The sequence below is a fragment of the Halothiobacillus sp. genome, assembly GCF_028710545.1.
Taxonomy (GTDB): Bacteria; Pseudomonadota; Gammaproteobacteria; order Halothiobacillales; family Halothiobacillaceae; genus Halothiobacillus.
Genome location: NZ_JAQTTX010000005.1, coordinates 1 through 45,534 on the forward strand (window position 1 = coordinate 1; position 45,534 = coordinate 45,534).

The 45,534-nt window shown below is 59.5% G+C and carries 47 protein-coding genes and 1 pseudogene; 45 read left to right on the forward strand and 3 right to left on the reverse strand.

Annotated elements, in window-relative coordinates; all coding sequences use genetic code 11:
• Positions 1–1,346: phosphoenolpyruvate carboxylase (locus tag PHD44_RS01450; RefSeq protein WP_300187210.1), on the reverse strand; the 1,346-nt coding region annotated here is incomplete at its 3' end.
• 306 nt (positions 1,347–1,652) lie between these two features.
• Between PHD44_RS01450 and gnd the strand changes: the two genes are divergently transcribed.
• The 4 genes from gnd to tsaB all read left to right on the forward strand — a co-directional run bounded on the left by gnd (position 1,653) and on the right by tsaB (position 6,774).
• Positions 1,653–2,567 carry a phosphogluconate dehydrogenase (NAD(+)-dependent, decarboxylating) gene (gene gnd / locus PHD44_RS01455; protein ID WP_300187213.1) on the forward strand — a complete coding sequence of 305 codons (915 nt, stop codon included), beginning with the start codon at positions 1,653–1,655 and terminating at the stop codon, positions 2,565–2,567.
• A gap of 68 nt (positions 2,568–2,635) precedes the next feature.
• Complete coding sequence (gene zwf / locus PHD44_RS01460) at positions 2,636–4,150, forward strand: glucose-6-phosphate dehydrogenase (protein WP_300187216.1); 1,515 nt, start codon at positions 2,636–2,638, stop codon at positions 4,148–4,150.
• Between the two features lie 240 nt (positions 4,151–4,390).
• Complete coding sequence (pgi, locus tag PHD44_RS01465; protein ID WP_300187220.1) at positions 4,391–6,034, forward strand: glucose-6-phosphate isomerase; 1,644 nt, start codon at positions 4,391–4,393, stop codon at positions 6,032–6,034.
• A 32-nt stretch (positions 6,035–6,066) separates the two neighbouring features.
• Positions 6,067–6,774: a tRNA (adenosine(37)-N6)-threonylcarbamoyltransferase complex dimerization subunit type 1 TsaB gene (gene tsaB / locus PHD44_RS01470; RefSeq protein WP_300187223.1), complete on the forward strand. Its 708-nt coding sequence runs from the start codon at positions 6,067–6,069 to the stop codon at positions 6,772–6,774.
• A gap of 390 nt (positions 6,775–7,164) precedes the next feature.
• On the opposite strand, the gene PHD44_RS01475 is transcribed toward tsaB, so the two are convergent.
• Complete coding sequence (locus PHD44_RS01475) at positions 7,165–8,034, reverse strand: arsenite methyltransferase (RefSeq protein WP_300187225.1); 870 nt, start codon at positions 8,032–8,034, stop codon at positions 7,165–7,167.
• Positions 8,027–8,380, reverse strand: coding sequence for a helix-turn-helix transcriptional regulator (locus PHD44_RS01480; protein ID WP_300187228.1), 354 nt, complete (start codon positions 8,378–8,380; stop codon positions 8,027–8,029). Before PHD44_RS01480 ends, PHD44_RS01475 begins: the two co-directional genes overlap by 8 nt.
• 432 nt (positions 8,381–8,812) lie before the next feature.
• On the opposite strand from PHD44_RS01480, the gene PHD44_RS01485 reads away from it, so the two are divergent.
• From PHD44_RS01485 to pyk, 41 genes and pseudogenes are all read left to right on the forward strand, one after another.
• Complete coding sequence (locus PHD44_RS01485) at positions 8,813–9,856, forward strand: permease (RefSeq protein WP_300187230.1); 1,044 nt, start codon at positions 8,813–8,815, stop codon at positions 9,854–9,856.
• Between the two features lie 56 nt (positions 9,857–9,912).
• Complete coding sequence (locus tag PHD44_RS01490) at positions 9,913–10,212, forward strand: thioredoxin family protein (RefSeq protein WP_300187233.1); 300 nt, start codon at positions 9,913–9,915, stop codon at positions 10,210–10,212.
• Between the two features lie 30 nt (positions 10,213–10,242).
• The gene (locus tag PHD44_RS01495) at positions 10,243–10,782 is read left to right on the forward strand and encodes a heme-binding protein (RefSeq protein WP_300187236.1); all 540 of its coding nucleotides are present in this window, start codon (positions 10,243–10,245) and stop codon (positions 10,780–10,782) included.
• A 98-nt stretch (positions 10,783–10,880) separates the two neighbouring features.
• Positions 10,881–11,873 (forward strand): hypothetical protein, encoded by a 993-nt coding sequence (locus tag PHD44_RS01500; protein WP_300187238.1) that lies wholly within the window; start codon positions 10,881–10,883, stop codon positions 11,871–11,873.
• A 119-nt stretch (positions 11,874–11,992) separates the two neighbouring features.
• Positions 11,993–12,244 carry a DUF2892 domain-containing protein gene (locus PHD44_RS01505; protein WP_300187239.1) on the forward strand — a complete coding sequence of 84 codons (252 nt, stop codon included), beginning with the start codon at positions 11,993–11,995 and terminating at the stop codon, positions 12,242–12,244.
• 89 nt (positions 12,245–12,333) lie between these two features.
• Complete coding sequence (locus PHD44_RS01510) at positions 12,334–12,684, forward strand: hypothetical protein (RefSeq protein WP_300187242.1); 351 nt, start codon at positions 12,334–12,336, stop codon at positions 12,682–12,684.
• Positions 12,674–13,636, forward strand: a complete 963-nt coding sequence (locus tag PHD44_RS01515) for a cation diffusion facilitator family transporter (RefSeq protein WP_300187245.1) — start codon at positions 12,674–12,676, stop codon at positions 13,634–13,636. Before PHD44_RS01510 ends, PHD44_RS01515 begins: the two co-directional genes overlap by 11 nt.
• 416 nt (positions 13,637–14,052) lie before the next feature.
• Positions 14,053–14,877: a hypothetical protein gene (locus PHD44_RS01520; RefSeq protein WP_300187248.1), complete on the forward strand. Its 825-nt coding sequence runs from the start codon at positions 14,053–14,055 to the stop codon at positions 14,875–14,877.
• A 1-nt stretch (position 14,878) separates the two neighbouring features.
• Complete coding sequence (locus PHD44_RS01525) at positions 14,879–17,461, forward strand: cation-translocating P-type ATPase (protein WP_300187251.1); 2,583 nt, start codon at positions 14,879–14,881, stop codon at positions 17,459–17,461.
• A 115-nt stretch (positions 17,462–17,576) separates the two neighbouring features.
• Positions 17,577–18,017, forward strand: a complete 441-nt coding sequence (locus PHD44_RS01530) for an OsmC family protein (RefSeq protein ID WP_300187253.1) — start codon at positions 17,577–17,579, stop codon at positions 18,015–18,017.
• Positions 18,011–19,384 carry a TolC family protein gene (locus PHD44_RS01535; RefSeq protein WP_300187256.1) on the forward strand — a complete coding sequence of 458 codons (1,374 nt, stop codon included), beginning with the start codon at positions 18,011–18,013 and terminating at the stop codon, positions 19,382–19,384. The genes PHD44_RS01530 and PHD44_RS01535 overlap by 7 nt, the downstream gene beginning before the upstream one ends.
• Positions 19,381–20,562: an efflux RND transporter periplasmic adaptor subunit gene (locus PHD44_RS01540; protein ID WP_300187259.1), complete on the forward strand. Its 1,182-nt coding sequence runs from the start codon at positions 19,381–19,383 to the stop codon at positions 20,560–20,562. Before PHD44_RS01535 ends, PHD44_RS01540 begins: the two co-directional genes overlap by 4 nt.
• Positions 20,559–23,684: an efflux RND transporter permease subunit gene (locus PHD44_RS01545; RefSeq protein WP_300187262.1), complete on the forward strand. Its 3,126-nt coding sequence runs from the start codon at positions 20,559–20,561 to the stop codon at positions 23,682–23,684. The genes PHD44_RS01540 and PHD44_RS01545 overlap by 4 nt, the downstream gene beginning before the upstream one ends.
• Positions 23,685–23,705: 21 nt before the next feature.
• Complete coding sequence (locus PHD44_RS01550) at positions 23,706–25,001, forward strand: FAD-dependent oxidoreductase (protein WP_300187265.1); 1,296 nt, start codon at positions 23,706–23,708, stop codon at positions 24,999–25,001.
• A 34-nt stretch (positions 25,002–25,035) separates the two neighbouring features.
• Positions 25,036–25,458, forward strand: coding sequence for a DUF2202 domain-containing protein (locus PHD44_RS01555; RefSeq protein ID WP_300187268.1), 423 nt, complete (start codon positions 25,036–25,038; stop codon positions 25,456–25,458).
• Positions 25,458–25,643: pseudogene (locus PHD44_RS01560) on the forward strand (VIT1/CCC1 transporter family protein); the annotation flags it as partial. The gene PHD44_RS01555 and the pseudogene PHD44_RS01560, both read left to right, overlap by 1 nt.
• A gap of 56 nt (positions 25,644–25,699) precedes the next feature.
• Entirely contained in the window at positions 25,700–26,311 is a 612-nt protein-coding gene (locus PHD44_RS01565; RefSeq protein WP_300187274.1) for a hypothetical protein, read from the forward strand.
• Between the two features lie 34 nt (positions 26,312–26,345).
• A complete protein-coding gene (locus tag PHD44_RS01570; RefSeq protein WP_300187277.1) occupies positions 26,346–27,740 on the forward strand; it encodes an NAD(P)/FAD-dependent oxidoreductase in 1,395 nt (464 codons plus the stop codon).
• A 139-nt stretch (positions 27,741–27,879) separates the two neighbouring features.
• Positions 27,880–28,287 (forward strand): rhodanese-like domain-containing protein, encoded by a 408-nt coding sequence (locus PHD44_RS01575; protein ID WP_300187280.1) that lies wholly within the window; start codon positions 27,880–27,882, stop codon positions 28,285–28,287.
• The gene (locus tag PHD44_RS01580) at positions 28,287–28,664 is read left to right on the forward strand and encodes a hypothetical protein (protein ID WP_300187283.1); all 378 of its coding nucleotides are present in this window, start codon (positions 28,287–28,289) and stop codon (positions 28,662–28,664) included. Before PHD44_RS01575 ends, PHD44_RS01580 begins: the two co-directional genes overlap by 1 nt.
• Positions 28,661–29,410 (forward strand): sulfite exporter TauE/SafE family protein, encoded by a 750-nt coding sequence (locus PHD44_RS01585; protein WP_300187286.1) that lies wholly within the window; start codon positions 28,661–28,663, stop codon positions 29,408–29,410. The genes PHD44_RS01580 and PHD44_RS01585 overlap by 4 nt, the downstream gene beginning before the upstream one ends.
• A gap of 144 nt (positions 29,411–29,554) precedes the next feature.
• Positions 29,555–30,244: a Crp/Fnr family transcriptional regulator gene (locus tag PHD44_RS01590; RefSeq protein ID WP_300187289.1), complete on the forward strand. Its 690-nt coding sequence runs from the start codon at positions 29,555–29,557 to the stop codon at positions 30,242–30,244.
• Between the two features lie 123 nt (positions 30,245–30,367).
• Positions 30,368–30,535, forward strand: a complete 168-nt coding sequence (locus PHD44_RS01595; RefSeq protein ID WP_300187291.1) for a helix-turn-helix domain-containing protein — start codon at positions 30,368–30,370, stop codon at positions 30,533–30,535.
• Between the two features lie 328 nt (positions 30,536–30,863).
• A complete protein-coding gene (locus PHD44_RS01600; protein WP_300187294.1) occupies positions 30,864–31,985 on the forward strand; it encodes a hypothetical protein in 1,122 nt (373 codons plus the stop codon).
• Between the two features lie 69 nt (positions 31,986–32,054).
• Positions 32,055–32,573: a universal stress protein gene (locus PHD44_RS01605; protein ID WP_300187297.1), complete on the forward strand. Its 519-nt coding sequence runs from the start codon at positions 32,055–32,057 to the stop codon at positions 32,571–32,573.
• Entirely contained in the window at positions 32,566–32,940 is a 375-nt protein-coding gene (locus PHD44_RS01610; RefSeq protein WP_300187300.1) for a DUF202 domain-containing protein, read from the forward strand. The genes PHD44_RS01605 and PHD44_RS01610 overlap by 8 nt, the downstream gene beginning before the upstream one ends.
• Before the next feature lie 140 nt (positions 32,941–33,080).
• Entirely contained in the window at positions 33,081–33,245 is a 165-nt protein-coding gene (locus PHD44_RS01615) for a hypothetical protein (protein WP_300187303.1), read from the forward strand.
• Between the two features lie 18 nt (positions 33,246–33,263).
• Positions 33,264–33,605 carry a carboxymuconolactone decarboxylase family protein gene (locus PHD44_RS01620; protein WP_300187306.1) on the forward strand — a complete coding sequence of 114 codons (342 nt, stop codon included), beginning with the start codon at positions 33,264–33,266 and terminating at the stop codon, positions 33,603–33,605.
• A gap of 55 nt (positions 33,606–33,660) precedes the next feature.
• A complete protein-coding gene (locus PHD44_RS01625) occupies positions 33,661–34,215 on the forward strand; it encodes an HdeD family acid-resistance protein (protein ID WP_300187309.1) in 555 nt (184 codons plus the stop codon).
• Between the two features lie 10 nt (positions 34,216–34,225).
• Positions 34,226–34,963 carry a 2,3-bisphosphoglycerate-dependent phosphoglycerate mutase gene (locus tag PHD44_RS01630; protein ID WP_300187312.1) on the forward strand — a complete coding sequence of 246 codons (738 nt, stop codon included), beginning with the start codon at positions 34,226–34,228 and terminating at the stop codon, positions 34,961–34,963.
• Complete coding sequence (locus PHD44_RS01635) at positions 34,953–36,005, forward strand: thiamine pyrophosphate-dependent enzyme (protein WP_300187315.1); 1,053 nt, start codon at positions 34,953–34,955, stop codon at positions 36,003–36,005. Before PHD44_RS01630 ends, PHD44_RS01635 begins: the two co-directional genes overlap by 11 nt.
• Positions 36,006–36,016: 11 nt before the next feature.
• Positions 36,017–37,000 carry an alpha-ketoacid dehydrogenase subunit beta gene (locus tag PHD44_RS01640; protein ID WP_300187318.1) on the forward strand — a complete coding sequence of 328 codons (984 nt, stop codon included), beginning with the start codon at positions 36,017–36,019 and terminating at the stop codon, positions 36,998–37,000.
• Positions 37,001–37,012: 12 nt separating this feature from the next.
• Positions 37,013–37,693: a biotin/lipoyl-containing protein gene (locus PHD44_RS01645; protein WP_300187321.1), complete on the forward strand. Its 681-nt coding sequence runs from the start codon at positions 37,013–37,015 to the stop codon at positions 37,691–37,693.
• Positions 37,694–37,701: 8 nt separating this feature from the next.
• Positions 37,702–38,286: a 2-oxo acid dehydrogenase subunit E2 gene (locus PHD44_RS01650; RefSeq protein WP_300187323.1), complete on the forward strand. Its 585-nt coding sequence runs from the start codon at positions 37,702–37,704 to the stop codon at positions 38,284–38,286.
• Positions 38,287–38,328: 42 nt separating this feature from the next.
• Positions 38,329–38,523 (forward strand): hypothetical protein, encoded by a 195-nt coding sequence (locus PHD44_RS01655; RefSeq protein ID WP_300187325.1) that lies wholly within the window; start codon positions 38,329–38,331, stop codon positions 38,521–38,523.
• Between the two features lie 24 nt (positions 38,524–38,547).
• Positions 38,548–40,026, forward strand: coding sequence for an MFS transporter (locus tag PHD44_RS01660; RefSeq protein WP_300187328.1), 1,479 nt, complete (start codon positions 38,548–38,550; stop codon positions 40,024–40,026).
• Positions 40,023–41,180, forward strand: a complete 1,158-nt coding sequence (locus PHD44_RS01665) for an acetate/propionate family kinase (protein ID WP_300187331.1) — start codon at positions 40,023–40,025, stop codon at positions 41,178–41,180. Before PHD44_RS01660 ends, PHD44_RS01665 begins: the two co-directional genes overlap by 4 nt.
• Positions 41,170–42,084, forward strand: a complete 915-nt coding sequence (locus PHD44_RS01670) for a bifunctional enoyl-CoA hydratase/phosphate acetyltransferase (RefSeq protein WP_300187334.1) — start codon at positions 41,170–41,172, stop codon at positions 42,082–42,084. The genes PHD44_RS01665 and PHD44_RS01670 overlap by 11 nt, the downstream gene beginning before the upstream one ends.
• On the forward strand, positions 42,074–43,072 hold the full coding sequence (locus tag PHD44_RS01675) for a 1-phosphofructokinase family hexose kinase (RefSeq protein ID WP_300187337.1): 999 nt from the start codon (positions 42,074–42,076) through the stop codon (positions 43,070–43,072). Before PHD44_RS01670 ends, PHD44_RS01675 begins: the two co-directional genes overlap by 11 nt.
• Positions 43,073–43,229: 157 nt before the next feature.
• Complete coding sequence (locus PHD44_RS01680; RefSeq protein ID WP_300187340.1) at positions 43,230–44,129, forward strand: hypothetical protein; 900 nt, start codon at positions 43,230–43,232, stop codon at positions 44,127–44,129.
• 5 nt (positions 44,130–44,134) lie between these two features.
• The coding region (gene pyk, locus PHD44_RS01685; RefSeq protein WP_300187343.1) for a pyruvate kinase at positions 44,135–45,534 on the forward strand (1,400 nt) is incomplete at its 3' end.

Here is a 45,534-nt window from a genome sequence, read left to right on the forward strand (position 1 = left end):
TTAGGCTGCAATTGCTTGAGAATATCCGCCACGGTTTGGGTGTGACGTGTTGATTCCTGACGGATATCCAGCCTGAACAAATGCCAACCGAAGGTTTCCGCCAGACGGATCAAGTCCTTGATCTCGCCATCGGCAAGCAATTGATCGCCTGTGGAGATCAAGGTGTCGCGAATCCGGTACAGGTCGCTCAGGAACTGATCCTTGTGTGCATAGGCATGAGCGGACAGCTTGATGGGCTTTTTGTCCAGCAGGGCCGTCACGTAATCGAGGTTGTGCTTCAGGCGCTGGCCGATGATGCGCAACTTGAGGCGGTAGGGTTCTTCGGTGAAATAGGTATCGCCCGAGTTTTCCGGTGAGGCCATGCCGAGTTCGATTGCATCCTGAAGCAGGCCCAATGCGTCCAGGTCGATTTCGGGGCAGAGGCGGCAGGAATGGGTGAGTACCCGATCCATGCCCGCCAGTCGATCAAGGTATTCTTGCAGGATGGTCTGCGTCGCCGAGCAGACAGCGAAGGTGGTGACTTCATGCGTCACATACGGGTTGCCATCGCGGTCACCGCCGATCCACGAACCGAAGCGGAAAAGGCTCGGCACCGTCACGGGATTCGCCGGGCTCTTATCGTTGAAATTCACATCCACTGCACGCTCGAGGTAACGGTATGCCAAGGGAACGGCATCGAAAATCGACGTACTGAAGTAATACAACCCCAAACGGATTTCATCATGAACTTCCGGACGGGTTGTACGCACTTCGTTGGTTTTGAGCAGAGAGAGAATCACGGTCTTGACCTGCTGATGCAGGCGATCACGCTCGATACCCTGGGCATCCGGGCGGTCCATCTCGGCACACAGAAGAAAAATCTTGCGCTGCAGATCCATCACCGTGCGACGTTTTGCTTCGGTGGGATGCGCGGTGAACACTGGCATGTAGACCAGACGATTGAGCAAGGTCTGCAAATCATCCGAGCTCATCCCCTGCTTGGAAAACTCACGCATGGTGTCGTAGAAGGAACCACGCCAAAGCCGCAGACCGAGACGGACCTGCTTGCGTCGCTGCTGATGCATGTAGTCTTCTTCGGCAATATTCACCAGGCTGAAGTAGAGGTTGTACGCCCGCACGACGGTGTTGAGCGTTTCCGGATCCAGTGTGCGCAGCAAAGTCATCAGCTTGGCATGCAATTTGGGACTGTGCTTCTGACGCAGTTTGATAAAACCGCGACGCAAGGTTTCAACCGTATCGAATACGTGATCGCCGGTTTGCTCCTTCAGCACTTCGCCCAGAAGGTTGCCGAAAAGGCGTACGCGCGCGCGCAGGGCTTTGTCGTTGTCTTTTGCATTTTTTTTCATTGCAACACTCGGTTCAGAATGGGTAAGGATTCAAAAAAGCTTTAATGCCGTCGCTGTGCTTCACATAACAGCGCAATGACTCGATCTTGTCATCAACTGGTCTTATATTTCTGGCCAGTATACCGTTTACGATCGGCTTTTTCTGAACTGACACGGACGAAGCCCGCCTAATTGAACAAATGTAAATGTGTACACTCACACATAGGCGTATCCAAAGCTTGCTGTTATTGTTAGTCAACTACTGCGCTATCCATTTCTTTCAGTGATAGCCATTCAAACGATGCTTCGGTTTCAAGGAGAAAAATCATGCGGTTAGGCATTTATGGTCTGGGGCGGATGGGGGCCAACATGGCTCGACGTCTATCACGCGGTGGCATCGAAGTCGTCGCCCACAATCGAAGTTCAGCGCCGATTGATGAACTGGTCGCCGAAGAGAATCTCATTACGGGAGCCTACTCGCTCAAGGAATTTGTCGATGCCCTGCCCGCCCCGCGCATCGTGTGGCTCATGCTGCCTTCCGGCAAGGTCACCGAAGATGCGATCACGCAGATTCTCCCCTTGCTGAATGAAGGCGATCTTTTGATCGATGGTGGCAACAGTTTTTATCAAGACACCATCGCTCGTGCCGCGCGCGTGCAAAAATCGGGTGTGCACTACATGGATGTGGGTACATCCGGTGGCGTTTGGGGGCTGCAAAACGGCTACAGCCTCATGTTCGGCGGGTCGGACGAAGCGGCAGCCCTGATCACCCCCGCCATCCGGGTGCTTGCGCCCGCACCGGATCAGGGTTGGGGACATGTCGGGCCTGTCGGCTCCGGCCATTACGTCAAGATGGTTCACAATGGAATCGAGTACGGCATGATGCAGGCTCTGGCCGAAGGCCTGGATCTGCTTCGCGCCAAAAAGGAATTCGATCTCGATCTGGCTCAAATCACCGAAATGTGGCGGTATGGCTCCGTCGTGCAGAGCTGGCTGCTTGATCTGACCGCCGAAGCGCTTGCGGAACAGGGTCAGGGGCTTGAACACATCGCGCCTGTCGTAGCAGACTCCGGCGAAGGTCGCTGGACAGCAAAAGAAGCCATTGATCTCGGCGTCAGTGCCCCGGTGATGACGCTGGCTCTGCAAATGCGCTTTGCCAGTCAGGATGCAGAAGGGTACGGCAATCGTCTGCTCTCGTTGATGCGCAACGCCTTCGGTGGCCATGCGATAACGAAGAAGTAATTCGTGCAAGCCATTGCACGTTCGTCCAACGGCACCGCTGTTTGATGCCCTACGAAAGGAGTCCCAACATGCCACCATCAAAACGATCGGCCCAACGGGATAAGTCACGCCAGGATCCGGTTACCATCGTCATTTTCGGCGCGACAGGCAATCTGGCACACAAGAAACTGATTCCGGCCCTCTACCAACTCGAATTGGCAGGCGAACTTCCGCAGGGCAGCCGTATCGTCGGTTTCGGCCGCAGAGACTGGACGGATGAACATTGGCGCGATGAAGTGCAGGTTCTGCTCAGCGAGGATGAATCCGCCCCCAACCCGGCGCTCGAAAAATTACTGTCTCGACTGTATTTTCACAACGGTGATTATCAGACCGAGGATTCATTTACCTCGTTGGCACAACGACTGTTCAATGGCGAATTCCCCGCCTGCATCATGTTCTACTTCGCCGTCCCGCCGGATGCGTTCGGTCCCATCTGCCAGCATCTGGCAGCGGCCGAACTGGTCGATGAATCGAAAGGATGCCGCCGACTGGTCATCGAAAAACCCTTCGGCCACGACATTGAAAGCGCCCATGCGCTCGACTCCTTGCTGCACCGCCACTTCAGCGAGCAACAGATTTACCGGATCGACCACTACCTCGGCAAAGGCACCGTGCAGAACATCATGGTGATGCGCTTCGCCAACCTGCTGCTCGAGCCCTTGTGGAACCGCAATTTCATCGACCATGTACAGATCTCGCATGCCGAGACACTGGGTGTGGGCGGACGAGCCGGTTATTACGAATCCGCAGGTGCGCTTCGTGACATGGTGCAGAGCCATCTGATGCAAATGCTGGCCTTGATCGCGATGGAACCGCCGCCATCGATGGACCCGGAAGCCGTGCGGGATGAAAAGGTCAAGGTGCTTCGCAGCATTCGCCCCATTTCGCCGCGCGCCGTACACGCACAGGCGTTCCGCGCGCAATATCAACGTGGTGTGGTCAAGGGCGAAAACGAAATCGGCTATCTCGATGAAGATGGCGTCGCCCCCGACTCCATCACCGAGACCTACGCGGCAGTCAAACTCTACATCGACAATTGGCGATGGAAAGGCGTGCCGTTCTATTTGCGTACCGGCAAACGCCTGGCGCAGACCCACTCACAGATTTCGATTCGCTTCCGCGATCCGCCGCAGCAATTGTTTCGCGAGACGGCCATCACAAAAACAGAACCGAACTGGCTCCTGATCGGCATTCAGCCCCAGGAGAACGTCCGCTTCGAGTTACAGATCAAAACCGATGGGCTGGAAATGCGTACCCGTACCGTGCAGATGGATGCCAGTTACACCGCTCCGGAGCGTCAAAACCTCGATGCCTATGCGGCCCTGCTGCTGGACGTGATGCGTGGCGATCAAACCCTGTTTTTGCGCTACGATGAGGTGGCTTGGGCATGGCGTGTGGTCGACCCGATCCTTAAAATTTGGTCGGTCGAGCGGGACTACATCCACACCTACAAAGGCGGCACCTGGGGACCGAAAGAATCCGATCGATTATTCGATGACGATAGTCATCAGTGGCGAAATGATTTGTCCATTCCATCAAACTAGACAACACAGGCGGGCACCTCGAAAAACCGTCACGAGCGGCCCGAGTGCAAGGCGGCCGGAGCGCAGCGACCGAGACATATCAAATAGATAGGCGAGGGAGCGAGCACCGCCCAACGCAGCAATCGGGTCGCGCAGTAGGTTTTTCGAGGTGCCCAGGCAATAATGGAAATTGTGACTATCAGCCACTTATTGCAACTCAATTCAATCCAAAAAAATTCCAAACGATAGGTTATCAAAAGCATGAGCCGGCTAACTCGATCCCCCGCATGGCAAAAGTTGGTAGATCATGGTGAGCAGATGAAGTCTGTTCATCTGTCTGACCTCTTTACACAACACCCCGAGCGCGCGCAAACCTACGCTCAACAGGTCGCGGGGCTGCATGTTGATTACAGCAAACAGCGGATCACCAGCGACACGCTCGATCTGTTGCAGCAACTGGCTGCGGACTGTGGTGTTCTGGCTCGTCGTGACGCCATGTTTGCCGGTGAGAAAATCAATACCACAGAGAACCGGGCCGTACTGCACGTCGCCCTGCGCAACCGCAGCAATCGCCCGATTCTGGTCGATGGCGAGAATGTCATGCCGGAAGTCAATGAAGTATTAGGGCGCATGCGCCAGTTCACCGACTCGGTCCATGAGGGTCGCTGGCTGGGTTATTCCGGAGAACGCATTACCGATGTCGTCAATATCGGCATCGGCGGCTCAGACCTCGGGCCGAGAATGGTGTGCGATGCCCTCGCCTCTCATGGCCTGCCGGGAATAAACGTTCATTTCGTCGCAAACATTGCCCCAAGCGAAATCGCCAGTCTGCTCAAAACACTGGACCCGGCACGCACACTATTTGTTGTCGCCTCCAAGACCTTCACAACCCAGGAAACGCTGACCAACGCCCACACGGCCCGCCGCTGGTTCCTCGACCATGCTCCGAACGAATCGGCTATCGAAAAACATTTCGTGGCCGTTTCGACCAACCATAAAGCGGTTTCGGCATTCGGCATCAATACCGACAACATGTTCGGCTTTTGGGACTGGGTTGGTGGGCGGTACTCATTATGGTCGGCCATCGGCCTGCCCATTGCGCTTTATATCGGTATGGATGGCTTCGAGCGCCTGCTCGAAGGCGCACACGCCACGGACGAGCATTTCCGCCAGGCGCCAGCTGAACAGAATCTGCCTTTGATCCTGGGTTTGATCGATGTTTGGAACAGCAACTTTCTCGGTGCAGAAACCCTGGCTGTATTGCCTTATGGCACGCGTCTTAGCAGGCTCCCCGCCTATCTTCAGCAGGCGAGCATGGAATCCAACGGCAAATCGGTCGATCTCGATGGACAACGCGTCGATTACGCAACAGGCCCCGTGGTGTGGGGCGGCGCGGGCACGAACGGTCAACATGCGTTCTACCAGCTTCTGCACCAAGGCACACGCCTGATTCCGACCGATTTCATCGCCTCCATTCGCACCCACTCGCCGATTGGTGAACAACAGGCCATGCTGCTCGCCAACATGCTGGCGCAAACCCGCGCCTTAATGCTCGGTCGTGGCCTTGATGCCGTTGTCGCAGAGATGAAGGCGGCTGGCATTGACAACGAAACGATTGCCCGTGTTTCACCGCACCGGGTATTCCTTGGCAACCAGCCAAGCTCTACCATCTTGTTCCCGCAGATGACACCGGAAGCCGTCGGCGCGCTGATCGCGCTGTACGAACATCGTATCTTCGTGGCAGGCGCCATCTGGCATATCGACTCATACGATCAATGGGGCGTGGAACTCGGCAAGCAGATGGCCGGCGAACTCTTGCCCGCCATCGGCAAAGTACCGGTAGCCGGTAGCTTCGACCCATCGACCGAAGCCTTGCTCAGCACCATTCATAAACACTGGGTTTGATTATCTGGGTTTGATTATTTGGATACCTTGGTTTGAACATCCTATTTATCGACTCGGCCACCGAAGCTTGCACGGCCGCGGTCTGGCATAACGGAACAGTTCTGAGCGCATTCGAACTGGCCCCCAAGGCGCATACACACCGCTTGCTACCGATGGCGGAGCAATTGCTCTGCGAAGCCGGCATTGATTACAACCAGCTCGATCTGATCGCCTATGGCCGCGGCCCCGGTTCGTTCACGGGCGTACGCATCGCCACCGCTTGCGCGCAGGGCATGGCCCTGGGGCTGGATATTCCCGTACTCGGGATTTCATCACTCGCCACATTGGCACAAGCACTGAGGGGACAGGCGTTTCAGGCAGGTGGCGGCATCATTCACGCCGCGCTCGATGCTCGCATGGGTGAGATTTATTACGGCCGTTATCTGGTGGATGATGCAGGGGTTGTCACACCGCTGGGCGAGGAACGCGTTATCTCACCCGAGTTGATTCTGTCGCAATTCGCCACAAACACGAACGAACGTGAATACGCAATCGGCTCCGGTTTTGCACGTTACCCTGCCCTGCTCAGAGCCCAAGCGTGGCAGAGTACTAGCCCGGATGCGTACCCTGATGCTCGCCATGCCATTGAACTCGCGGCAGCCACGCCCGAATCGCACTGGCAGGACCCCGCAGACGCTGCGCCCATCTATCTCCGGGATAACGTGGCGCAAGTCAAAGCTGCTGCTCCGGTCGCAGGTTAGGCGAGCAATCCTTAGGGCACCTCGAAAAACCTGCTGCGCGACCCGATTGCTGCGTTGGGCGGTGCTCGCTCCCTCGCCTATCTATTTGATATGTCTCGGTCGCTGCGCTCCGGCCGCCTTGCACTCGGACCGCTCGTGACGGTTTTTCGAGGTGCCCCTTATTCCTGAAAATTAAAAACCCGCCAAAATATGTTTGAGGCGGGTTCTGCCACATGGCCGATGTAATGCGCCCCTGCATGGATAGCCTGTCATGAAAAAACGACAGTACCGGCGTATTGCACAAAGCAACCCGCCCGCAGGATGGTGCACAGGCACGTGCGTCATCAACGAAACGTGGCGCCATGAGTACGTGATTGTCTGTTCAACCGCGCCTGCGAGACCAAGCAGATCTCACCCCTGATCAATCGGCTTGACCGCTTCGATGGTGGCGGCGACAACATAGTCCGTCACGTTACGGCCCGGCGCCCAATCCTTGATGAATCCTTTTGACTCATCCTTCGGCTGGATGCGAATCTGCTCAAAACCGGCTTCGTGCATCATCGCCTCCAGGTCGCTGATCAGCGAAGCATTACCCATGCAACCGGCAATGAGATCGGCGTTCTGACGCATGTCTTCGGGTAGTTCGACGGTAGCGACAACATCCGAGATCGCCAGCCGCCCGCCCGGCTTGAGGACGCGGAACGCTTCAAGGAAAACCTGAGGCTTGTTCGGCGACAGATTGATCACGCAGTTGGAGATAATCACGTCGGCGGTCGCATCGGCAATCGGCAGGTGCTCAATCTCGCCGAGACGAAACTCCACGTTTTCATACTGCCCCTTCAGTGCGTTTGCGCGCGCCTTGGAAATCATATCCGGAGTCATGTCAACGCCGATCACATGGCCGCCACGCCCAACCTCGCGAGCAGCAAGGAAGCAGTCAAAGCCACCGCCTGAACCCAGATCGACCACGGTTTCACCCGATTTAAGTGCAGCGATGGCCTTCGGGTTGCCGCACCCAAGGCCCATGTCGGCCCCGGAGGGAACCAGATCCAGATCCGCCTGGCTGTAACCGAGGCGAGTGGAGATGAGGGTGTTGATCGCACCATCGTCGTTGGTGCCGCAGCAACTGGTGCCGACACCGCAGCCTTGGACCTCGGTATTTGCCTTCGCGACCTTGGCGTATGCCGCACGCACGCTCTGGCGGTGCGCGTCGTGGTCGGTGGCAGATCCGCGCTTATCGGTATCTGTAAAAGCACCACAGCAGGAAGCCTGTTCACTCATGGATTTCTCCTTGTATGTTCGGTTGCGCAGACAGCGCATCAAAGAATGAAGCGAGTTGCACGATGGTTTGCGGAGCCACCCAACACTCAACCCGCTTGCCCTTGCGCGCCATCTGGACAAGGCCGGCGCGATTGAGCTCTTTGAGGTGATGTGAGAGGGTTGAGATCGAAATATCAATATCTGCACCAAGCTGACCGACACTGTATCGAACCGCTTCCTCGGTACTGCAGATGGTGCCGGGTGGGCAGCAACTGGCGAGGCGGCGGAACATGGCCAAGCGATGAGGATTGCTCAATGCCTTGAACTGCGTGGCGAAGAGCTCAATATCATTTCTATATTTCGACATGTATCGAATAGTAGATAAATCGTACCGGCAAAGTCAAGCAGCGTTCGCCGACGCCCCGATGCCTTGCTTGCGGATCAATTGAGCGATGCTCAAGAAAATGTGCATCCTTTTGCACGCTGTTGCGTCTTCAGGTTACTAGTGTGCTGTTTCGCTCTTGGAGGTACTTTCAGAGTCCTCCGAATGCGTCAGGACAAGGCGCCGTGCGCAGGCAATGGCCAAACCCTTGGCAAGCTCGGCAACGCCGTCATGGCGCATTCGGAGGACTCCCTTCGGGCGAGCCGCTGGTCGATCATCTGCGGTGTTGCGCTCGCTTGCAAGGGGGTGGCCATTGCGGCGCGAGCGCGCCTTGCATCTAATCGGCCAGCGACTTGCTGAATGTGCCTCCAAGAGCGAAACAGCACACTAGCTCTCAAGCAAACCGGAGAAAACATATTGAACACTCAAGTCCAAACCACTGAAAAACCTGTTCCCATCTGGCGCGTTGGATTCTGGCCACTCTTGTTTGTGCTGGCCTGGTTTGTTGTTTACTGGAATCTGCAAACCGCTGCAGATACGGTGATGACGCTGGTGCCGCTTGACCCCAAAAGCCATTTATTCAATGCACTGGCATTTTTTATTTTTGAAGTACCCAAAGTACTGATGCTGCTGGCGCTCATCACCTTTTTGGCTGGGATCGTACAAACCTTTTTCACCCCGGAAAAAACCCGTGCCCTGCTCGCGGGAAAAAGACTGGGTATCGGCAATGTGCTGGCCGCGATGCTCGGTATTGTGACGCCGTTTTGCTCCTGCTCGGCCATTCCCTTGTTTATCGGCTTTCTCACCGCAGGCGTGCCGCTGGGCGTGACATTCTCGTTTTTGGTGGCCGCACCGATGATCAATGAGGTGGCCCTGGTGCTGCTGTTTGGCCTGTTCGGCTGGAAGATTGCCCTGTTGTATCTGGTGTTGGGTTTATCCATTGCCATCATGGCAGGGCTGGTGATTGGCAAATTGAATCCGGTCGAACTTGTCGAATCGTGGGTCTTTGAAGTGCCGAATGTCGCCCATCCCGATCAAAAAAAGACCTGGGCCACGCGCTTTAGCGCAGGTTGGGCGAGCCTGAACAATATCCTCTGGAAAGTAGCGCCCTATATTCTGATTGGCGTGGCGCTGGGCGCGGGTATTCACGGCTATGTGCCGGAAGATTTCATGGCGGGATTGATGGGGCGCGATAACTGGTGGGCGGTGCCAGCTGCCACATTGATCGGTGTGCCGATGTATTCCAACGCAGCGGGGATGATTCCTGTTCTTCAAGCCCTGGTCGCCAAGGGCGCGGCGATTGGTTCGGCGCTGGCGTTCATGATGGCCGTAACCGCCCTCTCTTTGCCCGAGTTCCTGATCCTCCGCAAGATCATGAAACCTAGGCTCATTGCCCTGTTCGCGGGCATTGTCTCGGTCGGCATCATCATTGTCGGCTATGTGTTTAATGCCGTTATTTAGGGAGCCACTGATTAAGTGAGTTCTCTGTTTTTTTAACCCCACGAAGGAGTCGCAATATGCGTATCAAAGTGCTTGGCAGTGGCTGCGCCAACTGCAAAACCACCATTAAATTGTTTGAAACAGCATTGGCCGAGCGCGGCCTGTCTGCCGAGCTTGAGAAAGTCGAAGATTATCCATCCATCATGCGATACGGCGTGATGTCCACCCCTGCGGTGGTCATCGATGAGGTTGTGGTGCATAGCGGCAGCGTGCCGACCAAAGCGATGATCATGGCCTGGCTGGAGGGTGAATCAGCCAAGGGGTGCGACACACCATCCAATTCATCTGCTTGCTGCAGCGGTGGTTCTTGCTGCTAATCCATTGTTCTTTTTTGAGGAGTACTGATTATGAAATTTTCATCTAAATCGCGTTCTTTTGCCCTGCCCCAAACCCTGTTGGCCCTGTGTCTTGTCGGCAGTTGTGGGCTGATGAGTGCCGAGGCTGCCGATGCCGAATCGACCTGGACCCAGAAAGTCATCACGCCCGAATTTGCACTCAAAGCGGCCGAGGCCGCCAAAATTGAATGCAGCAAACACGGCTGGCCGATCACAGTCGCGGTCACCGATCCTTCTGGATTGCCACTGGTCGTGCTGCGTGATCGTCTGGCCGGTTGGCACACCTACGAGGTAGCCATCGGCAAAGCCCGCACAGCGGTGAGCTGGCGTACCGCCACCAGTGCGGTCGCGGCTAATGTCACCAAGCCCGATTCTGCCGAAAAAGCCATCATGAGCCAGCCGGGTGTGGTGATGATCGGCGGCGGCTTGCCGATTGAAGCGGCCGGTGCGATGGTCGGGGCAATCGGCGTTTCCGGCGCCCCCGGTGGCGAGAATGATGATATTTGCGGCAAAGCCGGTATCGCCGCCATTCAGGGGGATTTGGATTTTTAAATCGATCCGATTTAATCCAATTCAATGCAAGGGTATCTCAAAACCTTTCGAGGTACCCTCTATCAATTCAAAAGATTCACCGCTCGAAGGAGCTACTCATGACCGACCAATCGTTTTCCACATCCCGCCGCACATTTTTAAGCGGATCTGTCGCTGCTTCTGCGATGCTCGCAACCACCGGGTTCGCACATTCAGCCCAAGCGGCTGAGGTTTCAAAATCCCTCACTGCCCAGGGGCCTGTGACCTTTTATGTCGAGATGCGGCTCGCGCAACCCAATAAAGCCGGCTTTGACAGCGGCATGGGTACTTTCACTAAAGCAATGCAGGAAAAAGGCGCGCTGGCCATCACCCTAAAGCAGATGGTGGGTGATTCCACCATGGTGAAGAACTACCCGCCCTCTTATAAAGGCGTTTTACGCGATGCCTATGCCTCAGGTGCAAAAGAAGGCACGCTCCCACTGTTCTATAGCCTGTTCGTGCGATTTCCCGACATAAAGACACTTAAAGCCGCAGAGGCGGATGTCGCCTTTAACCGCGATATTTTGCCCCATCTGCACGGCGTGATGATGAAGGACGGACACCCTGTGTCCTCACCAAAACCCATGGCCGTCTACAGTGGCGTGTTTGAAACGGTGCTGGCCGGTGACCGCAAGGGCATTTACACCAGTCCGAAGGATTTAATTCAGTTTTTAAGTCAACCGGTAGATAACAATCACCCGGAACTGGTTACGGTTGAAAACCATGTATTTGTGCATGAATTGTCCGTGGCTGCCTTCGATAAAGCCGTGCCGCCTTTATTGAAAGTAGCGCAAGAAACCGAGCAACCGATCGATTCGGCCAACCCCATGGGATTACCCGGTGCCGTCGATAACCTCAATTACCGTAAAGCGGTCAGCACGGAAATTCTGCGTAAGGTCGATGCAGACGGCGAGTTGCGCGCCTACATCATGCACGGTATCTGGGAGTCGGTATGGGATCATGAAAACTCCCATCTGGATGCGCGTTTCAAAACGGCGGCGGCACCCGTCGGCGCCATGGTCGTGATCGGCCCGGTTGAGCCGTTCTATACAACGCAACTGACAGTTATTTAAAAACTCTGAAAAGTCCATACTGGAGTTTTCAGATGGCGGCACATCCTAAGTGCCGCACGGAATATCTGATTCAATCAGAGACTCCGTAAACTTAAACTGATTTCAAGGAGATCAAGAACATGACCGTTAATCGAATGGTAAGCATTATGGTGGGATTTATGGTGCTTTTGAGTTTAATTCTGGCGCAAATCTGGCACCAGATTGACCTTGCTCACCCCACCTGGCTCTGGTTGACCGCATTAGTCGGGTTGAATTTATTTCAGATGGGATTAACCGGTTTTTGCCCGGCCGCGAAGCTGTCCAAAATTCTGGGCTTTAAGGGCGATAGAAATTCTTGCGGAACCAATTCAGGCGGCAAGGGCTGCTGCTGATCACCCCGGCAAAATCAAGTTGATCACTGGCTGAACACCCCACGAGGCTCAGCGGCGTAAAGTGCATTTAAAAACATTGAGGATTTTGTATGTCCTGTGCTGTCGGTAGTCGGGATTGTCCGGTCTCCTTCGAAATATTGGGTAGTGGACAAGATGCCGCCAAACTCAGGCAGCGTTTGTCGTGTGCCTTGGGGGGGTTAGGGTTTCGTGCAACGATCACCATTCATCAAGATGTTGAACGCGCCCTGGCAGTCGGCGCAACACAGGATCCGGTGGTGCTGGTCGATAACCGTTTGTTCACTCAAGGTTTGCCACGAACAGAAACGCTGGAAGACCTGCTTCGAACACTGCCAGCCATTGCTTTGGCTCTTGATACATCGGTCACCAACAGCTCAACGGACATAAGGTCATCGGCGGGGGGTACGAAGCATGGCTCATGAGCACCAAGACGCACCAACCGATTTCGGCACACGTTTCGCTTTTGGTATCGGGCTTAATCTTGTTTTTGTCGCCATTGAAGCTTTCTACGGTTGGCAGGTGCATTCGCTTGCATTGCTTGCCGATGCAGGGCATAACCTCGGGGATGTGGCAGGGTTAGCCTTGGCTTGGGTAGGGTTGGCTGCTGGTCGACTGCCCGCCAATGACCGTCATAGCTACGGATGGCAACGCGCCTCCATTTTGACGAGTTTCATCAATGCGATGGTCTTGCTGATACTGATGGGCGGGTTGGCGTTCGAGGCGTTGCTGCGCCTGAACAGCCCCGTGTCGGTAGATGAATGGCCAGTGTTGATCGTAGCGGGCATTGGTATTGTGATTAACGCGGCAACCGCCTGGTTGTTCTTGGCGGGTAGCGCACATGATCTCAATATTCGGGGCGCGTTTTTGCATATGGCTGCTGATGCCTTGGTGTCATTGGGGGTCGTTATCAGTGCCGCTTTGATGCTAAAGACCGGCTGGATGTGGATTGACCCCCTCGCCAGCCTGATGATCGCCGCCGTGGTAGTCTGGGGTACGTGGTCGTTATTTCATCAGTCGCTGCACCTGCTGTTTGATGGGGTCCCTCACACTATCGATCTATCCACCGTACGTGCGCAACTATTGGCACTGCAGGGTGTCGTCGGGCTACACGATTTACATATCTGGGCATTGAGCACCTCACGGGTGAGCCTGACGGCGCACCTGGTATTAGCCACGAACGCTCCGCCTCCCGATGAGATTCTGACGCAAGCCGAGCACTTGCTGCATGAGCAATTCAATATCACCCACGTTACGCTTCAAATCGAATCTGAGGACTACGCCGCACGGTGTGAATTAGCCACACCACACGATTATGATGGTTGTCTGGGTACAGCGACACCCGAAAAGGCGATTTCTGTCGGAACAACACAATGACCGCGCCTAGCGTTTCGCTCAACCAAGCACAAAATAACGAACAACCCATATCTGTTCCGGGATTTTTCCTTTTATTTTCCAACCGATTGCCGCCTGTTTTTAATAAATTTTCGAAACGACCGGATGGTTTCGCGCCACTACCAGAGACAACCTGTAACACGTTAAACCGATGGCGGGCAGCGGCTCAGTCACATGTTCTGGGGCCTGCATTTATTCAGTCTGATCGCCTGGCAGTTCATCCCCTCGGGCGAATCGATCTGGGAGGGAGTAAAGATCAAGAGCCGTGTCATGCCGATGTCTGCCTAATCACGCATGTTGCGGGTGTCGCGCTGTGGGAGGTATGGATTCCTGCACCACGTCAATCGTTCAGTCCCGAACTTTGGATAAATTGGCTGGATATCAATCAAACAGACAGCATGGCTGAACGTGTATGGCAACGACTGTCGACCATCAGCCAGAGCATTGCAGGAACCAGTGATTACGATGATTATTACCCGTTATCAGTGATCCGACTACCCGACATTGAACTCGCTGGCTGGCTTGATGCCCATGCAGAACAAGTCGTGAGCTTGCTCTGGCGCGATCAGATATCCCGCCCGCTAAAAACAAATGTAGTGATTGACGAATTGGCACGCGATACCTGCCCACGCGTGGGCGGAATAAACTTGATCGGACGTCGCAGTGCACTTGATCTGCATGATCTTAACGACAAAAGCAACACGCTTGAGGCCGAGGCACTTGATCTACCGCCACGTAGCGCCTTTCCCTTCTTGATTACCGTGGAACTGTTATGTATTGAGCGCGCCGTTCTGCAAGGCCTGTACGACCGTTTGACCCACGCGGGGCCGCACTCCATCGATGATTTACTCACGCTGAAAAAGGAGGTGATGGATGGGCTGGAGGAGTTCTACGGCGCCACGCTGGCGAGTACGCGCTTCAATGACATCGTCGCCGAGCAGGGTGATGCTGTGCTGGGCATTGCCGATCTATTCGATGCCGTGACCGACCGGATCGAGATGGTGAGCTTCACCCTCACCACCGAATACCAGCAACGCATGACCGCGCTGCAATTCTGGCTCACCGTGGTGTTCGGCGCCACCGAGATCGGCTTTATCGCCGCGAGCCTCGCCACTTGGTACTACCGCAGCGGGCTGTGGGTGGTGCTGGCATGGACCGTGGGTGCGGCCGTGGTGTCGGGCGGGGTGCTCGTCACCCGGCTGCGGCGCAGATTGAGGGATTGATATGACTTCCAATAAACCCCAAACGGTCGCAGGGCAAGATCAGTCCGATCCGATGCCAGCGGGTCTCGGCACCGCCGAAGCCGCGGCGCGTCTGACGCGGGACGGGTCGAACCTGCTGCCCGGCGCCACGCCTAAGTCTGCCTGGGCCATTGTGTTTGGCGTGCTGCGCGAACCGATGTTCCTCATGCTGCTGGCGGCGGGCGGCATCTACCTGCTCTTGGGCGACAAGGGCGAGGCGCTGTTCCTGCTTGGCTTTGTGTTCGTGGTCATCGGCATCACGCTGGCGCAGGAGCGCAAGACGCAGCGCGCGCTCGAATCCTTGCGCGATCTGTCCGCGCCGCGCGCGCTGGTGATCCGCGACGGCCGCGAGCAGCGCATCGCCGGGCGCGACGTGGTGGTGGGTGACCTGCTGGTGCTGCATGAAGGCGACCGCATTCCCGCCGATGCCCAGTTGGCGAGCGGTCAGGTCGATGTGGACGAATCGCTGCTCACCGGCGAGGCCGTGCCGGTGAGCAAACTGCCCGACCCGGTCGTGCATCCCGCCGCCACGATAGATAAAGACCATCCTGCGGCTCTGTTCGCCAGCACCGTGGTCACCAAGGGCGTGGGACAGGCGGTGGTGACGGCCACCGGCGCGCGCACGGCGGTTGGGGGGATCGGCGCGGCGCTGGCGAATACGGCCGAGGTCGACTCCGGCCTGCAGCGCGCCTCGGCCAAGCTCATCCGTAATCTCACGCTGATTGCGCTTGCGCTCGCCCTGTCGCTGGTGTTGCTGAACTGGCTGTGGGACGGGCGCACGCTGATGGAAAGCCTGCTGTCAGGCATCGCACTGGCGATGGCCATTCTGCCCGAGGAAATCCCGGTCATCCTTACCGTGTTCCTCGCGCTCGGCGCATGGCGGCTGTCCAAGTCCCATGTACTGACCCGTCGCGTGCCGGCGGTCGAGGCGCTCGGCGCGATTACCGTGCTGGCGGTAGACAAGACCGGCACGCTGACACAGAACCGCATGCAAGTGGCCGAACTCGTCGCCAGCGAGGAGCGCTTCGATGCCGAAAGCGCCGATCTGCCCGAGACCTTCCACACCCTGGTCGAGTTCGCCATGCTCGCCACCCCGCTTGATCCTTTCGACCCCATGGAGAAGGCCATTCAGGCCTTCGGTCATGCGCGGCTGACCGGCACCGAGCATGTACATGACGACCACAGCCCTACTCGTCAATACGATCTCGCCCCCGACATTCTGGCCATGACCCGGGTGTTCGCCACCACCCGACCCGAGGTGTACACGCTGGCCACCAAGGGCGCACCCGAGGCGGTCGCCGACCTCTGCCACCTGCCCGCGCCCGAACGCGCGGCCATCGCACGCGAGGTCGAGGCCATGGCCGCACGCGGCCTGCGCGTGCTGGGCGTGGCGCGGGGCAGCTGGCAGGCGCCGACGGAAGGCGCGCCCTGGCCTGCCAGTCAGCATGACTTCGACTTTGTGTTTCTCGGCCTGGTCGGCCTGATCGACCCGCCGCGTCCCGATGTGCCGGCGGCGATCGCCGAATGCCGCGCCGCCGGGGTGCGCATCGTGATGATGACCGGTGATCATCCCGCCACCGCGCGCGCCATCGCCGCGCAGGTGGGGCTCTCGGAACGCGCCGAGATCGTTACCGGCCCGGAAATCGCCGGTATGGATGAGGCCACACTACGCGAGCGGCTGCGCAGCGTCGATGTCTGCGCCCGTCTTGCCCCCGAGCACAAACTGCGGCTGGTGCGCGCACTGCAGGCCGACGGCCAGGTGGTGGCCATGACCGGCGACGGCGTCAACGATGCCCCGGCGCTGAAGGCCGCCGACGTGGGCATCGCCATGGGCGAGCGCGGCACCGATGTGGCGCGCGAGGCCGCCGCGCTGGTGCTGCTCGACGACAGTTTTGCCAGCATCGTGCAGGCCATTCGGGGCGGTCGGCGCATTTTCGACAACATCACCAAGGCCACGCGCTTTACCTTCGCGGTGCACATGCCCATCATCGCACTGGCGCTGCTGCCCGCGCTGCTGCACTGGCCGGTGTTGCTGCTGCCGGTGCACATCGTGCTGCTGGAACTACTCATCGATCCGGCCTGCTCCATCGTGTTCGAGGCCGAGCCCGCCGCAAAGGATGTCATGCAGCGTCCACCGCGTCCCCTGACGGCCAGCCCCTTCACCCTGAACAACATCGGTTTCGCCCTCCTGCAGGGGCTGGGCATTGCCGCCGTGCTACTGGCCGGTCATGCGCTGCTACAACATTACACCGACTGGCCTGAGGCCGATTTGCGCCTGGCGGTGTTCAGCGCGCTGGTGCTGGCGCTGTTCCTGCTGATTCTGACCAATCGCGATCTGCGCCATGCGGCGATGTTCAACCTCCGGGCAGACAATCCGTGGCTGGCGCGGATGTTCGCGGCGGTGACGGTCGTGCTCGCCGCCGTCGTACTGATTCCGGGATTGCGGGACGTGATGGGCTTTGCCAGCGTTAGCCTGCCGCCGCTGATCGCCGCATTCGCTCTGGTGTTGGGATGCGGGCTGTGGCTGCAGGGCTTGCGTTTGGCCTGGGAACGGCGTCTGGTTTGATCCAAGGGATGAACGCAAGCTGATCGGGATCAAGGTTTTCACGGTCAGGGTGCATCCTTTCACCCCGTGCATCGTCCTCTCTACACAAGACAAACCAAAACTCCTGGAGGTTTCCATGCTCACCTATGATGTGACGCTTGACCGTGTCGATGTGCATGGCGCGCAGGCGCGTTGCAAAGACGCATGTATCGCCATCGATTCGGCGCTCGACGGCCGCCTGGATGCGTTCAATCCCGCCGAGTTGCTGCTCGCCGCGGTGGGCGCGTGCATGCTCAAGAACATCGAGCGCGTTGCGCCCATTCTCAAATTCCAATACCACGGGGTACACATCGCCGTGCATGGCGAGCGGCAGGACGCGCCGCCGAAGATGGCGCGCATCGCTTACCGCATCGTCGTCGATACCGACGAAGACGATCACCGCCTCGCTCTGCTGCACCGCAATCTGCGGCAGTACGGCACCGTCTACAACACCGTCACTGGCGGCACGCAACTGGAAGGCACGATTGAGCGCGGAACGCGAACATCCCTGCAACCGGGAGATTACAATCCATGTTAAAACTCGCAGCTTTGCGCCTTTTGCCTTTGCGTCGCATCGCGTTGATGCTGGCGTGTCTGGCCACGACGACCATTGCCGTGGCGCAATCACCGGTCAATGACCCACCCGTTTCTGCCGCCACCAACCTTGGATCAGTGCTCCAAACGATCAGCGAGCGTTCACCCGATGTGCTCGCCGCGCGGGCGGGCCGTGCGCAAGCCGATGCGCTGGTGCAACAGGCGCGCGCGGCCTGGTTCGGCAAGGTCGATGCCTATGCACTATCGCAGCATTTTAATGATCCACGCCTCACGCGGCCGATCACCCAGCCGCCGAATGTCGCAAACTATCCATTTTCCTCCGACCAGTTTGGCTACGGTGTCAATGCCCAGCTTCCGATCGACATCAGTGGTCAGATTGCCGCCGAGGTGGATGCGGCGCGCGCGCGTGCCGCCGGTGCGCAGTGGAGCGCCGAGGATGTACGGCTGCGTGCGCTGTTGCAAGGCGCCACCCTTTTCCGCAATCTCCAGGCGCTGGCCGGGCAGCGGCAGGCGCTGGACAAGCAGTTGCAGGCGCTCAAAAAGAGTGAGCGCGTAGCCGAGACCGGGCTGAAGGTGGGTAACATCGCCCGCGTCAATCTGCTACGGGTGCAGGCGGCGGTGGCGGCGGTGCAGGCGCAGATCGCCGGGGTGGACGGACAGGATCGCAAGGCGCGCGCGCAGCTCGCCGCACTCATGGGTGTGTCCGACTTTAAAGCAGCCGTGCCTGTGCCCGACAGCGGCCCTGCGCAAGTTCCGGCCAATCCCGATTTGCCTGCGCCCGCCATTCAGGCCGCGCAGAGCGCATTTGAGGCCAGCCAAGACAAGGTACGCGCAGCAGAGCGCGCCATGCTGCCGCAGTTCGCTGTGACCGGTGGATGGAATCACAATGCGGTTCAGTGGAACACGCAACCGGTTGATACCTGGCAGATCAACCTGGGCGTGACCCTGAATCTATGGTCCGGTGGTGCACAGAAAAGCGCGATCGATGCCGCACAAGCAACGGCAATTCAATCTCAACAACAACTCAAGGCCGCGCAAGACAATATCCGCGCCGCGCGGGACGGCGCGGTGGCCTTGTGGAGTGCGCAGGATCAGTCGTGGCGTGCCGCCGAATCGGGCTTGCGCGCTGCCGCCGAGAGCGCCCGCATCGAACAGGATCGCTTCAAGAACGGCCTCGGTTCGGCCACCGATCTGATCACCGCCGAAGCCGCGCTGGCTTCGGCCCGTGCCAGCGTCGCTGGCGCTCTTTCCGGCTGGTGGCAGGCCGATGACGCCCTGCGCTACGCCTATGGCGAGCCGCCCGCCGCACTACAAGCCGTCGATTCCACCTCTTCGAGCACCCAGCCATGAACACATCCGTCAAATCCTCCGCCGCAACACCTAAGCGCAAACCCTGGTACTTGCTGCCCATCCCCATCCTGCTGATTGCAGGCGGGTTGTGGCTGCACTTTCACCGTCTGCATCAGGCCGATGCCAGCCCGCCCGCCGTCGCCACGCCTTGGGCGGTGCAAACCGGCGCAGTCCAGCACGGCACCGTGGCCGCGAGCTTGCAAAGCGTGGCCACCGTCGAAGCGCCCAACACCATCACGCTGGCGCCGCAGATTCAGGGCACTGTGACCTTCATCGGCCCGCGCGCCGGGGTGGCGGTCAAGCGTGGGGAGCTCTTGGTGCGTATCGACGCGCGGCAGATCGAGAGCAATATCGGGGCGCTCTCGCAACAACGCATCGCTGCCCGCGCCAACGCCGACTATGCCGCCAAACAGCAGGCACGCATCGACGCGGTGCTGGCCGAAGGCGGGGTGAGCCAGGCGCAGGCCGATCAGGCCCGCACTGCCACCGACGCCGCCCGCGCTTCGGTGCAGGCGCTATCCGATCAGATCACCGCGCTGCAAGTGCAACTCGGTTACGCCGAGCTGCGCGCACCCGAGGACGCAGTGGTGGCGCAGCGACTGGTCGAGGTGGGCGACACCGCCGCACCCGGCAAACCGGTGTATCAACTCACCGCTGGAAAGGGTGCCATCGTGCGCGTGAGCCTGCCTTCCGACCAGCTCACACAGGTGAAGGTGGGCGATACCTTGCGCCTTGCCCAAGGCGGGCAGACACTGGATCTGCCCATCACCCGTATCGCCCCAGCAGTCAACGCGGCAGGATTGGGCACGGTCGAGGCCGATGCGACCAGCAGCCCGTTCGGCCTGCCCAGTGGCAGCAGCGTGGCGGCAAGCATCGAACTGCACTCACAAGCCGCTGCGACACTGACCGTGCCAGTGGCCGCGGTAATCGGCAGTGGCGAACAGGCGCATGTGCTGGCGTTCACGCCGGGCGCCCAGGCGGGCGAGCCGGGGCGGTTGCGCATCGTGCCGGTCAAGGTCTTGCAGGAAGGCGCGAACCGCGCCGCGGTCAGCGGGTCGCTTAAGCCCGGTGAGTCGGTGGTGATCGGCCAGACGGCCGTGCTGGCGCAGATGCGCGACGGCGACGCGGCGGTAACGACTGCGGTGTCCACGGCGGCGGCAGCGGGAGCGGCGCAATGAACTTCATGCAACGTCTGCTCGGCAGGCCGCATGCCATTATCGCCATCGCCCTGCTGGTGGTGGTCGCGGGTATCGCGGCGTACTTCACCATGCCGATGAACCTGTTCCCGGACAGCAACCGGCCGATGATCACCGTGGTCACGCAATGGCCGGGCGCCGAGGCCAGCGATGTGGAACAGGACATTACCCACCCGATCGAAACCCAACTCTCCGCCATCGACGGCGTGCGTCGCGTCACCTCGGTGTCGCGCGACCAGGTCTCAGCGGTGACGGTGGAATTCGAATACGGCAACGACATCAACATCGCAGCGACCAAGGTGCTCACCGAGCTCAAGCGGGTCGAGTCCAGCCTGCCCGGGGGCTCGCGCGCGCCGGTAATCTTCCGCATCACCAACGCGGCGCAGCCGGTCACTGTGCTGGCGCTCACTCCGGCGCCGCAGTCCAACCTCGGTTTGAGCGAGGTGCGACGCATTGCCGAAAACCAGTTACGCGACCGGCTGCTGCGCATTCCCGGCGTGGCCGAGGTCGAGGTGTTCGGCGGGCATGAACGGCAGGCGCAGGTCGATCTCGACCGCAGTGCGCTCGCCGCGCATCACCTGAACGTGACACAAGTGGCCGCGGCACTGGCGGCGAGCAATATCACCGCGCCGCAAGGACTGGTGCACCGTGACGGCTATCGCTTTTTGCTCACGCTCAACAGCCTGGCGCACAACCCGCAGCAACTGGCTGAGGTGCAGGTGCCGGTACCGGGCGGCGGTTTTGTGCGCGTTGGCGATCTGGGCAAGGTGGGCTGGGGCGATGCCGATCCGACCTCGCTGTACCGCGGCAACGGCAAGGAAGCTATCGCGGTCTCCTTGCTGCGCGGCGACAACGGCTATGCCGCGACCACCGCGCGCGCCATCGACGCCGAACTGCCCAAGATCGAGGCGCAGTTCCCGATGCTCCACATCGCGCAGTCCGACGGCCAGTTGCGTCTGATTGATCTCACCGTGGACAACATGCTCGCCGCACTGCGCGACGCGCTGATCATGACCGTGTTCGTGATCCTGCTGTTCCTCGCCGACACCCGTGCTGCCTTCATCACCGCGCTGTCGCTCCCGTTCACCTATCTGCTCACCTTTTTGGTGATGAAGCTCATCGGCTACGAGTTCGACATGATCACCCTCACCGCCATCATCATCGCGGTGGGGCTGCTGGCGGACGATGCCATCGTGGTGATCGAAAACATCGAGCGGCGCATGCGCGAGCACGGCGAATCGGGGTTTGCGGTGGCGGCCAATGGCACGCAGGAAGTGATGCTGGCGGTGCTCTCCGGCACGCTGGCCAACGCCGTGGTGCTGCTGCCCATCGTGTTCATCGGCGGCTTCGTGCAGACGGTGCTGCGGCCGCTGTCGGTGAGCCTGATGGTGGCGCTGGCAGCCTCGTTCATCGTCGCGGTGACCATCATTCCGCTGCTCACGCCCTGGCTGCTCAAGCCCGGCGCGCGCGATCCGTTGCGCAAGCCGCTGTCCTACTTCGACCGCTGGGTCATTCAACCGCTCAAGCGCTTTTATGCCGCCACGGTGGGCTGGGCACTGGAACATCCCAAGCGCGTGCTGTTCATCGCCTTGGTGCTTACGGCCGTTTCGCTCAAGCAGTTGCCGGTGGTCGGCCGCGAACTCATGCCGCTGATGGACTCCGGCATCACCCAGATCAGCTTCGAGGCGCAGCCCGACACCGATGCCGCGCAGATGCAGCACATCGCCAAGCAGGTCGACGCCGCGATTCGCGCCTCGGTCAAACCGGACTGGCTGCTTTCCACTTCCACCGTGGTCGGCGCCGAGCCGCAGGACAAATCCTTCGGTGCGGCGCGCATTTTTTCGCAGGGCATGACCACGGTGAACCTGGTCGACCGCTTCCACCGCAACGAGACGATCTTTGACATCAACAAGGCCATCCAGGCGCGCGTGCGCGCCATTCCCGGCGTGCTCAATGCCAATGCCGTGGTCTATGGCGCCACGCCCCTGTCGTCGATTCGCGGCACGGTGGATCTGATGGTCAGCGGCCCCGACTGGCGGGTGCTCGACCAGATCGCCGGCGAGCTTGAGCAGCGTCTCGCCAAGGTCGGCGGGCTGACCGGCTTCGAGCGCTCCTGGCAGGGCGATTCCAAACGGCTGCAGCTCGACGTGGACGCGGCCAAGGCGTCGAGCTACGGTCTGACGCCCGGCGCCATCGCCCAGCAGGTCGCCGCGCAGGTCAACGGCATCCCCGGTGGCAGCCTGCGGGTCGAAGGCGAAAACAGCATTCCGGTGTGGGTACGGCTGCGGACTGACGAACGCTCCAGTCCGGCGGCGATTGCGGCGCTCAACCTCACCACGCCGAGCGGCGCCATCGTGCCGCTGGCACAGGTGGCCACGGTCAAGACCGTTTATGCGCCCACGTCTTATACCCACCAGAACCTGGTGCGCACGGTGGATGTGATCGGTTACCGCCGCAATATCGCAGTGACCGCACTCGACCAGCATGTGACCGAAGCGCTCAAGGGCCTGCAACTGCCGCGCGGCTACACGATCTCGGACGAAGGTGAAATGAAGGAAATGAATGAATCCTTCACCCGACTTGGGCAGTCGCTGGCATTCGGCATCGTGCTGCTGGCCGTGGTGCTGGTGATTGCGTTCCGCTCCTTCATCACGCCGATCGCCATCCTGGTGACCCTGCCGTTGGCGGTGATCGGTGCCGCCTGGGCGATGCTCATTGCCGACAAGCACGGCTGCATGCCCTCATTCATGGGGCTGATCCTGCTCATGGGCATCATCGTCAAAAACGGCATTCTACTGGTGGACTTCGCACAGGAGGCGCTGGGCCGTGGCGTGCCGCTCAAGCAGGCCATTCTGCAAGCGGTCGATCTGCGCACCCGACCGATTCTGATGACCGCCACCGCCGCCGCGGTGGGCATGATCCCGGTAGCCTTCGAATGGGCGGTGGGGCTGGAACGGCTGTCGCCGCTTGCCGTGGTGGCCATCGGTGGGCTGATCGTCGGCACCTTCCTCACCCTGCTGATCGTGCCGGTGCTGCTGTTCCTGCTGCTCAAGCGGCGCTATCCCGAAACGAAGGCAGCACCGGCTGCCACAAGTTCCACATGACCTGACCACAAGGAGATACTCATGACCACCTCAAAACACCATGTCGTCGTACTCGGCGGCAACTTCGCCGGCCTTGCCAGCGCGCAGAAAATCCGTGAATACGCGGGCGACAGTGTCGATATCACCCTGATCGACCGCAAGGACTATCTGTTGTTCGTGCCCAACATTCCCACCGACGTGATGGAAAACCGCGATCCGCAACTGCGTCAAAGAATGCAGTTACGTCCGGTACTGCACGATGATGACATTGCATTCATCCAGGCCCAGGTCCAGCAGGTTGACATCGAGACAAAAACCGTCACGTTTCACCCGACCGAGCGGCCCGGTGAGGAATGCGACGTGCTGCACTACGACTACCTCGTGATCGCCATGGGCGCACACCTCACCTATGACCGAATCCCCGGTTTTGCCGAACACGGTCACACTGTGTCCGATCTGTTCCACGGCGAGCGTTTGCGCCAATACCTGCATGAAGGCGGCTACCAGGGCGGCCCAATCGTGATCGGCTCGGCGCATTTCCACCAGGGCGACGGCGCCGAAGGCCTCGAACCCTACCCCGGCGGCAGCATCCCCCATGCGCACGCGGCCTGCGAAGGCCCGATCATGGAGCTGACGACGGCGCTGGCAAGCTGGCTCACCACCTCAGGCAAGGGCAAGCCGGACAAGATCACGGTGTTCACGCCCGAAGAGGAGCTGATCGCGGCCGATGCCGGCGAGAACAATGTGCGGCACTTCCTCAAGTTGATCGATGGCATGGGCATCCACTACCGCAAGAACATGCCCGATATCGCCCGGCTCACCGCCGAGGGCGTGGAGTTCCAGGGCGGCGAGACGATCGAGGCGGAACTCAAGATCATCCTGCCCGACTGGGTCGCGCATGACTGCCTGCGCGACCTGCCGATCTGCGACAGCATGGGGTTCATCAAGACCAATCTTCTGATGCGCAACCCGGAGCATCCGGAAATTTTCGCGGCCGGCGACTGTGCGGCGGTGACCATGCCGAAGATCGGCGGCATCGGCCATCAGGAAGCCGAGATCGTCGGGCGGCAGATCGCGCTCGACATGGGCCGCATGGATGCCGAAGAGGCGAATCAGCCGCTGCAGCCGGTCACCTTCTGCATCGGCGACATGGGCGAGGGCAAGGCCTTCTATGTGCGCGCCAACACTTGGTTCGGCGGCCAGGATGAAGTGTTGAAAATAGGCCGCGTGCCCTATCGGCTCAAGATGAGCTACCGCGACCTGTTCTTCCTGACGCATGGCAAGGTTCCCGGCTTCGGCCTGAGCTTGGCGCAATTCGCAGCTGAAAAGGTGTTCTGATGGGCGTTTATGATTACAACCAGAGGATAATGAAATGACGGATACACAACTACTGACACAAGCCGAACGCCAGGGGCTGGCCGATGCGCTGGATGACGAACACAAGTCGCATGAAACCTATGCACAGGTGATCCACGACTTCGGCGAAGTGCGCCCGTTTATCAATATCGTTGAAGCGGAAGCGCGGCATATCGAAGCCTTGCTGGCGTTGTTCGATCGCTATGGCGCAGCACCGCCGGAGAATCGCTGGGCGGGCAAGGCGCCGCGCTACGACAGCGTGCACGCGGCATGCCTTGCCAGCGTGCAGGGCGAGATCGAGAACGTTGAACTGTACGACCGGCTACTGCAAAGCACCCAGAGGGCGGACATTCTCAACGTATACCAGTCGTTGCGCGCGGCTTCGCAGGATCGCCATCTGCCCGCTTTTCAACGCTGCGCCGAGCGGGAACGGCGGTGATGGACGCAGGCACCACACTCGCTCCGGAATCTCACCTTGTCTCTCGCATCGGCTGGCTGAGGGCAGCGGTGCTCGGCGCCAATGATGGCATCGTCTCGACCGCCAGCCTGATTGTCGGGGTTGCAGCGGCGGCGACATCGTCGTCCGAAGTGCTGGTGGCAGGGGTCGCGGCGCTGGTCGCCGGAATCGGCGCCTTGGTCGGCACCGCCGTGTAATGTCATGATGAAATCGATAAATAACCATGACTAAGCAGGGCAGGACAATCTCGACCCGCGTCGTGCAGCGCCTGACCACTTTGCTGCCCTGGCTGCCGTGGTTGATTCCGTTGATGCTCGCGCCCCTGCTTATCGGCTGGGCATGGAAAGTGATCGCTCCGGCTGGATTCAGCCAGTGGCGTGAGGAGTTGATGTTCGCCTATCTCATGTACATCGTCATCGTGCGTTTCGCGCTGCTCGATGTGATGCTTTTCTATGTGGCCCACAAGCGCCGTTCCATGCATCTTGACCTGTTGCGTTTGGTATTCCTGTATCTGGAAGTTACGGCGTTTACCTTGTTGTTCTTTGCGCTGATGTACCTGCAATTCGACGTGTTCGACCTGTTTGCCTACAACGGCAAGGGCGTATTCGCCCACAGCGATACCCTTCAGGCGCACCCCTTTCGGGTGTCTTTGTATATCTCGGTCGCCCTGTTCACTACCTTGGGCATCGGCGACTGGGTACCGCAAACGCTCAACGCCATGATGGCGGCCGGTATTGAAGCCATTCTCGGTTTTATTCAGGGCGGCGTGTTCTTTGCCGTTTTGATCTACGCACACCAGGACAAGCGCCAAGATTCGGGATCATCGGCGCAATAACATCCCTATTTCGCTATCAAGTGAGGAATACCCCATGAATGTCAACACGCAATATGACCTGCTCATTGTTGGCGGCGGACCGGGCGGCACCCCCGCCGCCATGGCGCTGGCTCAGGCCGGCAAACGGGTGCTGCTGGTAGAGGCCGGGCGCGGTCTGGGCGGTACCTGTCTGTTCGAGGGCTGTATTCCCTCGAAGATTTTCCGCGAGACCGCGGCGCGCCGCCGTGAACTCAAGCAGGCGGGCGAATTCGGCCTGTCTGCGGCGGGCATGGATAGCGGCGATATTGACTGGAGTACGGTGCAGGCCCGCAAGAACCAAATCCTCAGCGGCCGGGCGCAAGGCGCACTGGCCAAGGCCAAGCAACTGCCGGGGCTGGAAGTCACTTTCGGGCGCGCCCGCCTCACAGGACCACGCACGGCGCTGATCGAGTCGGGCGGTGAACGCCGTGAGGTCGGTTTTATCAACGCCATTCTCGCCACCGGATCGGTGGCTTCACGCTTGCCGATTCCGGGTGCGGAGCTACCCGGCGTGCTCGACTCCGAGGGCCTGATCGAAATCGGTTTTATCCCGGAATCGCTGGTGTTGATCGGCGGCGGCCCCATCGGCGTGGAAATGGCGCAGATATTCCACATGCTCGGCAGCCGTGTGACCATCCTGGAAGCCGCGCCGCGCATTCTCGGGCCGGTGGACGCCGTGCTCGCCGAGTTACTCGCCGAACGCCTGCGGGCGGACGGTATCGAGGTACAGACCAGCGTATCGGTCGAAGCCATCGAGGGCGAGGAATGCCGCCATAGTGTCCGATACACGCTCGCTGGACAGACGCACATCGTCGAGGCACAGGTGGTGGCCATCGTCGCCGGACGCCATCCCAATGTTGATGGCCTGGGCCTGGAAACCACCGCAGTGCGCCACGACCGCCACGGCGTCAAGGTCGATGCCATGCTGCAAACCGACGAACCCGGCATCTACGCCACCGGCGACCTGGTGGGCAACCCCATGTTCGCCCACTGGGCCACCGCGCAGGCGCAAGCTGTCGCCCGCCATCTGCTCGGCGCGCCGACGGTCTTTCCGGAGCCCGCACACAACAGCGCGGTGATCTTCTCCTACCCTGAGCTCGGCATGGCCGGGCTCACCGAAGACGCCGCCCGCGCCGCCGGGTTTGATGTAGCGGTCGCCGAATACGACTACCGAATCGACGCCCGCGCGCAGATCAGCGGCGACGCCTTTGGCCGCCTGCGTATCGTCTACCGGCGCGACGACCGCCGCATCGTCGGCATCCATGCGCTGGTCGAGGGTGCGGCCGACCTGATGGGTGAGGCGGCACTGGCCGTGCGCCATGGCCTGACAATAGAACAGCTCGCCGGCGCGATTCATCCGCACCCGACCCTGACCGAAGCCTTCGGTCTGGCGGCGCTCGGCGCACGCTGATTCATGCCGATGCGTGGCGTTTGCAGTCCACCTTCGAGTGGGTTTTCCAAACATAATCGACGTGACGCATCCTTTTCCCCGGCAGTGCGTCTTCATCAATGAGAGACACACTCAATTCCTACGATGGAGAACCTGCCTCATGCCTCCGATACCCTTTGACGACTACCTGCGCCGCTTCGATTATGACGAGCGGCTTGCCATGAAGATCGGCCTGGAGGAACTGCTCGACAGCTATGCCAAAGGCGAGATCCAGCTGATCGATATCCGTTTTCGCGAGGAACATGCCGCCTGGTCGGTCGGCATGGGTCAGCACATTCCGCTGAACGAACTGCCCGACCGCCTGAACGAGCTCGACCGCGCCAAGACCATCGTGACCATGTGCCCGCACTACGACCGCGCCGAGATCGCGCGCCTCTTCCTCACCCTGCAAGGCTACCGCTCGCGCTACTTCACCGGCGGTATGCTCAAGCTGGTCGATTACCTGCGCGGCGACAATGCCCGCGATTATCTCAAACGCATTGGCCCCCTAACGGGAAGCTCAAACTGATGGATGCACTCGACACCTTGGCACGCAAGACCGTTCCCGCCGCCATGGGCGAGGCCCGTATCGGCCTCGATGACTTCATCACCGCCTACAACGAGAGCCGCTGCGAACTGCTCGACATTCGCGTGCCGGAAGAAACCGCCGTCTGGCAATTCAGTTTCGGTCTGCGCATTCCGGCCAACGAACTGCCCGACCGGCTGGACGAGCTACCGAGCGACACGCTGCTGGTGGTGGCCTGCCCCATGTCGGATCGCTCCAACATGGCGCGCAGTTACCTCGCCGCCAAGGGCTTTGAAGCCAAGTACCTGGCCGGCGGACTGCTGGGACTTGCAGATCGGCTCAAGGGCGGCGCGGCCAAGACCTTGAAGCTGCGCACATGACCGAACTGTTGCTGCAGGACGGCTTGTATTTTCTGATCACGTTCGTGCTGGCGACGCTGTTCGCCATGGGCGGCGTGGGTTCGTCCGTCGCTTTGGTGCCGGTGCTGTCCATGCTCGGCATGCCCCTGAATCTGGCCAAGGCGATCGGGTTGTTCGTCAATTCCGCCTCCACCATCACCGCCTCGGTGATGAACTTTCGACGTGGCGTGCTCGATGTGCGCTTCACGCTGCCGCTGATACTCTCGGTTACGCTCGCCACCCCGGTCGGCGCGGCGCTGAGCCGCTATGTGCCGGAGCACATTGTGCAGTGGGTTCTGGTCATCTTTCTGATCGTCAGCGCCGGATTGCTGATTTTCAGAAAACGTGAAGCCAAAGTTGTTTATAACCGGGTTTGGATCATGCTGCTGCTCGGTGCGTCCGTGGGTATCGTCTCGGGTTTAATCGGCGTCGGCGGCGGCATGCCGATCCTCGCCGTACTGATCTTGCTCGGTTTCGAGCCGAAGAAGGTCGCTTACGCAGTCAGCTTTGTGATTCCGTTCTCGACGCTAGCCGGGTTTTTCACCTACCTTAGTTTCGTGCACATGGACTGGCTGCTGCTCGGCGTGGTCAGCATCGCGGCCATCCTCGGCGGGTATCTGGGCGGGCGCATCATGCATTACCGGCTCGATGCCGCTCAGGTAAAAAAACTCATCGCCGGATTGTTATTGTTACTCGCGGGCAAGATGATCTGGAGCCTGTTACCTTGAACCATCTCCGCACAATTCCACCCATGAAATCGGGGGCTCTCGTCAGCCTTATGCAAAGCTGGCAGCGGTAGGCATTCAGATGGAATTTGAGCAAACCCCTCGGCCAGAGACACGTTTGATTTATTCGGGGATTTATTAAAACCAATGTCTGATTCTTTTAACGAACAAGCAGTTATCGATCAACTTTATACCTCGCATCTTTTTCAGGGCATGAAGCGTACCGATGTGCAGAGCATCCTGGCACAGATGCATCGCAAGCACTGGCCAAGGCACGCGCAGGTCATGCCAGCGACCATGACGAAAACGAATTTCTATATCTTATTGACCGGGCGGGTACGTGTCGAAGCGGAACATCCAGAGAGCGGGCGTGCCATTACATTGTTCCTGCTTGGGCCGGGCGAAGGCCATAACCTAATCACACTGCTGGACGGCAAACCTCATCAAGTGATCGCAGAAACACTCGATGAAGTACAGGCACTTTGTGCACCGATTACCAGCTGGCAAACCTGGATGCGCACCTATCCGGCTTTACACCAGGCCGCCATGCGCTGCGCCGGAATGCGACTGCGTGAGTTGGCCGACCTGGTGGAAGATCTGGCACTTCACGACACGTCCGCGCGCCTCGCCCATCTGCTGCTGCGTCATTTAGGGAGCCTCTACACGAATCGATGGCACCTCTGGCTGACGGGTTTGTTCGCAATCAAGGCGGCGACTCGAAGCCATGCTCATTGCATGGCGAGAGGCGGTAACGCCGAGTGCGGACAAACCCGCCAGCCCCGTCAGGGCGGGTCGCCAATGGCCCAACTGCCGCGTTGCGCCACTTGCGAATGGTGACGGCCATTCCCTGCGTGCCGCGCCTTGCATTTGCACCCTTGGCGATCCCGCAGAGGCGCCATCGATTCGTGCAGAGGCTCCCTAGACGACAATGAAAACACAGATCACCGACTCCATGGACTGGTGCACGAGGATATTGCCCGTCTGATCGGCAGCGTGCGCGTGGTCGTCAACCGTCTGCTCAATCGCTTCAAACATGAGGGGATTATTCACACTGAGGCCGGGAATATCCGGCTGGCCGATCTCGAACGCTTACAGGAAAAAGCCGAACGTCGTCTCCATCGAGGTTAAGGCGTACATCATTGATCTTTATCAGGGTCTGTAACCTTGGTTACATCCGAGATGGTTATTCTCATTCATACTCCAACACGTGTTGATGTTTGAATTGTTTATATCCATGGTATCGATAGGGAATTTTGGCGTTATTCTGATGTCTCCCTACACAGCCCGAGAGACATGCACTTCTTGCTTCGTGCGGAAGTATTACGTGAACGCCCCTGCCGCCCTGTGCCGGATGATTTCTTTTGTTGAGAGGTTTCTTGAGTCAAATGGAATTCAATAGCTGCCTGTCACAATTCAGATCAAAGCGTTTGCTTGCAAGACGCCTGAGGAGTTGAGATTGAATACTGAGCCCGCCAGAGAATTCGCCAAACTTATCCACGAGTACGCTTTTCTCGGACAAGTAGGCCACACGCTTTGCTGTAGCCATACCCTGCTTCTGGCGCGTGCCTTCGGTGATCTGTTATCGCCCGAAGGGGATGCCACTTTTGCCATTGGATACGATATCCGGGAATCATCACTTTCTCTGGCGGAGGCCGTCAGCTTAGGGCTGCGCTCCGGTGGTCATCATGTCGTCCACATAGGCGCGTGCACAACGCCGTTTCTGGAGTGGTACACCGCCCAAAACAGTTTGCGCGGTGGCGTCATGATTACAGGCCACTGTGCACCGAAAGGGTGGAATGGCATGCGCCTGTATGGATCCGGTGGCCAGCCCGTATCCGCCACCTCTGTCCTTGACTCCATGAAGATTACGGATCTTGACAGGTTATTTTCAAGACACTGCAACCCGGTACTGCACCATGATTACCCGTTGGCGGCCTATGCGGCTTGCTTGCGACAGCGATTACACCCTGAGCAGCAAATCAAGCTCTGCATTAATGTCAGCGATGGTCCGGCAAAAAATGAGTTCAAGGCACTGGTGGCTCATTATCAGCAATTGCGTTTTTGGTACATTGGCTCCGGGCTGGATTCCACACAGATCAATGACCCGTTTGCCAAACAATCGCAAGCCAAACTTGCAGACAGCGTGATCAGTAAAGGCTGTCATCTGGGAGCAGCCATGGATGCCGACGGTGATCGACTGGCAGTGACTGACGATCACGGTGCGCCGGTCGAGCCGCATATCCTGGGCGTTCTTTTGGCTCAGGCACTGGCCAAACGTCATCCCGGCCTTCGCGTATGGCACGACAGCAATGTTTCCCCGGATGTCCTGCGGGTGCTTAAGCAGACAGGCATGCAAACACAGGTTGCAGACGGCGGACCTCACGCCGCCTGGACATCACTCCACGATGGTCAACCCGGTTTTTATCTCAACGGCGTGGGGCAATACGCGTTCAGTGAATTTCCTGGAACAGCGAATGCCTTGCTGGCCCTGATCGAGCTGATCAATCATTTGTCGGAAAGTAGATTGAGTCTTTCGGCGCTGATCAAAACCATCAAGAAACAAAGCACCGATGGATAAGCGTCGATGCCGACAGCGTAATTTCTTTTTTCGCACTTAACACGCGATATCACAATAAGGACATCCGGGATGAGTATCTACCAGCGCATTATTGTTCCCGTGGATCTGGATGGCGACCTACTAACCAAAACCAACCTATGTACCGCCATCGCGCTGGCGCAAGATCAGAAAGCCACACTTAAAATAATTACGGTGGTAGATGAAGCCATCACGGGATTGAACGGTGAGTTCGGCTGGACCGACCCGGCCACCCTCGATGCAAACATGCGTGACGATGCGCAACGCCAACTCGATAGCGCCGCCCGAAAGATCAACGACCAGAACATCAATGACCATAATCTTATGGCCGAAGCCGAAGTGATCGAGGCGCCCGATGGCCACATTGCGCGACACATCGAAGCGGCGGCCCTCGCATGGCGGGCTGATTTGATCGTTATCGGCACACGCGGGCTTCACGGGCTGGCACGCTGGACGTATGGCCTGTCAAGCCACACCAGCGAAGACCTGCTGCGGGTGGCACGCCTGCCACTGCTTGTAGTTCCCGATTCAGCGCCCGATTCAAAAGCAAAGGATGCATCGGATGATTGATAACTACAAAGACCATGCCGCCAACGAACGGACTTACCTCGCATGGATCCGTACGGCTGTTTCACTGATGGCCTTCGGTTTTGTGATTGAAAAATTCAATCTGTTCCTGCACTACATGAGCACCGTCACAAAACTTAACGCTGCAAGCCTGCCCGGCGTTCATGCTGAAAATGCAGGCATGTTGCTGATTGTGGTCGGCTTGTTGATCACCGGCATATCAACCTGGAATTTCCTGAGAAACCGATACCTGATAGACAGTGCGAATCATCTGTTCTATCGAGGCACATGGAGCGCCGTTTCACTCGGCATTATCGTCGCATTGATGGGGTTGTTTCTCGTTTACTACCTCATTCGTGAGTCCCTATGAACCCGGAGCATCCCATCCGCCCCGACAGCCCTTTGCCACCGGGTGCCACACGGATCGCAGATGGTGTCAATTTCAATAAATTTCCTGCCCGAATCACCAGCCGGTTCCCCATTTTGCCATCTCAGCCAGCGACTCGCAGAATGTGCCTCCAAGAGCGAAACAGGACACTAAACGCCGCCCAGCTTATCGGTGAAATCGGTATCGCCGTTGCCACAGGACTGACGGCACACGACCTGGCTGCATTCTGCGACCAGCACCCCATGGCCAGCGAGGGCATCTCCAAGGCCGCCCGCACTTTGTTTTAACCCACGGAGCATCACATCATGTCAATGACAAACAAATTAGATGAAATCAAAAACTTAACTTCGGATTTACTCAAGCAGTATCCAAGTGAGACCAACGCCTTCATGAACTTCATGAACAAAGCGGAAGGCGGCCCGATACTGGACATGCGTATCAAGGAGTTGATCAATGTGGCCCTGGCCGTGGCCGCTCAATGCGAATGGTGCATCGCCCTGCATGTCAAACACGCGCTCGATGCCGGCGCCACCCGCGATGAGGTCATGAGCGCGGGTTTCATGGCTGTAGTCATGCACGGTGGCCCCGCATTGATGTATCTCATCCCGCTGAGAAAAGCACTGGATGAGTTTGAAACGGGAAAATAAACCGGAGATCCGGCATCTCATGTAACCGCCTGAATACAGAACACCAGAGGTAACTATGTCAAACATAGAAACACAATTACTTGATGCTCAAGTACATGGATTTGGCCGTTTTACGCTGATCATCGGGCTCGTGTTGATCGTGCTGGGGGCGGTTGGTGTTATGGCACCGGTGATCTTCTCATTTATCACTGCGACACTGTTCGCCTGGCTGCTGATCGTAAGCGGTCTCGTCTGGGCATGGCATGGCTACCAGCATGGCCGAAGCCTGATGGACTGGCTCAAGGCGATACTGCTTCTGACTGTCGGTGTACTCATTCTTTTTCAGCCCGTTATCGGTATTGCATCGATTGCGTTGCTGTTTAGCGCCTATTTCCTGCTGGATGCGTTTGTCAGTTTCTTTTTGTCCAGCAAAACGGCGCAGATGGGTATTCGGATCTGGATGATATTCAATGGCCTGATCGACATCGCGCTGGCTGTTGTGTTTTTACTGAACTGGCCCGATGCTGCGCTCTGGATGGTTGGTCTGTTCGTCGGGATCAGCCTGATATTTGATGGCTGGGCGCTGACCATGATCGGCTGGTCAATACGCCGTCAATCCAAACTCATGTGAGGATCCCGGCATGTCTCAACTTGTTTTACTACGCCATGGCGAATCGGCCTGGAACAAACAGAACCGGTTTACCGGCTGGGTGGATGTTTCGCTCAGCGAGCACGGCATGGCCGAAGCCGCTACAGCCGGAAAATTGCTTCGTGACAGACAATTCGACGTGGTGTTCACCTCCGCTTTATTGCGCGCGCAGGACACAGCGTATGAAGTACTCAAGCACAATCGTCATTGCACACACTACATTCGCATCCACGAGATAGGCAGCCCGCGCTACCGGCTTTACAGCAAATTGTCGGAAGATAAAGGCGAGCTTGTGGTGCATGTTTCCGAAGCACTGAACGAACGCTACTACGGCGATCTGCAAGGACTGAACAAAGACGATGCCCGAACCCGCTTCGGCGCCGATCAGGTTCAGCAATGGCGACGGGGTTACGAAGTACAGCCCCCCGGAGGTGAAAGCCTTGCCATGGCTTCGGCGCGGGTCATGGATTATTACCACAGAGTCATCAAACCGCACCTGCAGGCGGGAGAAAATGTACTGATTCCGGCGCACGGTAATTCGCTGCGCGCGCTGATCATGCACCTTGAAAACATGACACCGGCGCAAATTCTCAACTACGAACTCAAGACGGGAACACCCCACATCTATGAATTCGACCCGCAACTGAACCTCACCGATAAGATCATTCTGGACCCATCGACAACAGACACCACAAAGACAACCCCGGAGGCTTCTTCCCATGGAGCGTGAACTGCACATCCGATTTCTGCGCGACATGTTACGCGCGCGCCGCATGGAAGAACGCATCGCACAGGAATACACGCGTGGCAATATCGGCGGCTTTTTGCATCTCTACCCCGGTGAGGAAGCCGTGGCGATCGGCGTGCTGGCCGCCGCCGAGCCGGGCGACTACATCGTCAGCACCTATCGCGAGCACGTCCACGCTCTGGCCCGGGGCATGCCCATGCGCAGCATCATGGCGGAGCTGTTCGGCAAGCGCGACGGCTGCTCGCGCGGGCTTGGCGGTTCCATGCACCTGTTCGACGCCGAACGGCGCTTTCTCGGCGGTTATGCCATCGTCGGCGAAACCTACCCTGTTGCCATCGGCGCGGCCTACGCGGTGATGCTGCGCGGCCTGCCCGAAGCGGTGATCTGCTTTTTCGGTGACGGCGCAGTCAATCAGGGCACCTTCCACGAGTCGCTCAACATGGCTGCGCTGTGGAAGCTGCCGGTGCTGTTCGTATGCGAAAACAACCACTACCAGATCGGCACGGAAATCCACCGTCACTCGGCAGTCACCGAGGTCTACAAGCGCGCCAGCGCCTATAACATCCCGGCGGCAAGAATCGACGGTATGAATGTAGAAACAGTCAACCGTCACACCCGGGATGCGCTCGCGCGGGTGCGCGCCGGTCAAGGCCCGCAGTTACTCGAATGTGAAACCTACCGCTACCGCGGCCACTCGATGGCTGACCCGGGCAGTTACCGTCCGGCGGTTGAAGTCGCCGCATATGAAGCAGACGACCCGATTGCCGCCGAGATGCGTGATCTTTCCCTGCATTATCCCGATGCCGACACCCTGCACGCACTCGGCCTGGACAGCAGCGAATCGCTCGGTCGACGCTATGTGGAAAACGGCCATCTCGACACCGCCGGGCTGGAGGCGCTCGAAGCCGACATCCGCGCCGAGATCGAGGATGCCGTGGCCTTCGCCTTGGCTTCGCCGGAACCCACGCTGGACGACGCGTGGGGTGCGCTGCGCCCCGGCCTGATTCACGAAACGCTGATCTAAAGGAGCCACGCATGCAAACCCTAAGCTATTGGCAGGCGCTCAACCGCGCACTGGAGGCCGAAATGGCTGCCGACGATGCCGTCATCGTGCTGGGCGAGGATGTCGGCCTGTATGGCGGCACCTACCGGGTTACCGAAGGGCTGTACGCGAAATACGGCGAACGCCGCGTGCTGGATACTCCCATATCCGAAGGCAGCTTTACCGGCCTTGGCGTCGGCGCGGCGATGGCCGGCCTGCGCCCGGTGGTCGAGATCATGACCATCAACTTCGCCCTGCTCGCGCTGGACGCATTGATCAACATGGCAGCCAAGATCCCGTTCATGTCCGGCGGGCAGTTTTCCATGCCGCTGACCGTGCGCATGCCCGGCGGTGTGGCGCACCAGCTCGCCGCGCAACACTCGCAGCGCCTGGAACACACCTTGATGAATGTCGCCGGGCTGCGCATCGTCGTCCCGGCCACGCCGCAGGACGCCTACTGGCAACTGCGTCAGGCAATCCGGGCCGATGATTGCGTCATCGTGCTCGAACATGAACTGCTCAACTTCGATAAGGGGCCGGTGGATGAAACCGCCAAGGCACCGCCGCCGCACCGCGCCACCGTACGCCGCGCGGGCCGTGATCTGACTATCGTCAGTTATTCACGCATGGCCAATCAGGCGCTGGTGGCAGCCGAACAGCTCGCTACAGAAGGCATCGAGGCCGAGGTCATTGACCTGCGCTCACTCAACCCCATCGACTGGGACACCTGCGCCGCCTCGGTGCGCAAGACCGGCCACTTGCTGATCGCCGAGGAAGACAGCCGTTTCGCCGGAGCGGGCGCGGAAATATCAGCCGGTCTCACCGAGCGCTGTTTTCATAGCCTGCACGCCGCGCCCATGCGGGTGGCCGCACTTGACCTGCCAAACCCGTACAACAAGCGGCTGGAACAAACCTGCATTCCACAACCCCCCGACATCGTCGCCGCCGCCCGCGCACTGCTGCGCGACGGCCAGTAAGGAGATCACCGCGTGAACAAGACACCCGTCACCATGCCCTTGTTATCCGACACCATGCAGGCCGGCCGACTCGCGCGCTGGCTCAAGCAACCCGGCGATGCCATCAAGACCGGTGACGTGCTGGCCGAAGTCGAATCCGACAAGGCGATCATGGATGTGGAGGCCTTTACCGACGGCTACCTCGTCGGCCCACTGGCAAAAGCGGACACCGACATCCCGGTCAAAACCACCATTGCCTGGATCAGCGACACGCCACCGAACACGAGCGCCGCCGAATCACTGGACGCCACCCCCGCTATTGCCTCCACTTCAGAATCCGCACAAACGCCTGCGTCAACAAAACCCGAACCCACGCAAGCAGCCAAAGCGTCTGCACCTGCCGCGACCGCCAGGCCGGACGAATCCGCGCCCAAGGCTGTATCACGAGCCTCTGAAGCAGATTCCGCCACGAGCCAAGCCGCCACACCAAGCCCGGTGGTTGCAGCCACTCTGGCCGGGCGCGAAGGCGACAGCGGCATTTCACCCTTCGCTCGTGGCCTGGCAGCCGAACTCGGTGTCGATCTTGACCTGCTCGCCACCCGCGAAGGATCGGTCAACGCCGCAAAGGTGCTGGCTGCCGCGCTCGGATCACAAACGCCACATCTCGAATTCGGCCCGGCGCACCGCATCGCATCGAACGCCCCAGCCCCATGAAAGCGGCCATGGCCGAAAACATGGCGCACAGCGTGAACACGCCCACTTTCCACGTCACCATCGCGGCCGATCTCAAACCTTTGCATGATGCCGCGCATGCCAAACACCAATCGCTCAGTCTGCTACTGGTGCGCGCCTGCGCCCTTGGCATCCACGAACACCCGGACTTCAACGCCTGCTGGACACCGGCCGGGCTGGCGCGACGCGAACGCATCGACATCGCCATTGCCGTTGACACACCCGGTGGCCTGATCACGCCGGTATTGCGCGATACCCTGCGCCCACTGGATGAGTTGGCCGAGGACTGGCGCGAACTCAAGGACAAGCTGGAACATCGGCGTCTCAAACCTGCCGACTACAGCGGCGCGACCTTTTATCTTTCCAACCTCGGCCCGTTCGCCGGTGTTGAACAGTTCGACGCCATCGTGCCATCTGGCGCCGCGGCCATCCTCGCCGTCGCCGCACCATCGCCCGACGGCCTCACCCGGTTGACGCTCAGTTGTGACCATCGTGTCGTCGCCGGCGCCGACGCCGCACGCTTTCTCGCAACGCTGAGCAAGCACCTGGGCGCGGTTGACGCCCTGCAACAGTGAGTGCGCGATGCAAAACGCAACCGCTGACTCCGGGGCGTTGTCGTGAAACGCATTGCCAGCAACGGACTCGGCCGCATCAGCTCGGGCACAGTGATGGCCACCTGCTTACCTATCCGCACCGTCGCTCGGGGAATGGACGATTACCTGACGGAGAAAAAACCTTTATGGCAACGCCCGATGCAACCCGATTCCGATCAGCGCCAGCGGCATACACCGAACTGTGCTGATTTCCGGTAACAAAAACCAGGCCGAGGTTCGCTTATGACACCTCAAGATTCCGTTGTGCACACCGCGCCAGCGCAGGTGAACCCCGATCATCAGCAACTCATCGACCTGCTGGACGAAGCGCCGTTGCGCCTGCCGCACTATCTGACCTGGGCACTCTCCTCGGGCGGCACCTTGCTCGATGGCCTGTCGGTATTCATGCTCGGCATCGCCATCCCGCTGCTGGCGCATGACATGGCATTCACCACTACGCAGATCGGGCTGCTTGCTGCGGCGCTGGTGGCCGGGGCGATCATCGGGGCCTCCTGGGGCGGTCGTCTGGCCGATCGCATCGGCCGCAAATCGGTATTTCTGATCGACATGGGCCTGCTCGCGCTGTTCGCCGCGCTGGGCGCGTTGTCCTGGGATCCCCGGCTATTGATCGCCTCGCAGTTTCTGGTCGGTGTAGGGATCGGTATGGATTTCCCCGTCAGCAGCAGCTATGTCGCCGAATGTATGCCGCAACGCAAACGCGGCCGGATGATGGTCGCCACCATCGCCAGTCAATCCGTCGGCATGCTGCTCGCCGCCTTTATCGCCATGGGCTTGCTGCACCTCAACGGTAAACCCGATACCTGGCGGCTGTTTCTGGCCAGCGAAGCCGTGCTCGCCGCCCTCTTCCTCATCGCCCGCCTCTATTTGCCCGAAAGCCCGCGTTGGCTCATGAGTCAGGGGCGCAACCGCGAGGCGGTTCATGCGCTCGAACGACTGGTGCCGGAAGATCGACAAATGCTCGAAACGCTGGCGACCCGGCTCGGCAGCACAGTCCACCACATCACCAAAATCCCCGAACAAGCCCACCGGATGGGGCTGGCTGTCTTGTTCCATCCCGCCTATCGCCGCCGCACCTTGCTCAGCACCCTGCCGTGGTTCCTGATGGATATCGCCACCTACGGCGTCGGCCTGTTCACGGCTGTTTTGCTCGGTGCCCTGCACTTCGGCTGCCAGAGCCAAAACCTGACCGCGCATGCCGAAGCCCTCACGAGCGGTAGCGGCATGATCGACACCAGTCTGTTACTGGGATTTATGCTTGGGTTATGGGCCGTTGCACGTTTTGGCCGCATCCGGATGCAACTGATCGGCTTCGCTGGCATGACCGTCGGTATGCTGCTGCTCATGACGAGCACACTGCTCCTCGGCGGCGCGGGTCAACATTTACTGCTGGTCTTCGCCGGGTTCATCGCCTTCAACCTGTTCATGAACATGGGGCCCAACAGCACCACCTACATCCTACCGGCGGAGCTGTTCCCGACTCAGGTACGCGCCACCGCAGCCGGTTTCGCTGCCGCCACCGCCAAGGTCGGGGCAACCCTCGGTGTGTTCCTTCTGCCGCTGATCAAGTCTGCGGCCGGTGTGCCTGTTGTGTTGTTGCTGATGGCCTTCGTCAGCCTGCTGGGGATGCTGTTCACCTGGCTGTTCCGCGTGGAAGGCCACGGCCGCACGCTCGAAGAACATCATCGTGAAGATCTGCCATGAACACCGTCGCCGAACTGCATTGCCTGTGCGTCAACGCGGGGTCGTCCTCACTCAAGCTGGCGCTTTATGCTGTCGCTCCCAATGGTGCCGAACGGCGCTTGTGCGAAGGCTCCGCCCTTGAAATTGGCTTACCCGAATCCGCCATCGAGGTCGGCGGGCAGATCGAGCATCGCCCGCTGGCGGATCACCGCGCCGCCTTGGAAGCATTGCTCGATGCGTTGGCCCCGCCCCGGGTAGACGCGATCGGCCATCGCGTGGTGCATGGTGGCGATCACACCCGCCCGGAACGTGTTACGCCGCAACTGCTGACGCGGCTGGAAGCGCTCACGCCACTCGCCCCGTTGCACAACCCGTCGGCGCTGGCCGGCATACGCGCGGTCGCCGCGCACCTGCCCGACACGCCGCAGGTGGCCTGCTTCGATACCGCCTTCCACGCCACCCTGCCCGAGGTCGCGCGCACCCTGCCACTGGCGCGCTGCTACCGCGAACTTGGTCTGCGCCGCTATGGTTTCCATGGTTTGTCCTACGAATACATTACCCGCAAGCTCGGCGTGCAGGCCAAAGGCCGGGTGGTGGTGGCGCACCTGGGCAACGGTGCCAGTCTAGCCGCCCTGCGCGACGGGCGTTCCGTCGACACCACCATGGGTCTGACGCCCACGGGCGGCGTGATGATGGGCACGCGCAGCGGCGACCTCGACCCCGGCGTACTGCTGTATCTCATGCGCGAGGCAAAGCTGGACGCCGCCGCGCTGGAACGTGCCGTAAACCACGAAGCCGGTCTGCTCGGTGTCTCCGACAAAAGTTCGGACATGGCCGAACTGCTCGCCAGCGACACACACGAAGCGCGCCTGGCCATCGCCCTGTTCGCCTATGAAGTGCGCAAGGCCATCGGTGCACTGGCCGCCGCGCTCGGCGGGATGGACCGGATGGTATTTACCGGCGGCATCGGCGAGCACGCCGCACCAGTACGCTGGGCCATCTGCCGCGGCCTGGAACACCTCGGCATCGAACTCGACGCCGCCGCCAACACGGCAGGTGCCGCGCTGATCTCGACGCCGCAATCAGGCTGCCCGGTGCACGTCATGGCCACCGACGAAGACGCCATGATCGCCCGTCACGTCTACGAACTGCTGGAGACCGCAGATGCAAAATAGAATCGAACACCTGGACGACATCATCAACGAGGCCAAGGCGCTCCCCGCCGCCGTCACCGCCGTGGTCGACGCCGGCGAGCGCCATGTGCTCGAAGCCGCGCACCAGGCCGCCGCGGCTGGGCTGATCGAACCTCTTTTGATTGGGCGGCGTGAAGACATCGAACCTCTGATGCGTGAACTGGGCGGCGACTATCCCATTCTCGACGCGGGCACGCCCGAACTGGCCGCCGAACTCGGCGTACAGGCCGTGACGGAGGGTCGCGCCAAGCTGCTGATGAAAGGGCATCTGCACACCGCCGAATTCCTGCACCCGATCATCGCCAAGCTGCGCCGCGCACCACGCGTCTCGCATGTCTTCATCGCTGAAATCGAAAGTTATTCGAAGCTGTTGTTCATCACCGACGCGGCCATCAACATCACGCCCGACCTCGAAACCAAGAAACAGATCCTGCAGAACGCCATCGACCTGGCTCGATTGCTGGGCAACGCACAGCCCAAGGCCGCGGCGCTGTCGGCCATCGAAGTCGTCAATCCGGCGATCGCCTCGACTGTCGATGCCGCCTGTCTGGCCAAGATGGCCGAACGCGGACAGATCAGGCATGCACTGGTGGACGGTCCGCTGGCTTTCGACAACGCCATCTCGGCCGAGTCGGCGCGCATCAAGGGCATCAATAGCCCGGTGTCTGGCGAGGTGGACATTCTGCTCACCCCTGATCTGGTCTCGGGCAACATTCTCTACAAGGATCTGGAATACCTTGCCGGCGCGCGCTTTGCCGGTATCGTGCTCGGCGCCAGCGTACCGGTGGTGCTAACCTCGCGCGCCGACCCCGAGGCCGTGCGGCTGGCCTCGCTGGCGCTCGCCCGCGTGGCGCATCATCGCGGAGAGTGTTCGAATGAAGAATAATCAGACGACCATCGAGCGGAATGAAACACACATCCTTCCGCCCATCGTCACTTTGACGCTCAACCCCAGTGTGGACGTCAGTTTTGATATCGATCATCTGATTGAAGACCAGAAAGTCCACGCAACCGAGAGCCGCTATGACCCGGGTGGCAACGGCCTCAATGTTGCCCGCGCCCTTGCTCATCTTCGCATTCCGGCCCATGCCTGCTGCGTGGTGGCAGGCGAAATCGGTGATCTGCTCGAGCGCCTTGTTACCCATAAGATTGAATACCCGCACTGTCTTCGCGTCGAGGGCGAAACGCGCATCAACGCCACACTGCAACAACAAGCGCCCCGTGCACAATTTGAAGTCAGCGGCATCGGGCCGAAACTCAGTGCGTTTACATTGCAGCAACTTATTGATGATGTGACCCGACTGGCGGGTGATGGCTATGCAATCCTCACCGGCTCCTTGTGCCCCGGCGTCGATCCGGGTTTTTATGCCGAACTGGCTCAGCAGCTGCGTTCGCAGGGAGCCCGCCCCATCATCGATGCACAGGGAGAAGCCCTGGTTCACGCCGTCAAGGCCCGACCGTTCCTGATCAAACCCAACCGATACGAACTGGAGCAACTGGTGCGGCGTCCGTTGCCAGAACTGGCCGATGTGAGTCGGGCTGCTTGTGAGCTGCAGGCCGGTGGCATCGATTATGTCTGCGTCTCACTCGGCAGCGACGGCGCCCTGCTGGTCGATGGCAAATACAAATATTACGCCCATGCACCCGCTGTACATGTCCACTCCACCGTTGGTGCGGGTGATTCCATGATTGCAGGCTTGATTACCGCGCTGGCGCGTGGCGAAGGCCCTGCCGAAGCATTGCGCCTGGGGCTGGCCTGTGGCAGCGGTACGGCAGAAAAGCCGGGGACGGGATTATTCGATTACAACCAGATGCAAACGCTTTTAAGACAGGTCGAGGTCGTGCGGATTACCGACTGCGATTTTTCTGCCTGAATGCGCGCCGTGGGACGGCATTCGCTTCCGGTACAAGTAGATCAACCTCAAAAGGATTTTATCGTTCATGGTGGTACTTCCCTTTGTTACTGAATCCACCAACTGATAGCTAGGCTGACCGCGCCTTATTTCACTCATCCCAACCAGGAGAACCGCCATGTCACTGCATTCGTTCAAACCCGCTGATGTGCCACCCACCGAACGCGCCCGCTATCTTGCCAACCTTGAACGCGCAACCCAAGGTAGCGGACGGCTCATGCTCATGGCCGGTGACCAGAAGGTCGAACACCTGAACGATGACTTCGTCGGTGCAGGCGTGGCCGAAGAGGACGGTACGCCCGAACATCTGTTTCGTATCGCCGCCCAAGCGCGAATCGGTGTTTTTGCGACGCAACTCGGTCTGATCTCCAGCTACGGGCCTGATTTCCCCGATATTCCCTATCTCGTGAAACTAAATGCCAAAACCAACCTTGTCCCGACGACGAGTGCCGATCCATACAGCCACCAGTGGCATGACGTTGAGCAGGTTGTGCGCCTGCGCGAAACATCGGGGCTTAATATTGCCGGTGTCGGTTATACGATCTACCCCGGCAGCCTTTATGAGGGCAATATGTTCGCCGAAGCCGCGCGGATTATCTCCGAGGCGCACCAGCACGGTTTGCTCGCTGTTATCTGGGCCTATCCACGCGGCCAACACGTTGCCGATGAATACGACCCTCATCTGATTGCCGGGGTCGCTGGTATTGTGGCCTGTCTGGGGGCGGATTTCGTCAAGATCAACGCGCCGACGGGCGGCCCCACCGCACTGCGCGAAGCGGTGCGCGCCGCCGGACGGACGCGTGTTGTCTGTGCCGGAGGTGGCGAAACCTCCGCCGAGGATTTTTTGCGTCGCCTTCACGCCCAAATTAACGAAGCGGGTGTCGCTGGCAGCGCAACCGGCCGCAACATACACCAACGCCCGCTCGATGAAGCCGTGCGCCTGTGCAACGCCATCAGCGCCATCGACTTTGACAATGCCAGCATCGACGACGCTCTGCGCATCTACAGGGGAGCCTGACCACCATGGCCGCTCCGCTTTCGCCGCATAAAACCAAGATCGTCTGTACCATTGGCCCGGCCTCGGACAAGCCTGCCATCCTCACCCGCATGATCCGCGCGGGCATGAGCGTGGCGCGTCTTAACCTTGCGCACGGCGATTTGCACGGTCACGCGGCCACCATCGCACGACTGCGCAAAGCCAGTGCGCAGGCCAACCGACCCATTGCCATTCTTGCCGATCTACCCGGCCCCAAGCTGCGCATCGGCAAGCTCTCCCCCGATCCACTGCGCCTGAACCACGGCCAGCACTTCACGCTGACGACCGAACCTGTCGATGGCGATACGCAGCGGGTGAGCGTTCCGGATTTTCCCGAGTTACCGCAAGCTGTGCGCGTTGGCGAATCGATTTTTCTCAATGACGGTTTTATCCAGCTAAAAGTACGCGAAATTGCCGTACAGCAAGTGCATTGCCGCGTCGTCGTCGGCGGAGAATTGCGCTCGCACAAGGGGTTGAACATCCCGCATCTGCACGTCCCTCTGCCAGCTTTTACCGAACGAGATCAGACCCTGCTCGCATTCGCCTGCGAACAGCAGGTCGATGCCATCAGCATCTCCTTCGTTCAGACTGCTGCCGATGTTGAACGTGTGCGACGCGAAGCCGAAGCACTCGGTGCGGCGCCCTACCTGATTGCCAAGATCGAACGCGCCGATGCGCTGGCACATATCGACGCCATCCTTGAAGCGGCCGATGGCTGCATGGTCGCGCGGGGCGACCTGGGTGTGGAGACGCCCATCGAGGCAATTGCGATCACCCAGAAATATTTGATCCACAAGGCCAATGCAGCAGGCAAGCCCGTGATCACCGCCACGCAAATGCTCGAATCCATGGTCGAATACAGTCGCCCCACGCGGGCCGAGGCCACCGACGTGGCCAACGCCGTGTTGGATGGCACCGATGCCGTCATGCTTTCCGAAGAATCCGCCATTGGCAGCTACCCCGTTGAAGCGGTCAAAATGCTCGGACGCATCGCGCAACGGGCGGAGGCCGCACGATGCGAACAGCCGCCCGAATTGCCATCGGTCACACGCCGCGGCGCACACCCGAGTATCGAGGATATCGTTTCACTCAACGTCGTCACTGCCGTCCGGCATCTGCACGCGCCTTTTGTATTCACCCCCACCGAAACCGGCGCCACCACGCGGCGCATTGCCCGTTTTCACCTTCCATCATGGATCGTCGCCCTGTCGAACCATCACACCACCTGCCAGCGGCTGCTGTTCAGCTACGGTGTGCACCCGGTATATAGCGCCGACGACACCCGCGACTGGCAGGATATTGCCTGTGACTGGCTGCAAGCGAACAAGCTTTCCACGGGGCCGCTTATCTTCACCCAAGGGCCATCACGCGGCCATCCGGGCTCCAC

What these genes read in the sequence shown, in the direction of transcription:
- gnd (WP_300187213.1), top strand. Translation starts at nt 1,653, where the DNA reads ATGCGGTTAGGCATTTATGGTCTGGGGCGGATGGGGGCCAACATGGCT.
- zwf (WP_300187216.1), top strand. Translation starts at nt 2,636, where the DNA reads ATGCCACCATCAAAACGATCGGCCCAACGGGATAAGTCACGCCAGGAT.
- pgi (WP_300187220.1), top strand. Translation starts at nt 4,391, where the DNA reads ATGAGCCGGCTAACTCGATCCCCCGCATGGCAAAAGTTGGTAGATCAT.
- PHD44_RS01475 (WP_300187225.1), bottom strand. Translation starts at nt 8,034, where the DNA reads ATGAGTGAACAGGCTTCCTGCTGTGGTGCTTTTACAGATACCGATAAG.
- PHD44_RS01480 (WP_300187228.1), bottom strand. Translation starts at nt 8,380, where the DNA reads ATGTCGAAATATAGAAATGATATTGAGCTCTTCGCCACGCAGTTCAAG.
- PHD44_RS01490 (WP_300187233.1), top strand. Translation starts at nt 9,913, where the DNA reads ATGCGTATCAAAGTGCTTGGCAGTGGCTGCGCCAACTGCAAAACCACC.
- PHD44_RS01495 (WP_300187236.1), top strand. Translation starts at nt 10,243, where the DNA reads ATGAAATTTTCATCTAAATCGCGTTCTTTTGCCCTGCCCCAAACCCTG.
- PHD44_RS01500 (WP_300187238.1), top strand. Translation starts at nt 10,881, where the DNA reads ATGACCGACCAATCGTTTTCCACATCCCGCCGCACATTTTTAAGCGGA.
- PHD44_RS01505 (WP_300187239.1), top strand. Translation starts at nt 11,993, where the DNA reads ATGACCGTTAATCGAATGGTAAGCATTATGGTGGGATTTATGGTGCTT.
- PHD44_RS01510 (WP_300187242.1), top strand. Translation starts at nt 12,334, where the DNA reads ATGTCCTGTGCTGTCGGTAGTCGGGATTGTCCGGTCTCCTTCGAAATA.
- PHD44_RS01515 (WP_300187245.1), top strand. Translation starts at nt 12,674, where the DNA reads ATGGCTCATGAGCACCAAGACGCACCAACCGATTTCGGCACACGTTTC.
- PHD44_RS01520 (WP_300187248.1), top strand. Translation starts at nt 14,053, where the DNA reads ATGGCTGAACGTGTATGGCAACGACTGTCGACCATCAGCCAGAGCATT.
- PHD44_RS01525 (WP_300187251.1), top strand. Translation starts at nt 14,879, where the DNA reads ATGACTTCCAATAAACCCCAAACGGTCGCAGGGCAAGATCAGTCCGAT.
- PHD44_RS01530 (WP_300187253.1), top strand. Translation starts at nt 17,577, where the DNA reads ATGCTCACCTATGATGTGACGCTTGACCGTGTCGATGTGCATGGCGCG.
- PHD44_RS01535 (WP_300187256.1), top strand. Translation starts at nt 18,011, where the DNA reads ATGTTAAAACTCGCAGCTTTGCGCCTTTTGCCTTTGCGTCGCATCGCG.
- PHD44_RS01540 (WP_300187259.1), top strand. Translation starts at nt 19,381, where the DNA reads ATGAACACATCCGTCAAATCCTCCGCCGCAACACCTAAGCGCAAACCC.
- PHD44_RS01545 (WP_300187262.1), top strand. Translation starts at nt 20,559, where the DNA reads ATGAACTTCATGCAACGTCTGCTCGGCAGGCCGCATGCCATTATCGCC.
- PHD44_RS01550 (WP_300187265.1), top strand. Translation starts at nt 23,706, where the DNA reads ATGACCACCTCAAAACACCATGTCGTCGTACTCGGCGGCAACTTCGCC.
- PHD44_RS01555 (WP_300187268.1), top strand. Translation starts at nt 25,036, where the DNA reads ATGACGGATACACAACTACTGACACAAGCCGAACGCCAGGGGCTGGCC.
- PHD44_RS01565 (WP_300187274.1), top strand. Translation starts at nt 25,700, where the DNA reads ATGACTAAGCAGGGCAGGACAATCTCGACCCGCGTCGTGCAGCGCCTG.
- PHD44_RS01570 (WP_300187277.1), top strand. Translation starts at nt 26,346, where the DNA reads ATGAATGTCAACACGCAATATGACCTGCTCATTGTTGGCGGCGGACCG.
- PHD44_RS01575 (WP_300187280.1), top strand. Translation starts at nt 27,880, where the DNA reads ATGCCTCCGATACCCTTTGACGACTACCTGCGCCGCTTCGATTATGAC.
- PHD44_RS01580 (WP_300187283.1), top strand. Translation starts at nt 28,287, where the DNA reads ATGGATGCACTCGACACCTTGGCACGCAAGACCGTTCCCGCCGCCATG.
- PHD44_RS01585 (WP_300187286.1), top strand. Translation starts at nt 28,661, where the DNA reads ATGACCGAACTGTTGCTGCAGGACGGCTTGTATTTTCTGATCACGTTC.
- PHD44_RS01590 (WP_300187289.1), top strand. Translation starts at nt 29,555, where the DNA reads ATGTCTGATTCTTTTAACGAACAAGCAGTTATCGATCAACTTTATACC.
- PHD44_RS01605 (WP_300187297.1), top strand. Translation starts at nt 32,055, where the DNA reads ATGAGTATCTACCAGCGCATTATTGTTCCCGTGGATCTGGATGGCGAC.
- PHD44_RS01610 (WP_300187300.1), top strand. Translation starts at nt 32,566, where the DNA reads ATGATTGATAACTACAAAGACCATGCCGCCAACGAACGGACTTACCTC.
- PHD44_RS01615 (WP_300187303.1), top strand. Translation starts at nt 33,081, where the DNA reads ATGTGCCTCCAAGAGCGAAACAGGACACTAAACGCCGCCCAGCTTATC.
- PHD44_RS01620 (WP_300187306.1), top strand. Translation starts at nt 33,264, where the DNA reads ATGTCAATGACAAACAAATTAGATGAAATCAAAAACTTAACTTCGGAT.
- PHD44_RS01625 (WP_300187309.1), top strand. Translation starts at nt 33,661, where the DNA reads ATGTCAAACATAGAAACACAATTACTTGATGCTCAAGTACATGGATTT.
- PHD44_RS01630 (WP_300187312.1), top strand. Translation starts at nt 34,226, where the DNA reads ATGTCTCAACTTGTTTTACTACGCCATGGCGAATCGGCCTGGAACAAA.
- PHD44_RS01635 (WP_300187315.1), top strand. Translation starts at nt 34,953, where the DNA reads ATGGAGCGTGAACTGCACATCCGATTTCTGCGCGACATGTTACGCGCG.
- PHD44_RS01640 (WP_300187318.1), top strand. Translation starts at nt 36,017, where the DNA reads ATGCAAACCCTAAGCTATTGGCAGGCGCTCAACCGCGCACTGGAGGCC.
- PHD44_RS01650 (WP_300187323.1), top strand. Translation starts at nt 37,702, where the DNA reads ATGGCCGAAAACATGGCGCACAGCGTGAACACGCCCACTTTCCACGTC.
- PHD44_RS01660 (WP_300187328.1), top strand. Translation starts at nt 38,548, where the DNA reads ATGACACCTCAAGATTCCGTTGTGCACACCGCGCCAGCGCAGGTGAAC.
- PHD44_RS01665 (WP_300187331.1), top strand. Translation starts at nt 40,023, where the DNA reads ATGAACACCGTCGCCGAACTGCATTGCCTGTGCGTCAACGCGGGGTCG.
- PHD44_RS01670 (WP_300187334.1), top strand. Translation starts at nt 41,170, where the DNA reads ATGCAAAATAGAATCGAACACCTGGACGACATCATCAACGAGGCCAAG.
- PHD44_RS01675 (WP_300187337.1), top strand. Translation starts at nt 42,074, where the DNA reads ATGAAGAATAATCAGACGACCATCGAGCGGAATGAAACACACATCCTT.
- PHD44_RS01680 (WP_300187340.1), top strand. Translation starts at nt 43,230, where the DNA reads ATGTCACTGCATTCGTTCAAACCCGCTGATGTGCCACCCACCGAACGC.